Raw genomic sequence first — 57,671 nt, forward strand, 5'->3', positions numbered from 1 at the left:
ATCGATGTTTCTTTCTCTTCCTCTGGGTACTTAGATGTTTCAGTTCCCCAGGTTACCTTCTTTACGCTATGAATTCACGTAAAGATACTATCCGATTAAGGATAGTGGGTTTCCCCATTCGGAAATCTCCGGATCAAAGCTTACTTACAGCTCCCCGAAGCATATCGCTGTTCGTTGCGTCCTTCATCGGCTCCTAGTGCCAAGGCATCCACCGTGCGCTCTTTATAGCTTAACCTAAATAATTCTAAGATCGGTTTTTGTACGATGAATCTCGACTATATCATATAATCAAAATATCAATGATTCGTTATTTGGTTTTCAAAGAACAACAACCCGCCTTAAGCGGATTTTTATTATATCACTCACTTTCTTAAAAAGAAAGCGGTAATTTTTGAGAGATATCCTCTCAAAACTAAACAAACGTCTAAGCAGTCAATCTAAAGATTGAAAATGTTTTTGTAAAAGAGCGATGCTCTTTGTATATTCCTTAGAAAGGAGGTGATCCAGCCGCACCTTCCGATACGGCTACCTTGTTACGACTTCACCCCAATCATCTACCCCACCTTCGGCGGCTGGTTCCAAAAGGTTACCTCACCGACTTCGGGTGTTGCAAACTCTCGTGGTGTGACGGGCGGTGTGTACAAGGCCCGGGAACGTATTCACCGCAGCATGCTGATCTGCGATTACTAGCGATTCCGACTTCATGCAGGCGAGTTGCAGCCTGCAATCCGAACTGAGAGTGACTTTATGGGATTAGCTCCGCCTTGCGACTTCGCGACCCTTTGTATCACCCATTGTAGCACGTGTGTAGCCCAAGTCATAAGGGGCATGATGATTTGACGTCATCCCCACCTTCCTCCGGTTTGTCACCGGCAGTCACCTTAGAGTGCCCAACTAAATGCTGGCAACTAAGATCAAGGGTTGCGCTCGTTGCGGGACTTAACCCAACATCTCACGACACGAGCTGACGACAACCATGCACCACCTGTCACCTTGTCCCCCGAAGGGGAAAACTCTATCTCTAGAGCGTGCAAGGGATGTCAAGACTTGGTAAGGTTCTTCGCGTTGCTTCGAATTAAACCACATGCTCCACCGCTTGTGCGGGCCCCCGTCAATTCCTTTGAGTTTCAGTCTTGCGACCGTACTCCCCAGGCGGAGTGCTTAGTGCGTTAGCGACAGCACCGAGGGTTGGACCCCCCGACACCTAGCACTCATCGTTTACAGCGTGGACTACCAGGGTATCTAATCCTGTTCGCTCCCCACGCTTTCGCGCCTCAGCGTCAGTTGCAGACCAGAGAGTCGCCTTCGCCACTGGTGTTCCTCCATATCTCTACGCATTTCACCGCTACACATGGAATTCCACTCTCCTCTTCTGCACTCAAGCTTTCCAGTTTCCAATGACCCTCCACGGTTGAGCCGTGGGCTTTCACATCAGACTTAAGAAGCCGCCTGCGCGCGCTTTACGCCCAATAATTCCGGATAACGCTTGCCACCTACGTATTACCGCGGCTGCTGGCACGTAGTTAGCCGTGGCTTTCTGGTTAGGTACCGTCAAGGTACCGCCCTATTTGAACGATACTTGTTCTTCCCTAACAACAGAGTTTTACGATCCGAAGACCTTCATCACTCACGCGGCGTTGCTCCGTCAGACTTTCGTCCATTGCGGAAGATTCCCTACTGCTGCCTCCCGTAGGAGTTTGGGCCGTGTCTCAGTCCCAATGTGGCCGATCACCCTCTCAGGTCGGCTACGCATCGTTGCCTTGGTAGGCTGTTACCCTACCAACTAGCTAATGCGCCGCGGGCCCATCCTTAAGTGATAGCCGAAGCCATCTTTTATCATTAGACCATGCGGTCTAATCAGTTATCCGGTATTAGCACCGATTTCTCGATGTTATCCCAGTCTTAAGGGCAGGTTGCCCACGTGTTACTCACCCGTCCGCCGCTAACCTCAAAGGAGCAAGCTCCTCGTCGGTTCGCTCGACTTGCATGTATTAGGCACGCCGCCAGCGTTCATCCTGAGCCAGGATCAAACTCTCAAATAAAAGTTTTACGTTGACTCTTTAGAATTGACTAGAGATGCATTTTATACAAATTGTATATCGTACATTCTATTGCTTGACGTTTCGTTTAGTTTTCAAAGGACATTCATGGTGGGCCTAAGTGGACTCGAACCACCGACCTCACGCTTATCAGGCGTGCGCTCTAACCAGCTGAGCTATAGGCCCATGGAGCGGGTGATGGGAATCGAACCCACGACATCAGCTTGGAAGGCTGAGGTTTTACCATTAAACTACACCCGCGTTATACTATGATATTCTGACTGGTCGGGAAGACAGGATTCGAACCTGCGACCCCATGGTCCCAAACCATGTGCTCTACCAAGCTGAGCTACTTCCCGTTTATATGGCGCGCCCTGGAAGATTCGAACTCCCGACCTTTTGATCCGTAGTCAAACGCTCTATCCAGCTGAGCTAAGGGCGCATTTAAGCGACTTATACATAGTAACATGATTCATTATTTTAAGTCAAGAGATTTTAAAAAGTTTTTTAAAAAGTTTTTTTGGTGCGGCCGAGAGGACTTGAACCTCCACGGGGTCGCCCCCACTAGGCCCTCAACCTAGCGCGTCTGCCATTCCGCCACGACCGCACATACACAAAGATGGTGAGCCATGGAGGATTCGAACCTCCGACCCTCTGATTAAAAGTCAGATGCTCTACCGACTGAGCTAATGGCTCAAAATGGTTGGGCTAGCTGGATTCGAACCAACGCATGACGGAGTCAAAGTCCGTTGCCTTACCGCTTGGCTATAGCCCAATAGTAAAATGGCGGTCCCGACGGGAATCGAACCCGCGATCTCCTGCGTGACAGGCAGGCATGTTAACCGCTACACCACGGGACCTTTTTTCGAAATAAAAAGACGCTACATGCGTCATATGAATGGTGGAGGATGACGGGTTCGAACCGCCGACCCTCTGCTTGTAAGGCAGATGCTCTCCCAGCTGAGCTAATCCTCCACAAATTGTTCAATTAGAACGATGAATGTAAAAAGTATAATCACCTATTGGTAGTTTTGGTTAAAATGTTGGTAATTTGAATTATAATGGTGACCCGTATGGGATTCCGACGTACATTTATGTACTAGTCCAGCGCCGATAGGCTACTGGGGAACCCTGGTGAGAATCCACCGATTTACTTAAGTTTGAAATGGTGACCCGTACGGGATTCGAACCCGTGTTACCGCCGTGAAAGGGCGGTGTCTTAACCGCTTGACCAACGGGCCAATATAATGGCGGAGAAAGAGGGATTTGAACCCTCGCGCCGGTTACCCGACCTACTCCCTTAGCAGGGGAGCCCCTTCAGCCTCTTGGGTATTTCTCCATGGCTCCACAGGTAGGATTCGAACCTACGACCGATCGGTTAACAGCCGATAGCTCTACCACTGAGCTACTGTGGAATATCTGTAAGACAATATATATTGTAAACAAGTAAAACCCATTTTGTCAACTACTTTTTTTATATCTCGTAGCGACTTCTATAATTTATCACATTCTTAAAATGCGTGTCAATCTTTTTTTAATAAAAATATCTTCCCTCGACATTTCCCGCAAACATACTTATCTGTATTTATCTTTCGTTTCCTATGATAAACTTGGCTGCAATTCATACATTGGTATATATGGATTGTTGTGTTTTTTTTATTTTTTTGTGGTAACGACTTGCAGTACCTTGGTGCATTTACTTGTTTTGATAATTGTTTAAAATCTCGGTCACAGTGTCTGTAACCTTTTCCTTCTATATGCAAATGATAATGACATAACTCATGTTTAATAATAGTAATAATTTCTGTCTCCCCGAAAAATTGATAAAACTTCGGATTCACTTCAATATGATGCGTTCTTAATAAGTATCGCCCACCAGTCGTCCTTAAACGAAAATTAAAATATGCTTGATGAATAAACGGACGAGAAAAAAACTGTAAAGAAATTGTTTCTGTTAATCGTTGTAATTCATCATTTGTCATTTCTTAATCTCCTTTTTATCACTTAAAAAAAGAAGTACAATGCAAACGCATCATACTTCCCCCATTTTAACACGAACAGGAACCATCGACAAAGAAACACGTTGTCTCGACACATCAATACTTTCTACCCATACCCGCACAATATCCCCAACATGCACAATTTCAGATGGATGTCGTACATATCGTTCACTCATTTTAGATAGATGTACAAGTCCATCATTTTTTAAGCCAATATCTACAAATGCACCGAAGTCAACAACGTTACGAACTGTTCCTTCTAATTCCATTCCTGCTGTTAAGTCTTCTAATTGTAAGATATCGGTTCGCAATAGCGGTTTCGCTACTTCGTCACGAGGATCTCGTTCTGGTTGTACTAATGCATCTAAAATGTCCTTTAAGGTTAAAGAACCAATAACTTCTGATTCCACTAATTCATCAAAAGATGTTTTATTTACCGCTTCTTTTAATTCATCCATCCCTAACTTGTCTGTATCTAAATGAATTTTTCCCAATATTTGTTGTGCGATATGATACGATTCAGGGTGAATCGCCGTACGGTCTAACGGTTCAACCCCATCCGTAATGCGCAAAAATCCGATACATTGTTCGTACGTTTTAGCGCCTAAACGCGGAATTTTCTTCAATTGCTTACGATTCATAAATTTACCGTTTTCTTCTCGATATTTTACGATGTTTTGCGCCACCGTTTTTGTTAATCCCGAAACATATTGTAACAAAGCAACCGAAGCGGTATTAACATTTACTCCTACTTGATTCACTACTGTTTCCACAACAAAAGATAACGACTCACCTAATCGTTTTTGTGAAACATCATGTTGGTATTGTCCGATTCCTACTGATTTAGGGTCAATTTTCACTAACTCAGCTAATGGATCTTGCAAACGTCTCGCGATAGAAATAGCACTCCGTTCTTCTACTTGCAAGTCAGGAAACTCTTCCCTTGCCACGTCAGAGGCAGAATAAACACTAGCACCCGCCTCATTCACAATGCAATAATAAATCTCTTTTTTTTGTTCTTTTAACACGTCACTCACAAATTGTTCCGTTTCCCTTGAAGCTGTTCCATTCCCGATAGCAATCATTTCAATTGGAAACTCTTTTAATAACGATAAAAAGCTCTGTGCTGCTTCTTGCTTTTTATTTACTGGAGGATGCGGATAAATAACTGTTTTCTTCAAAAATTTACCCGTTTCATCTACAACGGCTAATTTACAACCTGTACGAAAGGCAGGGTCTACTCCTAATACCATCTTCCCTTTTAAAGGAGGTTGTAGAAGCAAATGTTTTAAATTCATCGCAAAAATGACGATTGCTTGTTCTTCTGCTTCTTCCGTTAATTGCTTTCGCAATTCTCGCTCAATCGATGGAGCGATTAAACGCTTATAGCCATCTTCAATAGCTTCTTTCACTAAAGGAACAGAAGAACCGGTATGATATTGTATCACCTTTCGTTCTATTTTAGCGATTACTTCTTTTTCTGGTAAGACAAGTGAAACTTTGAGTATTTTTTCTTTTTCGCCTCGATTAATCGCTAATGTGCGATGCGAAACCATTTTTTGAATTGGCTCTTCAAAGTCATAATATAATTCGTATACTTTTTTCTCATCTAACGTCTCATCTTTTACCGTTGATTTCAATTTTCCTTTTTTTTGTGTTTCAAATCGAATAAGATTACGAATAGCGGGATCATCTGAAACGAATTCTGCGATAATATCTTTCGCGCCTTGCAACGCATCTTCTATCGTATGCACTTCTTTTTCTTTATTTACATAAGATGCAGCAAGCGTATCAATAGGTTCTTTTGAAAATGTTAATAATGATTGCGCTAACGGTTCTAACCCTTTTTCTTTCGCTTCTGTTGCTTTTGTTCGTCGTTTCTGACGATATGGACGATATATATCTTCTAATTCTTGAAGTTTACTTGCTTTTTCTATTTTTCGTTTCAAGTCTTCGGTTAATTTCCCTTGTTCTGCAATTAACCGAATAACTTCTTGTTTACGCTCCTCAAGACTGTTGATATATTCCCACTTTTCTACAATATCTCGAATCGCTACCTCATCTAAATTACCTGTCCATTCTTTACGATACCTAGCAATAAACGGAACGGTGTTTCCTTCTTCGATTAAACCGATTACCGCCTTCATTTGTTTTAGTGTGTACGGTAATTCTTTTTTCATTTGTTTCAGATAACGTTCCTCCAAAAAAACCACCTCATCTTCTTTTCATACGTCACAAAAAAACCTCCGAATGAGCAAACGGAGGCTATTAATAAAATTTCCCAATCAACAATGTAACATCATCTTTTCGATTTACTTTTTGTTCCGTTAAACGATAAAAATAATCCAGCATATTGACAGAATATGATTTAATCATACCGACCGCTTCTTTCGTAAACCAAGAAGGCTGAACCCCGTCTGAATATAGAAGGAAGACGACATTACTTATCAGTTGAAATGTTTGCAATTTAAATTTTTGCATTCGCCCTGATAAATAACCTGGTACGGGAATAGGTCGAATGAGAGAGCCATCCGGTAAAACAAATACTAAACGAATATTACCAATACTAGAGTATTCGACTTTTTTCGTTTTGTAAAAGTACTTAAACACCGTTACGACCGCGCCGCGTTGATCACGCACCGCTTCGTTACACCTTTCCATCATCTTTAAAAGGGGTGCTGTATGATATGTACGAATTGTCTGAATGACGGTGTTTGCAGCTTCTTTTGCACTTTTTCCACTACCGAGCCCATCTACCATCACACATAAACAATAGTCTTCTTCTTCTAATAAAAGATATTCGTCACCAGACTCTGTATTCCCTGCCTTTGGTTTTTGAAATCCTTTAGCTGTCATATATGAAGATACGAACTCTTTAATCATTACAAACACTCCGTTGGTTCCGCCTGAATCGCCTCTCGTAATTTCTTAAGGGCTCTACGTTGCAAGCGAGAAACGTGCATTTGTGAAATTCCTAATTTTTCGCCTGTTTCCTTTTGGCTTAAATTTTGAAAGTACGTACAATTTAATATTTCACGTTCACGTTCTGACAATACTCGGAATGCTTTTCCTAATAACATTTGACGATTTACCGTTTCGAATCCATCTTCTTCTCGGCCTACTAAGTCTAGAAGGGTAACAGTACTTCCTTCTTGATCGGCTTCTAACGTACTGTCTACCGATAACGCTTGATAGCTTTTTCCCATTTCCATCGTTTCTAAAATTTCTTCTTCTGTCACTTCTAAGTACACGGCTAGTTCTGTTACTGTAGGTGACCGTTGAAGTTTTGTCGTTAATTCTTCTACCGCTCGTTTAATTCGTGGCCCGAGTTCTTTAATTCGTCGCGGAACATGTACACTCCACGTTTTATCTCGAATGTAACGTTTAATTTCACCGACGATTGTTGGAACCGCAAATGATTCAAAACTTCTTCCAAAAGAAGGATCATATCGACTAAAAGAAGCAAGTAGTCCTATCATTCCAACTTGAACTAAATCATCATGGATTCCTTTACCTTTAGAGAATCGTCTAGCAAGTGATTGGACTAAATCTTGGTATTCATACACCAATTGTTCTTTTATTTCATCGTTCGCTTTATCTTGCTGATATAGTTCAATTAATTGATATACTTCCTCTTTACTTAGACGATGATGTTGAGATTCGATCGACATATGGTTCCACCTCGTCTTTTTGAAGGAACTTTGTCATAATAACATTTACTCCAGAGTCCCCACTGATTTTCACTTCATCCATCAGCGTTTCAATTAAAAACAGCCCTAACCCTCCTTCGTTCATGTTTTCAAGTGGAGTATCCCGAACAGGGCCTCTTTTTTCTTTAATTTTATTTAAATCAAAATTTTTCCCATTATCCGATACCATAATTTCTAAACGGTCTGGATAAATTCCATATGTAATTTTTACTTCGCCGTCTTCCGCTTCCTCATATGCATGATGAACGGCGTTCGTACAGGCCTCAGAAACAGCAATTTTTATATCTTCAATCACATCATATGTATACCCCATTCGATGAGCAATCCCTGACGCCGTCAAACGAACAACACCTACATATTCTACTTTTGAAGGTATTTTCATTTCAATACACTCTAACGGAGCGTTCATTTTTCACAGCTCCCTTCTTCCATTTTCATCACTTCATCCAATCCGGTAATCGTAAATAAACGTTTTACTCGATCAGTTGCAGCAGTTAAAACCATTGTTGATTGATTTTTTTTACACGATTTTAATGCACCAATGAACACACCTAGTCCAGTAGAATCCATATAGTTAACATCTTTTAAATCAATAATAATATGTTGATTTTCTTTTTCCGTCAATGGAATTAATTCTTCCCGAAGTTGACTTGCTGTATATGCATCAATTTCACCGCTGAGATGAACAATAGCTTCTTCTTTTTTCTCTTCTGTTTCAATTTGCAGATTCATTGCACTTCCTCCTTAAGAACACATTTTCATTTTTATTTACCCTTACTTTATTATATTTAAACAACCCTACGTAGAATAATTAATGTAAAATCATCTTTCAATTCAAAGTTTTGCATCTTTTCCAATTCATAGAAAACCTTATCCGCTATTTCTTGTGCAGGTAAACCAATATATTTTTCAATTAATTGGATGACCATATCCCTCTCAATAAATTGATCGCCCCTTCTACATTCTGTCACTCCATCGGATAACAAAATAATCATGTCCCCTATTTCTACAGCTGTTTCATATTCACGATATTTTGTTTCGCGCGATACCCCTAACACTAACCCTTTTGCAAAAAAGTCAGCAAATCGCTTCTCTTTCGCATGATAATAAAACCCAGGTTCGTGTCCCGCCCCCGCATAGTAAAAGCGATGTACGCGAGGATCATAAAGCCCGTAAATCATCGTAATAAACATGCTAGGGTCGACGTTTTGTTCTACCACACGATTTAAGCTTGCCAAAATTTCACTCGGCTGCATCCGTTGTTCTGGAATACTATCCATAGCGTATTTAATCATCGACATACATAAGGCAGCAGGAATTCCTTTTCCTATAATATCAGCAACCGCTACACTCACACAGCCATTTTCATCTGTTACAAAGTGATAGTAATCCCCACTCATCTGTTTTGCTGGTACACTTTTAACCCCTATATCTAATACATCCATTTGTGGGATGTCTGTTTTTAGTAACATTTTTTGCATCTTGGAAGCTACTTCAATTTCTGATTCTAATTGTAGTTGTCGATGACGTAAACTTTGATGTTCTCTATAGGCAAATCCGTATCCAATCATCACTTCTAATAAAAAATCAAACGAATCTTGAATTTCTTTTGGTAATTCAGGGTATAGTTCTTTAAGAACTTGAACATGTAAATTTACTACTTCTTCTGGGGAAACCATTTGCTCAATGATTTTCCAGCTAAATTGTTGGGCGTTATATAGTGCCTGCTCATCTTTTTGCCTTATATATTCCAGTAATAACTGTTTGTATTTATTTACTACTAAATCGCACTTTTTCACGCCATACCTCCTTTCACTTAACGAAGCCATTTCACTGCAGTAATCAATGTACCAAATTGTTCATTGGAATCAATCTCAAATTCATCCATCAAACGTTTCACACCAGGAAGCCCTGCCCCTAAACCACCAGAGGATGAAAAACCATTTTGCATGACACTTCGGATATCTTGAATACCAGGGCCTTTGTCTTTTGACGTAATTTTTACCCCCATTTTTGATTCCTTAGATACAACTTCAATATGGATTTCTCCTTCATAAGCATATAAATAAATATTGCGTGCTAATTCGCTAATGGCGGTTGTAATACGCGCTTGATCGACAGAACCAAATCCTAACTTTTTTGCGGTATCTCTCCCTAATTGTCTTGCCGCTACAATATCCCATTCATTTTTAACGACCACATAGGATTGTTGGCTCATCACTTACCCCTCCATCTGTTGGCGCAGTTTTTCTATACCTTGTTCTAAATCCAATGCTGTTTCAATACCGTCCATTGTAATTCCTAAATCAATTAGCGTAATTGCAACTGCAGGTTGAATTCCTGTCAACACTACTTTAGCCCCCATTAAACTTGCCATTTTTACAATATCCCCTAAAATCTTCGCGATAAATGAGTCAATAATGTCAACTGAAGTTAAATCAATCACAACACCTTCGACACCTGTTTCATATATTTTTTGTAATAAATCTTCTTGAAATTGTAAAGTCGTTTGATCGTCTAATTCTACTTGAATGGAAACAAGTAAATACCCATATAACTTTAAAATCGGAATTCTCATCATAGCTCCCCCTATTCTACTTCTATGATTTTTTTCTTTTGTAATGTGAGTGCTAGTTGAATTCCTTTTTCTAACGTTCCTTTTGTTTGCACTTCACTTAAATCAATACCTAAATTCGTAATGGTTTGTGCGATTTCTGGTCGAATCCCAACTAAGATACACTTTGCACCTACCAATCGTATTGCTTGTGACACATGAATAATATGATGCGCAACCATAGTATCAATAACCGGTACACCTGTGACATCAATCAATACTACTTCCGAACGATACGCCATCACACCTTCAAGCAAATTTTCCATCATTAATCGGGCTCGTTCTTCATCAATCGTACCAATTAACGGCATCACACTAATTTTATCAAAAACAGGAATTACAGGAGCAGACAATTCCTTCAACGCTAACTGTTGTCTCGAAACTTGAGACTCCCATGAACCTGTATATTCAGTTACTAAATTAACGATAATTGGGTTAATCCATTTTTCAATCTCTAGCAACAATGTTTTAACATTGATCTCTTTTTCTTCCTGTTTTTTTTCTTCTTGTAATAATTCAAATAAAACGTGTCGAAATAATTGTAATCCGCGAATAAAATAACTAAGTGGCCATCCTAAATGAATGTATTGATTGGCCATTCTTTGAATATGTTTATTGAGTTCTTCTTCATTACGATATGTATAATCTAAAATAATTCGAATAAATTCTATATTTGTCTTTTCATACAAATCAACCGTTTCAATCGGTATATCTATGTCCTTTTCGTTTTTCATACACGTTAACCAATATTCGACAATTTCGTCATATTTCCTGTTTACAAATGCTAAATTTTCTCTCTCCACATTGAAACCCCCATTATTCTGTCAATCATCCACTTTATTCACATAAAATAGCCGTATGTATATAATAAATATACGAGCATCTCCATTATAGCACGAAAAAGAAAGTTTTTTGTAAAGGTTTTACAACTCTACCCTCAAAAATAACCGCGAAAAAATACCTAAAATATCAAAAGCGGAGGGCGCTCGTTCAGGGGCGACAAGCATAAGACAGCTTGCGGAATGAGGTGGTCTATCCTCATGGAGTAATACAGCTTATGACTCGAGCCACTAGCGCCTGGAGCTAGATTAATCAAAAAGCGGAGATGGGCTCGTTTAACGACGGAGCTATAAGACGAAGGGCGAAAGAGGCGGTCTTTGCCTCTGTAGCACTTTGACTTATAGCGGAAGCCGTTAGCCCATCGCAGCTAGATTATCAAAAAGCGGAAAGTGGAAGAAGTTTTTTACTTTGAAATAAACGACTTATACTCCTAATAAACAATGCATCTAAAAGAACCTTTCATCTTCACTTATGAACGTATTAGTCTTTTTCTTCTTACTTTTTATGATGTAAACAAAGAAAAAAAGTTGCTGTTTCAGCAACTTTTTTAATATCTGTTTATTCATTTTTAACGTTAAAAATCAACTAAACCTAAGCTTATTTTTATAGCTTCGTTTACTTTTTCCATCATTTTTAAATCAATACGAGTGATTTTGTCGGTTAAACGCGACTTATCAATAGTTCGTATTTGTTCTAATAAAATAACAGAATCTCGTTCAAAGCCGTACCTTTTTGCGTCAATTTCAACATGCGTTGGCAACTTTGCCTTTTGGATTTGAGCGGTTATTGCTGCGACGATAACCGTTGGACTAAATCTATTCCCAATATCGTTTTGAATCACAAGAACAGGTCTTGTTCCACCTTGTTCCGATCCAACAACAGGGGATAGATCTGCAAAATAGACGTCGCCACGCTTTACAATCAAACGTCTACACCCCGTTAACGAGACGCTTTAATGTATGGTCAGCTTCTTGCTCAGCGACGAATGCTTCCGTGCACAAATGTAAGTTAATCTTAGCCATTTCTAAATAGCCTTGTTGCATTACTTGATAAATCATACTACGTTTTTTATGTTCATTCACATATAATTCAAGTGACTGATGAACAATTTGCTCTGTGTTTATTTTTTCCCTTTTTTTAATAATGTTAATTTGAGAAATCAATTCTTGTGGTAAGCACACAACAATTTCCTGGCTGCTTGTATCGGCCACGGACAAACACCTCCAACGTTCCTGCTCTCTCATGTTTTACTAAATCCAAGTACATCTTATCATCACTGTATAAAGTTTGCAAAGTGATTATCGAAAATAAAATTCGTCAATTTTCACCAATTTATTCGTTATCGTTTATAAAACCTGAGAATAAAGCATTTTCAACTCGGTGTACTTGTCGGTTTTTGACGAAAACCCGAGGAACCCTTGCACTAATCATGCAAGTTATTTCATAATTAATCGTATCTAAACGTTCTGCTATTTCATCCGCCGTTATTTTTTCTTTTCCTTGCTGACCAATTAAAATTACTTCCGTGTCCAACGGTACTTCATTCTTCAATCGGATCATCATTTGATCCATACAAATCCTTCCAACAATTGGTGCCCGTTCTCCATTTACTAACACTTCGCTATTGGATAGTTTACGAATAAAACCGTCCGCATATCCAATTGGCAACGTCGCAATCCATTCATCATCTTCTTTCGCCTCATACGTTCCCCCGTAACTAATTCTCTCCCCTTTTTTCATACGTTTGATATGTGTAATCTTCGTATGTAAAGACAGAGCAGGTTTTAGTTCGAATGGTAATTCCTGTTTTATTTCTTCCGACGGGGACAATCCGTACATCGAAATACCATAGCGAATCCCATTGAATTGAAAAGTAGGAAAGCGCAAACTAGTTGCAGAGTTGCTAACATGAACAAGTGGTATAGACAAACCCCATTCGTCAAACCAACTCATCATCTCTTTAAATGTATGGACTTGCTGATGAAAATATGTCAAATCTTTTGAATCAGCTGTTGCAAAATGAGTAAACACCCCTTCTATGATGAAAGAAGAACATTGCTGTAATTCTTCCACTAGCGCAAAGGCTTCTTGTTTACTTCGAATACCTATTCTACCCATACCAGTGTCTAGTTTAATATGTATCTTTACCTGTTGATTCGTTAAATAACCTTTTGCGCGAGCAATCCATTCTTTTTGAAAAACGGTTAACGTAATATTGTACACAGCAGCAATCGATACGTCTTCAGGACGAATAGGACCTAAAACAAGAATAGGAGCTTTTATGCCACTATGTCGTAATTGTAATGCCTCATCGAGTAACGCTACTGCTAAATAATCAGCACCTTGTTCTAAGGCTATTGCTGCTACTTCCTCCGCTCCGTGTCCATAAGCATTTGCTTTCACAACCGCAAATAGAAGCGTATCTTTTTTCATTCTTTTTTTCATTTCTACGAGATTATGTGCTATCGCATCTAAATCAATTTCCACCCAAGTATTACGGTAAAATGGCTGTCTATCCAAGATGGTACCCCCCAAAAAAACAAAACTATCTGTTTTTTTATTGTACCACCTTTCAAGACAAAACAGGCATCATTCATGTAATTATTCGAATGAGCCTGTACTTTTTTATTTCATTGCTTTTCCATAAACGGATTGGGCAAGCAAGACCATTTCTTCTTGGGTAAGTCGGTCCGATGCTATGAAAAAGTCTACCCCGTTGTATGTCCATGAAACAGAATTTTCTGTTAAAGAGCCCACCGCTATCCCTAAATCTACAGGTTCCGCATCCATTATATCGACGGATTTCATCATAGGTTGAACTTCGCTCCGTTTTTGAATTAACGTAAAGCCCTTAGAACCCCCATAAGTTAAAATGACTTGTACCCCGTCTTCTGTGATTATTTCTTTTTCTTCTTCTAACGTTGCTCCTTCTAATTCATACACTGGATACAAAACAGGAAACATCTTTGTTGCTTCACTTTTTCCGTCTGCTACAGCCGGAATTCCTATGTGGCCACCAGTCATATTTCGTTCTACATCAAAAGCGTTATTATCAAATGATGGATCAAACTGAAACTTTTCAAATGTGATATCCATCATCGGTTTATCATCAATATCTAATACTTCTACTTTTTTCGGAGATAAATTAGGAGCCAATGTAATAACTTGTTTTTGGAACTGAGCATTTTGATAATTTGTTTTCGCTTTAAATACATAATTTTTTTGTTCTTCTTTAAATGTCCTTTTTTCATCTAACAAAAGATCACGAATAACTGATTCATATAAATACACTTGACTATTGCTTTCAGGCCAATCGCTTTGAAAACGAAAACTTTTATTTAAAGCTGGTGTTAAAACAAATACACCTTCTTTATTACGAATAATCATTTGACTTTGGTCATTTGCGTCATTTGTTAATTTCACACGATAAAACTCTGGCTTTTTGTGCCATACTTCCACATGATATTTTTGCGGCTTTTCCCCGCTATAAATTGTCATCACACCGTGGGTTTTATACCCTTTCATTTCTGTTACTTTATCGTTAAGTGACGTTAAAATATCATCTTGCGTTTTTTTCGAACATCCAACAACAACGAACATAAAAAAGACAATTATACATCCAAACACGTACGTCTTTTTCAACGTGTCAGCCCCTTTGTCTTTAAACTAGTACAAAAGGAGAAGGTGCAAACCTTTCCATCGCTGTTACGATTGAGAGATTTTTGCTAGCATTTGTGGAACATGATGAATAATATCGCTCGCCACTACACTAAGAGGGGAGTAACCAAGTTGAACTAAGTCATCCGCTACCGATCCATGAAGATAGCAAGCGTTGCTTAGTGCATGTTGCACATGCTCGTGTTGATGTAAAAACGCGGCAATAATCCCGCTAAGTACATCTCCTGATCCCCCTTTTGCAAGCGCAGCATTTCCTGTTGGGTTCACAAATAGTTGCCCAGTTGGCGTGGCGACAATCGTATAAGGACCTTTTAATAAAACATATGTTTGATACGTCGTCGCAAATTCTTTCGCTACTTCGAAACGATGTTCATTAATATAGGAAACGTCATAACCAGTTAAACGAGCCATCTCCCCAGTGTGTGGCGTCAAAACCGTAGGGCTTTGCCTCATTTTCAATACTTCTTTTTGTGTGGCAACAAAAAATAAAGCATCTGCATCTAAAACAAGCGGACGGTCAATGGCTAACAGTTGCTTGACTACCTTTTCACATCCGCTCTCTCGCCCCATCCCTGGACCTGCTACAATCGTATCAAACAATTCAAAAGAAACATCTAATTCTTGTGCAAAATAGCCCTTTTCCTCTTTTGCCTCGATAAACATCGCTTCTGTAATATGACTTGCTAGTACTGGACGTATGGAGGCTGGGACTGCTACTGTCGTTAAACCAGCCCCTGCTTTTAACACACTTTTTGTCGTCATCATCACCGCGCCTGACATTCGATTCGATCCGCCTACGACTAACACTTTTCCGTACGTTCCTTTATGAGAATAAGCCTGTCGAGTAGGCAACGTTGCCTGCACACGTTCATTGTCCCATAAAAAACATGCACTCGCTTTATCGTACTCTGCTTTTTCCGGAATCCCGATTGGACATACAATAACTTGTCCGTAAAAATCGCGAGCAGGATATAAAAAAGCGGAACGTTTATAACATTGAATCGTAAACGTCATTGTAGCCTTCACTGCCATCTCTACATTCCCGCTATTCGCAGAAATACCACTTGGTGTATCAATGGCATACACTTTTGCTTTTGCTTGATTGAGGAGCGGAATGATTTCTTTATAAGGAGAGCGTATCTCCCCGCTAACACCAATTCCTAACATCGCATCAATCACAAAAGAATGATTTGCAAGTGCTTGTTCAAACGCGATCATTCCCTCTTTTTCTAACGCATAAAGCGTGTACCCCGAGCGAGTGTAAATATGATAATGAAATAAGGCATCCCCTTTTAACTTTTCAAGAGGTGCCATTACCCACGTATCGACAGAATAGCCAAGCGTTTGCAGTTGACGACTCACGACAAATCCATCGCCACCATTATTCCCCATTCCAATTACGACCATAATAGATGCTTCTTTTTTTAAATACGATAACAAATGAAAAACGAGTGATTGCCCGGCATTTTCCATCAACATCGGACCATGAATCCCAATCTCCTCCATCGTATAACCATCGATGGCATACATTTCTTCCGCTGTTACGATTTGCACCTTACAACCTTCCTTTCGCACTAAAAATATATGAATGACTTTATTTAATTATTCCTTTTTTCCAAGACCACTTGCGCAACTACATAATGTTCACTATGCGAAATAGATACGTGAACAATTATGTCATCTCGGAATGGAATGATTGGTTTTCCGCGTTCATCTTGTAGTACTTCCATATCATGAAAGCCTATTGCTTTTCCTATTCCCGTTCCATATGCTTTAGAAAACGCTTCTTTTGCCGAAAAGCGCCCCGCTAAAAATTCTACTTGCCGCTTTTCAGACGTCAATTCGTGAAATAATGCCAGTTCTCGAGGGGATAATACCTTTTCTGGAAAACGGGGTGTTCGTTTTAAAATGGCGGCTATTCGTTCTATTTCCATAATGTCGATACCAATTCCAATAATCATTTTGTACCACCTTAGTTATGATTTTATGAAAATTCTATTATAATAAATAAAAACACGTGATAAGGAGCTTGTTATGTTTATACGAAATGAAGATTTGAAAACATATGTACGTCTGTATCCAATTGTTTCTACCATTATCATCATTCATCTTATCTTATTTCTCGTTATCCGAATTTTCCCGAATGGCGGGCTATTGTTACATTTTTTATCGGGGGATAACTACGCCATCACAAATGGAGACTATTATCGCTTGATTACACCGATATTTGTCCATTATCGTTTTGAGCATTTTTTATTTAACACGTTTTCGTTATATTTATTCGGACCTGCTTTAGAACAAATGATAGGAAAAGTGAAATTTAGCATTCTTTATTTTTCTGCCGGTATAGTCGCCAATGTTTTTTCTTTTCTCTTGCATCCTTTATATTATAGCCATATCGGAGCTTCCGGTGCGATTTACGGTTTATTTGGAGCTTATCTTGCTATCATTCTCTTTAAGCTTTCGTACATGTCTACAAATGACAAAAAGTTAATTTTAATCCTTTTATTTACTGGAATTGTATTTAGCTTTTTCACACCAAATGTAAACATTCTTGCTCATTTATTTGGCTTGATTAGTGGCTTTTTCATTTTGCCACTGCTCTTTATGAAAAAACAAAAAACGATTTACTATACACCATATGAAAATCAAACAAGCTATCCACGCACAAAAAAAAGAGATAAAAAAACATTATCGATTGCTTTTTGGATAGTGTTAATGATTCTTGTCTTGTTAGGAATATTATCTAGATGAAAAGGGTTCGCATTATACTTTGCGAACCCTTTTTCGATAAGAATGGATAAACCAATCTTCTATTTTTAGCGCTTCTATTTCTTCCATATCTACTACATCAAAAGAATGTTCTGGTGTATAGATAGAAAAAGTTGCCAATTGCTTCCGTTTTTGAAAATACGTCTGTTGCATTTCTACACGATGAATTTTTCTTAATTCCACAATAGATAATTCCCGATGAGCAAAGGAACGCCGTTGCACAACGCAATACTTTCCATCAATCACATATCCACGGTCGCGGTACGCAAGATAACCTTGAATGGCTAATGGAAGTAATAACAACAATCCATACCCACCGTACGGAACGAAATAAGCAATCAAACCTAAAACAATGGCTTGATAAAAAAGATGGCGAAATAAACTTCGTGGTAATGCACGTTTTGGAACACGTTCTAATTCATATTCCGCATAGTATTCAGGTAAAAAATCACGTAAAAACGCTTGAACATTACGCTTTTTTACAATCGGCAATAAAGCCCGTTCACTCGAACCTTCATCATCCGCTGCGGCACTAACCAAATGCAACTGCACTGTTGCAAGACCAAAAGGTTGTCGTAATAAGCTTTCTGAAACAGATACACCTTGGATACGACTAATAGGGACATGCACTTCCACCTTTTCTAACAATCCTCGCGAAATATGTAAATCTTCTTTTGTTCTGACAAGAGTAAAGCCTCCAAAACGAATCATCGTACCAATAATCGAAATGATCCACGTCAAAAATAATACGAACAACACAAGACCAATAATGAGCACCACACTAAGTTGTACAACTTGTTCATACACCCCGTCGTAAAACTTTTCAACATAACGTTCTGGTATTTTATCTTGTACTTGCAAAACAAATCCACCAATAACAGCGGCAATAAAAGCTACCCGACCAGATGTCATAGCTGCAACTACTAAATCTTTTGTTGATAACTTATATACTTGCTTTGGCGTTTTTTCTAGTTCTACTTGTTTTTCTTGTCCCTCTGCTATTTCTTCAACTTTTTTATTTTTTTGCTTTTCTTGTTTTACTAATAAACGTAACGTTTCCGCATCTTCTTTCGGAATAGCCGTTAATTCCCCTTCTGACGAATCGCTAGAACTACCAAGCGTTTCAATTTCTACTTTGACTACACCTACTAAACGTTGAAAAACCCCTGCGGTTAAGTTAATCGTTTGAATTCGTTCAATCGGAATGTACCTTTTTTTCTTCACGAACAATCCGTATTCAATTCTTACTTCATTTTCCTCTACCCTGTATGTGAAACGATACCATCCAACAATATTTTGGACGACAATAATGATAAAAAAAGCTAGTATGGTTAAAACAAAAAAAGGCAAACCTATTTTTTCCATAATAAAAATAAATCCAAAAATTAATGGGATAATCCCGTCTTTGATTGATTTTACAATGGAAACAACAATGGTAATGGGATGCATGCGTTTTTTTTCAGTCATCTTCATCCACAACCCTTGCTAAAACAGAAATCTGGTCGCGCAAGTCATTGGCATCTTCCTCTGTTAATGCAGGAATCTCCCCACCACCTGCTGCAGTAGCAATCCTTACCGTTGCTAGCCCTTCTTTTCGTAAAAATGGACCTTGTTCGGTATCAACGTGTTGTACACGAACCATCGGAATAACAGTTCTCGTAATAAAAATAATGCCGGACTGAATATAGATTTCATTTTCATTCACTTCATATCGATACCGTCGATAACGAATCGGAATCATTACAAAAAAATCAAGACAAAAATAGACAAGAATAATCGCTAGTGCTACGATAGGAATCCATATTTTCCAATCTAAAAAATATACCCCTAATGCAAGACCAAGCGGGAGAATCAAAGAAATAAGCATACTAATAAAAGTTGTTTTTTTCCATACTTTGATTGCACGTGGATTAATCTTTTCGCTCGGTTCATTTCTCATTGTTCCACTTCCTTTACTTACCATTTATAGACAGAAAGTTCTACTACATCAATAGAAAAAAGGCCATCTGATGCAGAGTTACGAGAAACTTTCTGTATTTCTAACAGATGCACTTTATTATAAGACGAAAAAAGTACGGAGTTTGTTTCAAAAATCTTAAAGTTAGCAAGAAAAAAACCTCGTATGACTTATTTCCTTTATTGTTGACCTGCTAATCCGATAAAAGAAACACCAATCATGATAAAGATGCAGCCGAGGATTTTATAAAAAGTAAGGGGTTCATTAAAAACAAAGTACGCGCCAAATACAGCTAAAATATATGCAATACTTTGAATTGGATAAGCAATACTTAACGGAACTCTCGTTAAAATAAATAACCATAATACAGTTGCAAGTGCATATAAAAATAATCCGCTAAAAATATAAGGAGAAAACAGTAATCGGATGATGGACCACACAGACTGAAACGAAATATCTTTTCCATTTAAACCGAATTTAAATAAAAATTGCCCCGATACTAATACGATTGTATTTAATAGTATTAAAAAGAAATTACCAATACTCATTGTTTCCCTCTTTCACGTCGTCTATCATCTTCTATCTTTTTTTTCAAAAAAGCGACTTCTTGGATGAGTGACTTTAATTTTTCTTGTTGTTTCGATAAAACCGTATTTTGATACATTAAAATGTTTAATACTACGATAAATGCAAGTAAAAAAACAAGTGCCGGCATATAAGATATTCCCAATAAAGATGCTAGTCGATTAAGCCATGGGATAAATAAAGCAATAACGACACTAATCAGACTAAGCATCATCCAAAAGAATCCTTGCTGATCTTGTAATTTATGCTTACTCGTTAAATAAATCACTTGAAAGAAAAACAACAGTGCGATAGCAACGGAAATCACTTGAATAGAATTCATGAATACACTCACCTCTTCGAAAAAAATCTACGAATCATACAAAAAAACGTGACCTTTACCATATAATAAATCGACTTTTTCCCTGTAATGGATGATACTCCACCTTGTCGTTCTTGCATTTCTACCTTTACTTCTTTAATGGTAAATCCCTTTTTCGCTAAATCCGCTAACACTTCTACTTCTGGATAATCAACCGGGTAGTGTTTCGCAAACTCTTGAATCACTTTTCTATTCACAATTCGATATCCTGATGTTGGGTCTTTTATTTGGATATTAGATAATACGCGTAACATGATAGAAAAATAATAGATACCTAGCCGTCTACCGGCACTCCCTTTGTAGCCACTTTTTTCTACAAATCGTGATCCAACGACCATATCTGCATCCCCTGTTTGAATCGCATCTGTTAAAACGTGAAGATCTCTTGGATCATGTTGGCCATCTGCATCTAATTGAATCGCATATTCATATCCTTCTTTTAATGCGTATTTATAGCCCGTTTGCATTGCACCGCCAATGCCTAAATTAACTGGTAAACTTATGTAGGAAAAATTATTGCTTTGTACTATTTCTTCCGTTTGGTCTGTCGAACCATCGTTAATCACAATGTAATCACAATCAGTATGCTCTATAACTGCTTGCACAGTATTAGCAATTGCTTCTTCTTCATTATAAGCGGGGATAATAATTAACACGTTACTCATTTTTGTTACACTATCACCTGCCACTGCGCTACCTCCTTTCTAAGCTAAACTCCACACATGCTCAAATAAAACATATATTTAGCACTTTTTTCTATATTCCTGTTTTTAAACTACTATATCCAAAGATGGAAAGCAATATAAGAAACGATATCTGAAAATTCTTATTTATTGTTTCAAATAAACCTGTTATAATGAGCGATATATAGTTTTTTAGAGGAGGAAGATGAGATGAGCATAGCAGTAGAAAAAGGGTATTACGGAGAATTTGGAGGAAGTTTTGTCCCAGAAGCATTAAAAGAAGTATTAGAAAATATTGATGCACAGTTTCAAAAGTACAAAGAAGACGAAGAATTTAAAAATGAATTATCTTACTACTTGAACGAATACGTTGGTCGTCCGTCACCGCTTACGTATGCAGAACAGTTAACGAAAAAATGTGGTGGCGCAAAAATTTATTTAAAACGAGAAGATTTAAACCATACAGGTTCTCATAAAATTAATAACGTATTAGGACAAATTTTACTTGCCAAACGAATGGGGGCAAAACGGATTATTGCTGAAACAGGTGCCGGGCAACATGGTGTCGCAACTGCAACCGTTTGTGCGATGTTTGGAATGGAATGTGTCATTTACATGGGTGAAGAAGATACAAAACGCCAAGCTTTAAATGTGTTCCGGATGGAGTTACTTGGCGCCAAAGTAATTGCGGTAAAAAAAGGACAAGGTCGTTTAAAAGATGCAGTAGATGAAGCGTTAAAGGATTTAGTGAAAAATGCAGACAATACCTTTTACTTACTAGGTTCTGCTGTTGGACCACATCCTTATCCGTCCATGGTAAAACACTTTCAATCTATTATTAGTAAAGAATCAAAACAACAAGTAATGGAAAAAGAGCAAAAACTTCCGACAGCTGTTATCGCATGTGTTGGTGGCGGAAGTAATGCAATCGGTTCTTTTAGCGAATATATTAACGAACCGGGCGTTCGCTTAATTGGGGTAGAACCAAAAGAAGCAGCATCTATTACGTACGGAAAACCTGCTGTTCTTCAAGGATTTAAATGTCTTGCTTTAATGGATGAAAATGGAGAAGCAATGCCTACTTATTCTATTGCTGCTGGCTTAGACTACCCTGGCGTTGGTCCTGAGCATAGTTACTTACACACAACTGGACGGGCAGAATATGTAGCCGTTTCTAAAGAAGAAGTATTAGAAGCCTTTCAAGTTCTTTCTAAAACAGAAGGAATTATTCCAGCACTTGAAAGCTCACATGCTGTAGCGTATGCTTTACAATTAGCACCTACATTATCAAAAGAAGCTGTGTTAATCGTTAATATTTCAGGCCGTGGAGATAAAGACGTAGAACAAGTATTTCATATGTTAAATAACTAACAAAATGGTTGTCTAGAACAGCACCTTACGTTCTAGACAACCATTTTTGTTTTAGCTTTATCATCCAAGCGGCACTACCAATGCCGATAAATAGAAAGATAATGGGCATTAATGCTAGCGCATAACGATTATATGAAAAATAGAGGCAATTAAAAAATGTTTGTAGTACTACCCATCCCCCCAGCAACACGTATTCTTTCCAACGATGAAAGACAAACAACAAACTAGAAAGAAAACTAAAGTAAAATAGGATTTTAATATACGAATATATTTTATTAACGAGTTGCTCAGAAATTCCTAAAATAGGAATCCAATAAAATTCATCTTGCCAAAAATGCTTGGGTTTTAATTCAACATAACTCCGAATCATCGATTTTGGATCAGTTGCCCACCATTCTTTCAGACGATCAATAGCCGCTTGTCGTTCGAACTCCATTAATTCATGTACTTGTAAATTAGGATTTTTTTCTCGAGCCATCTGATCAATTTCATCAATGGTCGGTGATTCTGGATATCCAATTCCTTGATACGTTCCTAACAGCAATGGATTACCCGCACCTTTCGTTAAAAATACAAATTCATCAAACGCAAGATAATTTCGAATCCACCACGGTCCTAAGAAGATAAATAGGAGGGCAATGCTTACCATGAGTTGCTTCCACATCCGTTTATACGGATACTTTTTCAGAACGAGATAAATAAATAAAATAAAAGGATAAATAGCTATTTGAACTCTAAAATATAAAGCGAAGAAAAACACCACAACCAAAAGAATAAAATCTTTCATCGAATGAGTATTTGCCAATTTTAAACTGTAATATATTAATAGCATAGATAAAAAAATGAAGGGGTTTTCCGTTAACAGCAAGTTATTTGTTAAAACTTGAGGGATATGAACAGCAACTAAAAAACTTGCGATAATCCCAGCAAGAGGATGATACACATATTTTCCGATTAAATACGTTACATAAATAGTTCCTAACCCAAAGAAAATCATAACCATTTTAGCGACGTACATTCCTGTCCCATCCGGACTATACCCAAATACCTTAAAAATCATTGCCAATAAAAAAGTGATACCTGGCATAATATGAAGAGTCGGCTCATCAGGAGAATGATACGAAATAATATGATGATCTAGAAAAGCCAAGGCGCTTGAAACATATCCCATATCATCACTATTAATGGTTAACTGAACACCATGAAAAAAAATCACACTTACCCTAATAATAAAACCTAACATTAAAATAATCGCCAACATGATACGATACTTATTATGTAATACTCGTTTCACTTTTCCACCCACTTATCTGATTGATTACCTTTCCGTTACACACCACCAAATTTTAAAATTAATATAGGTGTAATAAATGCTTCAATCACAGCAGCTAAAATAATCATCGGAACAACGACAAACAAAAAGGATGTACCTACTTGTTTTAGCACTTGTGTATATCGTACGTCTTTCCCTTTCCCTGTGAAAAGCTTCCGAAACGTTTGCATACATAAGTAAATTCCAATACTACCTGCTAAAAAAATAGCTGGTAATTCCAACACGCCGTGCGGAACAATTCCTGTTAAAAATAACATACCCGCGTTACCACCATTAATTTTCGTTACGGCAAGTATGACACCGACAGAAGCCGTTGTAGCGATCGAACTAATGCTAGATAAAAATAAAAATGGGATAAATCCTAATAGCACCGTAATAAACACCGCACGTAAATTATTTTTCAACAAAAAGGTAAACAAACTCCCTGACGTGATGTCTTCAAATGCACCTGCTTCTTCGAATTGTTTGCTTAATTGTTTAAAGATTTCATTTGCTACTTGTGGTTGGTTGACTAAACCAACATAAAGAATAATCGCTAGCACAATCGAAATGGTCATTAAAATAAAAAAAGGAACTTTGTAATCATGTTTAAAATGTTGCCATTCTTTTTTGTAAAATTGTTTCATTTTTTCACCTCTATGATTTTGGAATTAACCAACGATCTTGTTTAAACATTTTTAACATAACAAAAAACAAAATAAAGACAAAAACACCTAAACTTAAGCAAGTAAGAACAAGATGACTGAATGAAAAAATACCGTACGATAATTCTTTAAATAAAGCAAAAACATTTACAAATGGGATCAGAAAGTAAATATTTGTTAACTCTGTTGGTGCTTTTGTTAATAATGCGTAATAAGGGATTAAAACAAGCATAAATAACGGCGAACTATAAGACTGCATTTCTTTAAAAGATTGCGATAACATACTAGCAATCGTTAAAATGGCTGCTGTTAATAACGAAAATAAGACACTCGCAACTAACGTAGAGAAAAATAAGTGTAACAAAGGTGCACCATCTAGCGCTTTTGCAAACTCTTTTGTAAATAATTGAATAGCTATAAAAAACGTACCTAACGATATTGTAACCGTTATGACCGAAATCGTTGTAATGGCTAACCATTTTGCTACCACAATAGTTGTTCGTTTTACTGGTGTAATTAACAGCGATTCAATCGTTTTCTTTTCTTTTTCTCCAGCAAAATATTCGGTAGCAGCTGGTAAACCACCGGACATAACAGCAGTCACCATAATTAACGGGAAAAATAAAGAAAGCAAATAATAAACTGCTTGCATTTCATTGTTTTCGTTTGTTAATGGTTTTTCCACAATTGCAAATGGTTGGATAGTTTCTACCGACACACCTTTTCCATCTAAACGGGTTTGCACCAACTGATTAGAATACTGATGTAATGCGTCATTCACAAGCATTAACGCCTCTCCACCAGTTTTACTAATCGCTTCACTATAAAGCGTAATAGTCGTTGTTTTTTCGTTTTTTATATTTTCGCTAAAATCATCACTTGTAATTAATGCAACTTGTGCATTACCCGCTTTTGCTACCGCTATTGGGTTACTACTTTTTTCGATGGTTAATTGATCTTGTTTACTTAAATAATCAATCAAAACAGCATCCGTATTTTTAGAAATAGTAACGGTGTACACCGCTTCTTTATCAGAAGAAAACAAAAAATATTCAAAGAAAATCACGGCACCCATATTCAAAAGAAGCGGAATAAGAATCGTTAAAAAAACAATTTTACGATCGCGAAAAGCATCTAGTAATTCTTTTTTATAGACGGTTCCTAGCATAATTCCGTTCCTCCTTGTGCTAATTTTGACATGAAAATAGCATTTAAATCATCCGTACCTTCTTGTTGATACAACGTTTGTAGATTCCCACGATAAATTAATTGCCCTTTGTGAATGATTATAACGGATTCACACAACATCTTTACTTCTTCCATAATGTGACTAGAAAAAACGATTGTTTTCCCTTCTTGTTGTAATTCTTTTAGCAATTGTCGAAATACATTAGCTGACGTAATATCTAATCCCGTTGTTGGTTCGTCAAATAATACCACGTCTGGATTATGAATAAGCGCGCGGGCAATGGCTACTTTTTGTCTCATTCCTTTTGAAAATTTTCCAACACGACGGTCTAAAAATGGATCCATACCAAAGCGGGTACTAAGCTGTTCAATTCTTGTATGTATCTCTTTTTTATCCATCCCGTATAACGATGCAAAATATGCTAAATTTTCTCTTGCCGTTAATCGTTCATATAACCCCGTTTCTCCACCAAATAACACTCCGAGCTTTTGCCGAATAACTGTCGGTTGTTGCACGGTATCGTACCCATTCATCATAATTTGACCAGATGTTGGCGAAAGCAGAGTAGCCATCATGCGTAATAATGTCGTTTTCCCTGCCCCATTTTCACCTAATAAAGCCACCATTTCTCCTTTTTTCACCGTACAAGAAACATCACGAACTGCGATTGTTTCTTTCTTTTTTTCTTTAAATACTTTAGTCACATTCTTTATTTCAATCAATGTTTCCACCTGCCTTCTCCATTGCAAGATGATTAGATTCTGAAGAATAGTAAAATCATTCATATAATCCCTTTTTGTTCTTCCTGTGATTTCTTTTTACAAATAATGATATAGTAAAACGAGTGAAATGAAAATCCCCTCCTACATCACACGCAATGCAATATAGAAGGGGATTTGTATTTAAAAGAAGATGGAGTCATATATGGAATGTTCCATTTCTTTATTTTTAAAACAATATAATTTTTCGTGATTAGAAAAAAAGTCCGGTAATTTTTGCTCAACTACTTCTTCTAAAACGGAGCGTTCATTTTTTAAAGGCACTAATTTTTTAATGAAATTTTTCTTTTCAATTTTGTATGTAGGAACGACTACTTGCAAGACTTGCGAAAGCTGTTCTAACGTAAACATTTCCGGTAAAAAGTAACGAGCAACCGTTGTCGTTAACATTTCTTTTTGGAACGCTGCTAATGCTTCTTGGATTAAAATTTCATGATCAAACGCCAGTTTTAAATCAAACACTTCGTTAATTGGGAAAAATCGTGCATCTATCGCATCATCTCCTGCTTTTAAAGATGCTGCTTCTTCTTCCTTTAATAACGCATAAAATAGTACACTTGGAATCCAGCCACGCGGGTCTCGTCCTGGATAATGAACAGCGCGTACTTGTTTAAAATAAGCTGGACGATACACATTTGTTTCTTCTTTTAATTCCCGTAGCACCGCTTCTTCAATCGTTTCTTCTCTTTCTGTAAAGCCACCTGGTAGCGCCCAATGTCCAGGAAATGCTTCAGCATCATCCGAACGTTTAATGAGCAACAATTCTAAACTTCTTTCCGGCAACGTTTCTCGTCTTGATTTTCTAGCTTTTGTCGTTACCGTAAAAATACATAAATCACAGGCAACACCATCTGGTCGATCGTATTTTTGTTCAATCATCGCTTATCACCTTCTATCAAATTTATCCTATGTTGTATTTCTGTATCGTAATTCTTATTTTTTATTATTATAATTATGTTATAAAAATGTGTAAAATACCTTACGAAAATTGTATCATATAACAATTTTTAATGAGCGAAAAGAGGTTCTCCCTATGTTAGTATTTTTTTCGTGTTTCTTTTTTATTCTCGTTCTATATACTAGTATCCTTTTATCACTCATGCATAAACAAGCATCTCAACTACCAAAACAAAATGCCGATTATCTCCTTGTTCTCGGTGCACGAGTAATCGGAACACGTATGTCACGTTCTTTACGCATGCGTGCGGAAGTTGCTTTGCACTATTTACGACAATCACCAAATACGAAAGTTATCGTATCTGGTGGGCAAGGACCAGATGAAGGAATTTCTGAAGCAAAAGCTTTAGCAAAATTTTTCACGCAAAACGGAATAAAACAAACACGAATTTTATTAGAAGACCGCTCCACTTCTACCTATGAAAACTTATTATTTTCCAAAGGGCTATTTTTAAACGATGATGCTTCGGTCGTGATTGTTACAAGTGACTTCCACGTCTTTCGTGCCTATTATTATGCGACGTTGTTACAGTATCCTCACATCGAAACATTAGCTTCCCCAACACCGAATAACGTAAAAGGCAAAATGGTCATTCGAGAACTTTTTGCGATTACATGGATGTTAATCAAAAGATTATACTGATGAATGAATTGTTTTTACGACCTTTCGTTTTTTTCTTTTTTGCTTAGACGCTAATACCAAAACCATGCTAATGACAAGTACCATGCCAATCGTTTGGTACATCCCAAAAGGTTCATCCAACCAGACGACTGTAATCAACGTTGCAATTAATGGTTCGATACTTGCTAATATACTACTTTCTGTCGGTGTTAAATAATACATACTCTCCACAAATAGCCAGAATGGAATCACTGTGCCAAATACAACTAAAAAAATTAACACAGCAAGTAACGTTCCGTCGATAGTAGGTACTTGTTCAAAAGGTGGATACATAAAGGAAATGGCTACTCCTCCAATTAACATGGACCATCCTGTGGAAATCAACGCACCATATTCATGCAAAAGTTTAGCTGAATACAATGTATAAAAAGCAAGTGCAACGGCAGATAAAATACCCCAATAAGCTGAAGATATAGGGATTGTAAAACTAGAAAAAGAACCGTTTGTTAATAATAAATATGTGCCAATAATCGCAAGTGTTGCACCAAGCACTTCTTTTTTCGATGGCCATTTTACTAAACGAATACAGACATACAAAATAATAAACACGGGGCTTAAATATTGTAATAACGTTGCCATCGCAACATTTCCTTCTTCAATCGATGCAAAATACGTGTATTGCACACCCATCATCGCAAAAATACCAAAAATAAGAAACGATGGCCATGCTTTTTTAGGTAAAATTAGTTTTTTTCGTTGGTTTTTCTGAACGAAAACGAGAGAAAGAATGAATCCACCACTAAGCAATAATCGTACGCTCACCAGCCATCCTACTTCTACATGGCGTTGTTGAAATAAATATTGTCCTGCTGTTCCTGATAACGCCCAACATACAGTGGCTAAAAATACAAAAATCATTCCTTTTAGACGCTTATTCTGTTGCATCTCCTATACTCCTCTCCCTCTTTACTTACAACCCCACTCCACAAAAAAAGACGAACACCACCTTCACGTGATTCTCGTCCTATTTTTTTTTAAAAAAAAGAGAGTGCGTGGTTGATTATAGCACAAAACCATTACGTTGGAACGAAAAAGAAATACTCGTGATGTTTTCATACACGAGTACGGTTATTCCTAGGAACAGTTTCTTTTTTAATGGGAAAGTAGCCACTAAACTACTGAGTCAGACAAGCACTAAAAAAGTCGCTTTGCTTCACAAACGAAAAGATGATTTTATTAGCAATCTATTAATTTATAAATGGCTTGTGTCCCGCTATTCTCTTCTCCTTGCTCCACAAGTTGTTCATACATCTCCCTCACTAACGTTAAGCCCGGCATCTCTAGCTTCATCGTTTCCGCTACTTCTAGGGCAATCCGAATATCTTTTAAAAAGTGTTTAATATAAAATCCTGGCTCAAAGTCACCTTTGATCATCCGCGGTGCTAAGTTTGACAATGTCCAACTTGCTGCCGCTCCTTTTGTAATGCTCTCTAATACTTTTTCTTGGTCTAATCCTGCCTTTTTCGCGTAAGCCATGGATTCTGCTACACTAATCATACCTGCTGCAAAAGAAATTTGATTACACATTTTCGTATGTTGGCCGCTTCCTGCTTTACCTTGATACACGATGTTTTCACCCATCACTTCAAAAAGTGGTACCATTTGCTCAAAGTCCGCTTCATCTCCACCAACCATAATTGATAATGTTCCATTTTTTGCGCCAATATCGCCGCCAGAAACTGGAGCATCTAATGCGTGAATCCCCTTTTCTTTTGCTTTTTCATAAATTGTTTGTGCCAACAATGGAGAAGAAGTGGTCATATCAATCACGTATGCACCTTGTTTCGCGTATTCTATTAATCCTTCTTTCCCTAAGTACACTTCTTCCACATCTTTCGGGTACCCGATAATAGTAATGACAACGTCTGCTTTTTTTGCAACGTCTGCTACGGTATCACACCAAACCGCTCCTTCTGACAATAAAGATTGTGCTTTTTCTTTCGTCCGATTATACACAAACACATTGTACCCTGCTTGTAGTAAATGATGTGCCATACTTTTCCCCATTACGCCCGTGCCGATAAATCCAACTTGCATCTCTTGTTTTTGAGTCATGTAATCTCCTCTTTCTTCCCCTAAAATTTTCACTGAAAAAAATAGACTTTTTTTTATTACAAACTTGTTAAGTACCCATTATTGTCCATGTGTACTTGTTATAATAAAAGCAACTACTAAATATGGAGGTTTTCCCTTGTCTTTCATTACCTTTTATATTTTAGCAGCGCTCATTGTTATGATGTTGTTCTGTGCCCTTAATTCCAAACGCTCTCCACGTGTCTGCTTAATTATTGCACTACTCATTCCTATTACGACATTATATTTTATCGGTTTACTTGAGTTTACCATTTCAATCGGTATTATTGTTACTTGTTTTTCTTTTTTTAACTTAATGTATGTAACCAAACAATTTCTTACTAAAAATTAATATCCCCCCTATGCTTTCGTATCATTGGACAAGCCCATCTTCTCATAAAAACCATCATTCTATTGATATTTATGCTAAAACCGTTCTCTCTCCTTTCCTAACATCATGATTAGAACCTTTTCTTACCCCAATTATACAGAAAATTCTAAAACATAGATACACATCCAACGAAATCGTATTATTTGAAAATGATTATCAGCAAGAATAAAATGAATGTATAGGTTTCCCTTTTTAAAAAAACTGATTACGGGAACACTTATGATATCATTACTACTATTTTCAGCTTTCAAGGAGGCGTTTTACGATGGAGTATCGTATTGAAAAAGACACGCTAGGTGAAATGAAAGTACCAATGGATAAATTATGGGGAGCCCAAACGCAAAGAAGTTTTGAAAACTTCCCAATTGGCACAGAAAAAATGCCAAAAGAAGTCATTTATGCATTTGCTATTTTGAAAAAAAGCGCTGCTATTGCGAACGCATCTTTAAATAATTTAGAAAAAGAAAAGGCAGAAGCGATTAGTTTTGCAGCAGATGAAATTTTAGCTGGAAAACTAGATGAACATTTTCCCCTTGTCGTTTGGCAAACTGGAAGTGGTACACAGTCTAATATGAACGTCAATGAAGTCATCGCTCATCGTGCCAATGAATATGCGAAGAAAAAAGGGTACGCTATTTCGATTCATCCAAATGATGACGTGAACCGTTCCCAAAGTTCTAACGACACCTTCCCTACCGCTTTACATGTTGCAGGTGTATTAGCACTTGAAAAAAGTGTATTACCAGCTATTCAAGGATTAAAAGAAACATTCAAGCGAAAAGAGAAAGAATTTCAATCTATTGTAAAAATAGGTCGTACCCATTTACAAGATGCTACACCATTAACGCTCGGACAAGAAGTGAGTGGTTGGCGTCGAATGTTAGAAAAAGATGAAAATATGATCAAAGAAAGCATGGAGCATATGAAAGAGTTAGCCATTGGCGGAACTGCGGTGGGGACAGGTATTAATGCCCATCCTGATTTTGGTCGACGGGTTGCAGAAGAAATTAGCAAGCTTACTGGCATTACTTTTACATCTGCCGAAAACAAATTTCATGCACTTACGAGTCATGATGAAGTCGTGTACACACATGGCGCATTAAAAGCGCTAGCTGCAGATATGATGAAAATCGCAAATGACGTTCGCTTTTTAGCTAGCGGCCCTCGTTGTGGCATTGGAGAATTAACCATTCCAGCTAATGAACCAGGAAGTTCGATTATGCCAGGGAAAGTAAATCCTACGCAAAGTGAAGCCGTTACGATGGTTGCAACGCAAGTGATGGGAAATGATGCAACAATCGGCTTTGCAGCAAGCCAAGGAAACTTTGAATTAAACGTATTTAAGCCTGTCATCATTTATAATTTCCTACAATCTGCTCGTCTGTTAGCAGATTCTGTGCGCTCTTTTAACGATCGCTGTGCAATTGGTATTGAAGCAAATGACGCGAAAATTAACGAATATGTCAACGAATCATTAATGCTCGTTACCGCCCTCAATCCTCATATTGGATATGAAAATGCAGCGAAAATTGCCAAACTCGCGCATGCTGAAAACATGACATTAAAAGAAGCTGCGGTTCAATCTGGCCTCATTACTGCAGAACAGTTTGATAAATATGTGCGACCAGAAAAAATGGTGCATCCAACAATTAAATAATAGATAAAAAAACACTGTTCAATTGATTAGAACAGTGTTTTTTTCTTCGCTAAAAGGACTCTTTTTTTAACGAAGAAATGACGCGAATAAAATATTCTGATTCACGTTTAATATGATGTAACACGACTAAAAGGGTATGATTATGTTTAAATACAGTACTATGTTGCCCAATGTCATGTAATAGCGAAATAAAAGCCTTGCTTTGTTCCACCGCAAAAATCACGAGCTTTTTAATTGCTTGTAATAATGGTGTTGGAATTTCGTCTTTTGCTTTGATCACGTAATCACGATATAAAGAAAATTGATTTTTCGTTTCCGCTAGTGACTTCTCCCACTCTTTCAATAAGTATACATACTTTTCTTCTAAGCCTTTTCCCATTTCTCGCAGCACAACCGTATGTTCTTCTTCTTGATGTTTCCAAAATAGTCCCTCATCCACTAATCGTAAAGGTAGCTTTTCTTCATAAGGACGGAACAAATAATCACCCTCTTTTTTCTTCATTGTATGTAACGAAGAAAAAAAGGGTGATTTGTCCCGCTATTATTTTTCTACTTTTACCGCTGTTCCTGTCGCAATGCACATAAGCATGCCTTGCCCAACTGTTTCGAAATCATAATCAATGCCGATAATAGCATTAGCACCAAGCCTCTCTGCTTGTTCTTTCATTTCCCGCGTAGCAAGTTCACGTGCTTCTGCTAATTTTCCTTCATATGAACTACTGCGTCCTCCGACAATATCCCGAACACTAGCAAACACATCTCTTACAATATTCGCTCCCATAATGGCTTCTGAACTAACAATGCCAAGAAATGCTTCTACCTTGTAATCTTGTAACACTGACGTTGTAGATAAAATCACAATCATCTACCATCCTTTCTTTTTTGTTCTGCAGAAATTTCTTCTCTATCATTTTTCCCTATATTGTTCAAAAAAGCACATATTCCTAAATCTTTTTTACTTTTTTTCTGTATATGCATATAATGGCATCATAGAAACAAACAAATAACAAGTTCTTGAAAAAAATACCTTTTTCTTTATTTCAAAGAAAAAATTGTTGTTATCCAAAAAATAGAAAGCATTTTTTCACGTTATCCTTTATACTCAAAGAGTAAAATGATTTTAATGCAGATAAGGAGAACGCAATGGAAGTTCAAATTTTCACGTTTTTAATTAGTTTTACATTCATCCTAAACGTTGTCTTAGCCGTTACCATTGTCTTTTTAGAAAGGCGAGATGCACAAGCAACTTGGGCTTGGATTCTCGTTCTTTTCTTTATTCCACTTTTAGGATTTATTTTATATTTAACGTTAGGACAAAACTTAACAAGAAAGCGGCTATTTAAATGGGATGGCCTTAAAAAAATTGGTATCGATGATTTAATTAACAAACAATTGCGTGAGTTAAAGTCCTCGTCTTTTTGCTTTCGCGATCAAACAATCGAAGAACATCGAGATTTGATTTGTTTACAACTAACGAATAATGACGCACTTTTAACAGAAGATAATCAAATAGACATTTTCATTGATGGGCGAGATAAATTTAACGCGTTAATTGCAGACATTCAGCAAGCAAAAGATCATATTCATTTACAATACTATATTTTCCGCAATGATGATTTAGGCTCTACAATTATTAAGGAGCTAGTAAAAAAAGCAAAAGAAGGGGTCAAAGTTCGAGTTCTTTATGACGACATGGGTTCCCGTGGGCTTCGAAAAAAAGCTTTCCATGAATTAATCCACGCTGGGGGAGAAGTCGAAGTTTTCTTTCCGTCCAAAATTCCACTCATCAACTTACGGTTAAATTACCGAAACCATCGGAAATTAGTCATTATCGATGGAATTACTGGATATGTTGGTGGATTTAATGTTGGGGACGAATATTTAGGTTTAAATTCAAAATTTGGCTATTGGCGGGACACTCATTTACGCATTCAAGGAAAAGCGGTTCATGCGATTCAAACGCGGTTTATTTTAGATTGGAACCAAGCAAGTACACGTCATGATATTACGTATTCTGAACAATACTTTCCAAATCACAAACCATTTGGAGAAGTTTCCATGCAAATCGTAACAAGTGGACCTGATTCTGAATGGGAACAAATTAAAAATGGCTATATAAAAATGATTTCTTCTGCGAAAGAATCTATCTTTATTCAGACACCGTACTTTATCCCAGATGCTAGTCTACTTGATGCATTGCGAATTGCAGCATTATCCGGAAAAGATGTTCGTCTTATGATTCCGAATAAACCTGATCATATGTTTGTTTATTGGGCGACGTATTCGTATGTAGGAGAATTATTAAAAGCAGGTGCAAAAATATTTATTTATGATAATGGATTTATTCATGCAAAAATGATTGTAGTCGATAACATGATTGCATCTGTTGGTACAGCAAACATTGATGTGCGAAGTTTTCGCTTGAATTTTGAAGTAAATGCCTTTATTTATCATCGGAAAACAGCAGAAAAACTTACGACTATTTTTTATAACGATATGAAACTTTCACATGAACTAACGTTTCAACAATATAAAGAACGATCGGTACTTATTCGATTTAAAGAATCCGTTTCCCGGCTTCTATCCCCTATTTTATAAGATGTTTGTCATTTTATTTGGCAAACATCTTTTTTCTTTTAACAAACGAAAACTTATCATTTTCTCTCCCATCTTAGTCGAATTTTTTTCCTGTCCCGTGCTATGATTACATATAAAGAAATCTTCCATCAGTGGTTGATGTTGCTCTTCCCCACTGTTGGATCAAAAAAGGAAGCGGTTTTATGACACATATATTAGTTGCAGATGACGATCAGCACACCCTTCAACTAATTGCTTTACACCTTGCCAAAGAACCATATGAAGTTTCATTAGCAAAAGACGGGCATGAAGCGATGCACATCTTGCAAACGACACCGATCGATTTGGCTATTTTAGATGTCATGATGCCATTTAAAAATGGGTATGAACTAACTACCTACATTCGAGAACATTCCCACATTCCAGTCTTGTTACTGACAGCTAAAGGAGAATTAAAAGATAAGGAAAAAGGGTTCCTTGCTGGTACGGATGATTACATGGTAAAACCTTTTGAAGCAAAAGAACTTCTTTTTCGAATCAAAGCATTGCTCCGTCGCTATCCGTCTCAAAATGAGGACGTGATACAATTAGGGGAAATGACGATTGACAAAAAAAGTTTTGAAGTTTGCTTACCCAAGCAAACGTTGCTATTACCGTTAAAAGAATTCGAACTATTAGTGTATTTAGCGACCTATAAAAAACAAGTACTTAGCCGAGAACAAATCATTGAATCAATTTGGGGATTAGATTTTAAAGGGGACGTACGTACGGTAGATGTTCATATTAAACGATTACGCGAACGTCTAAAAGGTCGTGTAAAAAACGTAACCATTAAAACAGTTCGTGGCGTTGGATACATGTTAGAGGGGTGATGGTCATACATTCACTATATAGTAAATTTACGATTACTACGATTGCTATCATGCTTATTAGTGCATTCACAGCTTTTGCATGCTCTAATTTTTATTATCAACAAACGTTAAAACCAGAAAATGATGCAAAAAATACAAAAGTAGCGCAACATATTGCAACGTATATCGAACGCCATCCTATGGTAGATGTCGATGAATACTTAACGAATATCGCTAATACTGGATACCAACTATATTTTATTGCTCCAAACGAACAAAAAGGAACCTTTTATGGTGCTACTTTCCGTAAACAACATTTAGAACAATCAACGATACAAGAAGTCCAAAGTGGAAACATATATCATGGAATTTTACAATTCCCCCAAGAAACATTTGTAACCGGATTTTTCGCAAATGAATTAATGAATACTATTGGCGTCCCCGTACAAATAGGCGGAGAAAATTATGCATTATTTTTACGTCCTAACATAAAAATGTTATTTAACGAAATGCATATTTTACTCGGTTGGTTAACTGCTTTAACCGTTATTTTCAGCATTTTTTTTGTTTTGTTTAACACTGTTTTCCTCGTTCGCCCGATTCAGCAATTAACCCAAGCGGTAAATGACGTGGCTACTGGTAATTTTTCGATTACCTTTACCCATGATAGTAAAGATGAAATTGGACAACTATCGAAACGTTTTAGCCATATGGTGACACAACTAGGGCAATTAGATGAAATGCGAAAAGAATTTATTTCAAATATTTCTCATGACATCCAGTCCCCTCTTTCTAACATTCAGGGATATGTCTCTTTACTAGAAGACGAACAATTATCAACAGAAGAACGGAAGCAGTATGTTGCCATTATTAAAAATGAAAGTGAACGTTTATCTCACTTATCTAAACAATTACTCATGCTTGCTTCATTAGATAAAGAAGATTACTTTATTCAAAAAGAACAGTTTTCGTTAACGAATCAGCTAAAACAATTGATACGGCAATACCAATGGAAAGTAAGTAAACAAAACATGATGGTTTCCCTTTCTTGTCCTCCCCTTTTTATCAACGGAGATCCAACCCTTTTATATTCTGTATGGGAAAACCTTTTTACAAATGCAATCAAATACAATGAACCAAACGGAACGATTGACATAATGGTAAAAGAAACAGAAACGACTATTATCGTAACCTTTACCGATACGGGAATCGGTCTATCTAAAGCAGAACAACAACGAATTTTCGATCGTTTTTACCGTGTCGACGAAACGCGAACGAGCCAAATAGAAGGAACTGGTCTTGGGTTGTCTATCGTGCAAAAAATTATCAATATCCATCAAGGAACCATTGATGTCTGTAACGCACCTAATCACGGGACATCGTTTATCATCTCATTACCAAAATAAAAAAAGCGGAGGGCGATTGCTTAGGGGCGACTAGCGCCCGGAGCTGGATTATAAAAAAGCGGAGAAGGGCTCATCTAGCGACAGAGTAATAAGGCGCACGATGGATTGGCAGTTTGATTCCCCACTTAACTGTTGTCGGTCTACCTTAACATTTTAAGTGAGGCTTACTCCCCATTAATGAAAGATAATTTTTTACTTTTGTTCATATTGTATTCACATTCACTTCTTATACTGAAAAAGAACAACAAAAAAAGGAGAGAAAAAAATGGAACGATATAGTCACACATTACTTCGATTTTCTGCTATTTTCGCTTTAATTGGTGCGGTTTTAGGTTCACATATGGCAGGTTCAGGTTCATACTCCTTCCGTCCGATTCATGCTCATATTTTAGTTGTCGGTTGGTTAAGTATTTTTGCTTTTGCTGTTTTTTATAAAGTATTTCGGGTAAATGTTAGTACAAAAATAGCTGCTGCACATACATGGACAGCAATTATTGGGGTAATCGGACTTACAGTTGGTATGTGGATGCAAACAATCGAACTTTCACGCGGATTACAACTTGGTGTTTATATTGGTGGAGGCACTATTTTATTAATTAGTTTCGTCTTATTTTTATTTTTAACATTTAAAGTACAATCGACAGAAAGATAAAACAAAGGTAGGTCTTATTTTCTATGGAAACGAGACCTGCTTTTTTTATTTTTTTAAAAAATAATTGATAATGAATATCATTATATGTATAATTGATAATAATATTCATTATATGAGTAAAATATTTAAGGAGCGATACATACATGAAAAAAACAATTCTACTATCATCTGTTTTACTACTTTCTAGTAGCTTACTATTCGGATGCGCACAAAATACAGAGAAACAAGAAACGAAAAAGGAAACGACTACTACATTATCAAATGGGATGAAACAAGTGACAAGTGATTACCGGGAATATGCATTAGCTGAAATGGACGACTTTGTCGTTAAAACAGAAGCTTTTGCAACGGCTGTAAAAGCTGGTGAGGTTGATAAAGCGAAAGAATTATACGCCCCTGCTCGTATGCATTATGAACGTGCAGAACCGATTGCAGAAGCTTTTGGTGATCTAGACCCAAAAATTGATGCACGTGATGGCGATGTTCCTGCTGAAGAATGGGGAGGTTATCACCGTATCGAACAAGGTTTATGGGAACAAAACACAACGGCAGGTTATGAAGCGTATGCCGATCAACTAATAAAAGATACAAAACTATTACGCGCAAAAGTAGAAACAGTAGAAGTAACACCTGACTTACTTACTACAGGAGCGGTTGATTTATTAAATGAAGTATCTACATCCAAAGTAACAGGAGAAGAAGACCGTTATTCACACACTGACTTATACGATTTTGCAGCAAACGTACAAGGTGCTGAAAAAATTTATGAATTATTAAAACCTGCTATCGAGAAAAAAGATAAAGAACTAGCGAAAGAAATCGGCCAACGTTTTGATGAAGTATACGCTTTATTAAATCAACATAAACAAGGCGACGGATATGTGTTATATACAGATTTAAACAAGGCACAAGTGAAAGAATTGAGCCAAGCAATCGATACATTAGCAGAACCACTATCTCAAATGGGAATTGTGTTGGAGGGATAATTTAGTCATGTCGGACGTAGAGAAAGAACAACTAAAACAAGAAGAAAAAACAATATTTGATAAACAAATTACCCGTCGAAAAATGTTAAAAGCAACAGGAATCGGAGGCCTTGGTGTATTAATCGGAGCTTCTGGTGTTGGTGGTTTACTCTCTTTAACCGATCTTGGTTCATCGGTTACAAAGAGTAAACCGAACAAAAATGAAATGGTTCCGTTTTACGGAAAACATCAAGCAGGTATTACAACCGATGTCCAAAACCACATTTACTTTGCTTCCTTTGACGTAACAACGACGAAAAAATCCGATTTAAAAAAATTATTTCAAGATTGGACAGTTGCTGCAGCATTATTATCTGAAGGAAAACCAGTCGGGGAACTTTCAAGCAATGAATATATCCCCCCTATTGATACGGGAGAAGCTGCAGGACTCTCCCCTTCTAACCTAACAATTACATTTGGCGTGGGACCAAGTCTATTTGAAAAAGACGGTGTTGATCGCTTTGGGTTAAAGCATAAACAACCGAAAGAACTAGTCGACTTACCTAAGTTTCCAATGGATGCATTAGAAGAAAAATGGACAGGTGGGGACATCTGTATTCAGGCTTGTGCAGATGATGCGCAAGTTGCATTTCATGCAGTACGAAACCTTGCCCGTATCGCTCGTGGTAAAGCGACTATCCACTGGGCACAAGCTGGGTTCCAACGTTCAAAACAATCTGATTCTAAAAATGAAACACCGCGAAACTTATTCGGTTTTAAAGACGGCACGGTGAATCCGAACGTACAAGATAACAATGAGATGAACAAAGAAGTTTGGGTACAAAATGGTGATGGACCAAATTGGTTAACAAACGGGACGTATTTAGTCGTTCGCCGCATTCAAATGTATTTAGAAGTATGGGACCGTTCAACGTTACGCGATCAAGAAGATACATTCGGTCGTCATCGTGATAGCGGTGCACCACTTGGTCAAGAAAAAGAATTTGACCCAGTTGATTTAAACAAAAAAGATGAAAATGGAAACTTAGCGATTCCTGAAACTGCTCACGTCCGTTTAGCTCATGGCAATGGAAAACAACAAATATTACGACGCTCTTTCTCGTATGCAGATGGAATGGACATCAAAACAGGTTCATTCGATGCTGGTCTTTTATTTATCAGTTTCCAACGAAAACCAAGTAAACAATTTATCCCGATGCAACAACGTCTTGCAACGATGGATAAATTAAATGAATATATCGTACATCGTGGCAGTGCGCTTTTTGCTTGTTTACCTGGAACAAATACCAGGGGCTACATTGGAGAAACTCTCTTTTCATAAGAGTTTTTCTTTTTGCATTCGAAAGAAAGGAACATCATGCATATGACAAATATAACAAAATATCTTTCTATTTTTATCGCTTGTCTCGTTCTATTCACAACGTTTTCCTTCCCTGCTTTTGCGGAAGAAAATCATGATGAATTATTTATTTCAATCGGTGATGCGATTATGCAAGCAAAAGAAAATAATTGGGGAAATGTACAAGAACAGGTCAACCAATTTGAACAAGATTGGAATACTATAAAAAAGGCAGACAGTACACAAGCGAAACAAGTAGATCAACAACTACAAAAAGTGAAACAAGAAATCGATACAAAAGATCAATCAAAAGTACAAGCAGCGCTTTCTTCTTTATCAAATACGGTTGTTGCTTACGATAACGAGCAAAATCCTGTTGATAAAGAAAAGGAAAAAGAAAAAATAAAAGCACTGCTTCCATCCGTAGAAACATTAAAAAAATTAATTGAACAAAATGAATTTGAACAAGCAAACAAACAATACCAACTTTTTTTAAGCGAATGGAATAAAGCAGAAATGATTGTTCGGGAAGAAAGCGTTGTTTCTTATGGGGAAATTGAAACGGCGATGGCTTTCATTCGAATTGCTATTACGGAAGAACCACCTAACCAAGAAAAAGCATTAACTAATGTAGACAAATTAACAACTGCAATCCATAACTTTTTAACTGGAAATGTACAAGAAGGCAATAGCGGTAATTACTCCCTTCAAGATGTTACAACAAAATTAGCAACGAGCGAAAAAGCAATCGATGATCAAGATTACGAAAAAGCATCAGAAGAGTTAACTGACCTTTTAAACATTTGGCCAATTGTTGAGGGCGAAGTAAGAACGAGAGATAGCAAATTATACAATGATGTAGAAACAAAAATCCCAACTGCCATCAGTTTATTAAACTCGAAAAATGGTGATAAGGAAAAAGCAAAAACAATAGCGATTGATTTACATGATCGACTGACACCATTATTAGCTCGGACTAGCTATACCGCTTGGGATGCTGCCTTAGTCTTATTACGAGAAGGACTAGAAGCGTTACTCATTATCTCAGCCTTACTTGCGTTTTTAAAGAAAACAAATCATGCAAACAAACAAAAATGGATTTGGGGCGGAGTTATATTCGGACTCATTGCAAGTGCCATTTTAGCTATCCTAATCAATCTCTTATTTTCAACTGCTACTGCAGCGTCTAGCAGGGAATACATTGAAGGAATTACCGGGATTGTGGCGGTTATGATGATGCTAACAGTCGGCGCTTGGCTTCATAACAAATCAAATATTCATAATTGGAATCGGTATATTAATGATCAAATGAACCAAGCAATTGCGACGGGAAGTTTACTTTCCATGGCGTTTATTAGTTTCCTTTCTATTTTTAGAGAAGGAGCTGAAACGATTATCTTTTATGTAGGAATGGCACCTTCTATGTCGTTAAATGATTTAGTATTAGGAATCGGTATTGCTACCCTTATTTTACTTGTTGTTGGATTTATTCTTTTCCAATATAGTGTAAAAATTCCGATTCGACCATTTTTCACCGTCGCAACGATTTTTATTTATTTCCTAGCCTTTAAAATTCTCGGGGTAAGCATTCACGCTCTACAAATTGCCAATGTCATTCCGACAAGTACGATTTCTTCGTTACCATTTGTAGATTTACTAGGCTTTTATCCAACAATCGAAACAATTATTCCTCAAATTATCTTGTTAGTACTAATTATATTCACTACATGGTGGATACAGCAAACGAACAAAAAACATGCATAACCGATGAACCGTATTCTCTTTTTAGGATACGGTTCATTTGCTTTTTTATCTTATTTTCATTAATATATTGCTATTATTATGGTTGAAAGGATGATGATATGTACGCCTCATTTTTAGAAACTTGTAACCAACTAGTACCGAAAGAACAGCGCGGTAGTTTCCAACACATTCGCGCCATTCAACGTCTCTTTTCTGCTCATTTTCCTTTTGAAAATTTAGATGTATTAAGAAACGAAATTGGTCCGATTACGAAAGACTTTTTAATCGATAAATTTTTAGTTCGTCGGCGCGGTGGTCTTTGTTATGAAATCAATGCTTTTATGTATCTCATTTTGAAAGACTTACACGTTCCAGTAACCCTCGCAATTGGTACAACACAATCTGATGGTACTTGGAATGTCCCGCATGCCCACGCGATTATTATATGGAAAAAGGACGAAAAACTGTACGTCATCGACAATGGAACAGGTAATAATTTAGCGTTAGCACCGTTACAATTAGACGGACCAAGTGTCACTTCCCCGTTTGGATTGTATCGTCTAAAATCAGAACAAACCGAACAAGGAACGATTGTCATGCAAAAACAAGAAGAGAAACAATGGACCATTTTGTATGCCTTTCATCCTGTTACCGTTCCTTGGGGTGAACTGGATAGAATAAAAACACGTATTCATACACACGAATGCTCTTCGTTTCGTACAAAACTCATGATTACCCAAACGCTCTCAAACGGAACGATTTCTATTAATAATGAGCGAGTAAAACGAAAATGGATAGACGGCCAACAAACTATCGTTCCTTTTCAAACGAATCAACAGCTAGTAGATGCAATCTATATGCATTTCCCACCTTCTATCGCTGACGTCGCCTCTAACTATTTTCTATAAAAGTAGAACACGTGTAGCTAACCTACTGCTACACGTGTTGTTTATAATGAATGTCCAATGATAAAGCCAATAAAAGCAAGCAGGATTCCTAAGATGTAACTTAAAAAACCGTAGAAAAAGAGCCACTTTTTTTCTTTTCGTAATTGAAATAATTCTACATAAAATGTAGAAAACGTTGTGAATGCGCCAAGAAATCCTGTTGCAAGCAATAAAGACAGCGTATTCGAAACAGCTAAACCTGTCACTATTCCGAGTAAAAAAGAACCCACAGTATTGACAAATAGCGTCCCGATTGGAAGATTACGTTTTCCTGCATTCCATTTTTGACTAATAAAAAACCGAAGCATTGCACCAAAAAAACCACCAATGGCAACCATTATTACTTCTATCATAATGTCACCTTCTCTTTTCCACCTAACGTCCAACCGAAGAAAACAAAGAAAAAGCCTGTTATCACACTAATGAAACAATAGAAACAAGCAAGAAGAACTTCATGATTCATCCATAGTTCCACCGTTTCCATACTAAATGTTGAAAACGTCGTAAATGAACCGATAACCCCTGTACCTACTGCTTTTGTTAAAAGCGGAGAAAAACGATTTGTTTTCATTGTTCGGCTCGTTAACCATCCTAAAAAAAAACAACCGACACTATTTGCAATCATCGTTCCAGTAAAAAAAGAAGATGGAAACATCGTTGTCATCCACAGACTTAATCCGTATCGCAAAAGACTACCAATCATTCCTCCAATACCGATTAAAAAATAGATCATGCTTATTCCTTCTTTCTGAACAAAAAACTTCTACCCTTTTATTTAGAATAAAATTTTTGCTAAAAAAAGTAAAGGGGAAAAGCCGTTATAACGTTTGTAACGCTTCATCCAAATCACGAATTAAATCATCCACACTTTCAATTCCGACCGAATAACGCAAGAGGCCATCCCCTATACCACGAGAATGACGTACTTTTTTTGGCATTGCTGCATGAGACATTTTTGCTGGGTACGATAAAATACTCTCCACTGCACCAAGTGATACCGCGACAATCGGAATCTTTACTTGGTTCATTACTTGTAACGCTTTTTCTTCATTTCCTACATCAAACGACACAATTGCTCCATATCCACTAGATTGCTGTTCGTGAATGGTACGTTGTGGATGATTAGTTAACCCTGGGTAATAGACGTGTTGTACTTTTGGATGACCTGACAACCAGTTTGCTAATTTTCGAGCATTCTGTTCATGAATACTCATCCGAGCAGACAATGTCTTCATCCCACGCATTAATAACCAAGAATCTTGTACACCGAGCATATTTCCTAATCCATTTTGCATTTGTTTGATTTTGTTCGCGAGCCCTTTGTCATTTACAACCGCTAATCCAGCGATTAAATCAGAATGACCGCCTAAAAATTTAGAAGCGCTATGTAAAACAACATCGACACCAAGTTCTAAAGGACGTTGATAATACGGGGTCATAAATGTATTGTCTACCATCGTTAAAACATTCCGTTCTTTCGCAACTTCCACTACGCCCTTCATATCCGTTATTTTTAAGGTAGGGTTAGATGGAGTTTCCATGTAAATCACTTTTGTATTCGGTTGAATTGCTGCTTTTATCACTTCTATATCAGTCATGTCCACAAAGGTTGTTTCAATATTCATTCTCGGTAAAATGGTCGTTAATAAACGATACGTCCCTCCGTACACGTCTTCTGTACAAACGATATGATCGCCACTAGATAAAATCATCAATGCACTAGAAATGGCCGCCATTCCAGAAGCAAATGCATACCCATAGTTTCCACTTTCCAATTGCGCAATATACGCTTCTAATGCTTTTCTTGTCGGATTTCCGGATCGAGTATAATCAAATTCTTGTCCATTTAATACATCTGTTTGGTGAAATGTCGATGCTTGAATAATCGGCGTACTAGATGCGCCTGTTCGTTCGTCAATCGCACCTTCATAATGAATATTTTTCGTTTCGAATCGTTGTTTATTTTTCATTTATCGTTACCTTCACTTTCCATTCAAATTCTGCCTCTTTTAACGCTTGGTCCAAATCTTGAATTAAATCATCTATATGTTCAATTCCGACAGAAATACGTAATAACGTATCACTAACACCAACTTCCTGTCTAATTTCCTCTGGAATATCGGCATGCGTTTGAATCGCAGGATACGTTAATAACGTCTCTACTCCACCTAGGCTTTCTGCAAAAGAAATCAATTGAACATGTCGTAAAATTGGTTCAACTAATGCTACATCCACTACTTCAAATGAAAAGATCCCTGTATTTCCAGAAGATTGTTTATGATGAGTATGATACCTTGGGTGTGTTTCGATTGCAGGATAATAAACGTTTTTCACTAAAGGATGTACCTTTAAATATTTCGCTAGTTTTGTAGCATTTTCTTCATGTCGTTCCATCCGTAATGCTAAAGTTTTCATCCCTCTCATCAATAACCAAGCATCTTGCGCACCTAACACGCAGCCAATTGTATTTTGTAAAAATTCCATTTTTTCTGAAAGTTCTTTTCCTTTTGTTACAATTAAGCCTGCTAATACGTCATTATGACCACCTAAATATTTTGTGGCACTATGGACCACAATATCAATACCATGTTCTATCGGTCGCTGGAAAAATGATGTTAGCAACGTATTATCTACAATTGTAAGAAGTTGACGCTGTTTCGCCCAACTGCTCACCTTTTCCAAATCCGTAATCATCATAAGTGGATTGGTTGGCGTTTCGATAAAAATAGCTTTTGTCTGTCCTGTTTGTGCTCGTTCTAATGCTTCTATATCATTCGTATCTACATATGTCGCAGTAATTCCAAAACGGGACATTACCTGTTCCATAATCCGGTATGTGCCGCCATATAAATCAACTGATAGAATTAAATGATCTCCTTGACTAAAAAGAGAGAATACAAGTTGAATAGCTGCCATACCGGTACTACAGGCAAAACCTGCATCTCCTTTTTCTAATTGTTTAATCGCCTCTTCTAATACAGAGCGCGTTGGATTTTTTGTACGAGCATAATCAAATCCAGTACTTTCGCCTAAAGCGGGATGTCTATATGCAGTGGAATTATAAATAGGATAACTAATTGCCCCTGTACGTTTATCAATCGTTGAACCAATTTGCGCTAACACACTTTCTATTCTCATTGTTACAACTCCCTTCGTAATAAACAAAAAAATCTCTTTCATCATGTATGAAAGAGATAAAGGACGAGTGTCTCTCTTATCTCCCAGAATGTAATTTCTGTTGGATTTAGCACCGTATCTTGCAATAACGATTGGTTGCCGGGTTTCATTGGGCCAATTCCCTCCACCTACTCTTGATAAGATAATACTGATTATTCTGTTTTTTTAATTCAATCTATTCTTATCATATTTGTTAATATTAAAAACGTCAAGTAAAATTTACGATAAAGAAATCTTCTATCAGTAGAGGCTTTCATCCTTCTCCTAACAATGTTTAATGCACTTATCTATCTTTTATTATCTCGAAAGCAATAGGAGTTTGTTCAACGAAAAAGCAATAAGGCTCCTAGTAAAAAAGCGTGCTCTTTGCGTCTGCAACTAGGCGTCTTATTACGGCAACTTAATTCCCCGCTTCGTTATGTTTCAATACTATTGGGGTCTTACTACCTGTTAAAGAGGGTTCAACGTCCACTAATTTTTTGATAAAAAAAGATGTGCTATCTTTTTCGAAACTAAACCATACTTTGGAGAAAATAGCCATGCAAGTAAAAAGATAAAGCCTGCCATAGATGCCATGGCTCCAGAAATCGAAACATCGAAATAACTAGCAACATAGTATCCTAATAAAGCATCAATCGTTCCAATACAAGCACTAAAAACTAACATAACGGACAATTTATCTGTTAATAAATAAGCAGTAGCTCCTGGAGCGATTAACATAGCAACTACTAGTATAGAACCAACGCTATCAAAAGCAGCAACGGTCGTAATGGATACCATACCCATTAATAAGTAATGAATAAACATGAGTGGAATTCCAATTGCTACTGCCATATTTGGATCAAAGGATGTAATCTTAAATTCTTTATAAAAACAAAAAATTATTAGTAAATCTATAAAAAGAACACTACTGAGCAAAACAACAGCTTGGGGAACATCTCCTAAAAAGGGAACTTGGATGGTATCCCAAGGAACAAATGTAATTTCCCCCATTAATGCATGCTCTACATCTAAATGAACATTTTCAACAAACAGCGATAATAAGATAACACCAATTGCAAACAAAGTTGTAAATACGACACCTATTGCCGCATCTTGCATCGTTCCAAGTTGATGAAGTAGCTGAACTAAAAAGGCGGTCAGTAATCCAACAATAACTGCACCAATCAACATATACATGCCATTCACACTTTGACTAATGAGAAAAGCTAACACAATTCCTAATAAAACAGTATGACTAATCGCATCCGATAACATAGCAATTTGACGTAAAATTAAAAAGCTACCGACTATTCCACAAGTCACGCCAACTAAAATACCTGTTGCAATAATCCAACCTTCATAACTCAAGGACACTCCTCCTTTCTTTTATTTATTCTGCCTTCATAAAAGGGTAAGACGCTTTCACCTTTTTTACCATTTGTTGTAACGACTGAAAATTTTTTTCGATTAATTGTTCTCTACTTTCTACTTTCATGAACTCGTTCGGATACATTTCTTGAAGTTGCTCTAACGTTTGGATAATTTTTAATTTTTCTGCTGTTTGTTTCCCTTCTTCTGTTAGCATTATCATATCCAACGTAGTAACAATCCATTGTTCTTCTTCTAATAACGCTACTAATTTATTAAATGCCTTCCCTTTCATATAAAATGAAGACGAAGCATCTTGATAAGAAAGAGCTGATACTTGTTCCCTTGACAAACTATACAAAAAAACAAGCAATGATTCTTTTAATAAACGTTTATCATTTTCTTGTCTCCGCACTCTTTTGGCAATTAAACCCCGTTTCGGAGCAAATAACATCGAAATAACAAATAGAGTAGTTGCAGTTAAAACAATAAAAGGTCCAGTTGGAAGCCCCGTGCGTAATGTACTAATCAATGTCCCCATGACACCAGATACAGCACCTATTGCTCCCGAAATGGATACCATTATTTCTAATGAATCAGTCCAATATCTTGCAGCGAGTGCTGGCGTAATAAGTAAAGCTGCCATTAAAATCACACCAACTGCTTGAATACCGACAACAACTGTTAAAACGAGAAGCGATAGAAATAAAAAGTTTAAAAAACCAACTGGTAATCCAATTCCTTTTGCAAACGCAGGATCAAATGTTGCTACTTTCAATTCCTTAAATAAAAGTAATGTAACCACTACAATACTAAAAGCAGTTGATGTCATCACAATAACATCAGTACCGACTAAAGATGCTGCCTTTCCAAAAATAAAACTATCTAATCCACTTTTATTTCCAGAAGGAGTTTGGGCTATTTTTGTTAAAAGTAAAATACCCATTCCAAAAAACACAGATAATATTAGAGCAATAGCTGTATCTTCTTTTAACCGAGAATACAGTGTAATTTTTTGAATCAAATAAGTAGCAAGCAATCCTGTTACGGTAGCCCCAATTATTAAAAATAAAAGATTTTTTTCACCAATCAATAAAAAGGCTAATGCAATACCGGGTAAGGAAGCATGAGCAACCGCATCACCAATTAAACTTTGCTTTCTTAAGTAAGCAAAGCTCCCTAAAACTCCACTCGCAATACCAAGAAGAAGCGTACTTATTAAAACCCATTGTGTATTAGCATCTAATAACACTATTTCCTCTCCCCCCTCATGACTGTACAATCGCCTGTTTATTTTGTAAAAAAGTAAGCTGTCCACCGTATGTTTGTTGTAAATGTTCCAATGTAAACACATCTTTTGTTGGACCAAATCCAATGACCATTCGATTTAAAAGTAATGTCCAATCAAAGTATTCTGGAACTGTTTGTAAATCATGATGCACAACTAATACTGTTTTCCCTTCTTCTTTTAATTCATTTAAGAGGGCAATAATTGCTTTTTCAGTAGCTGCATCAACTCCCACAAATGGTTCATCCATAAAATACACATCTGCTTCTTGAGCCAGAGCACGAGCAAGAAAAATTCGTTGTTGTTGTCCCCCTGACAATTGACTAATTTGTCGATTTGCATATACACTCATCCCCACTTTTTCCAAACATCTCATTGCTTTTTCTTTATCTAATTTAGACGGACGATGAAACCAACCAACATGGCCGTAACGCCCCATCAAGACAACATCCAAAGCGCTCGTTGGGAAATCCCAATCAACTGAACCACGTTGTGGAACATAACCTACTTTTTTATTTTTTGGTGAATAGGACTGATCCAAAATTTTAATTGTTCCGGACACTTTTGGCATAAACTCAAGAATCGATTTAATAAGTGTAGATTTTCCAGCACCATTCGGCCCTACAATCCCCATTAACTTTCCTGCTGGTACATAAAACGAAACATTTTGTAAGACTGCTTTTTTATGATATGCGACGGTTAAATGATCAACCTCTACCGCTTTCATCCGTTTTCATCTCCTTATTTTAAAGATTGAACAATTGTATCAACATTATGTTTGTACATACCTACATATGTTCCTTCTTCCGTCCTCTCTTCTCCCATTGCATCTGAAAATAATTCTCCTCCAATCACAACGTTGTGATTTTTCTTTTTTGCTCCTTCTATTACGGCTTGAATCGATTTTTCAGATATACTGGATTCAATAAACACTGCTTTTACTTGACGATTTACCAATACATCTACTAATTTTTGCACATCTTTTATTCCATACTCTGCATCCGTACTCAATCCTTGTAAACCCATTACCTCCATGTCATAAGCATCACCAAAATAACCAAAGGCATCATGTGCAGTTACAAGTACCCGCTGTTCTTTTGGAATAGTTTCAAGTCGTTCTTTTGCATATTCTTTTAACGCTGCTAATTCTTCATAATACTGCTTTGCATTTTTTTGATACTGTTCTTTATGATCAGGGTCTAATCCTATTAATCCTTCTTCTACTTGCTTCACGGCTTCTGTCCAAAGATCAATATCAAACCATACATGTGGATCAACTATACGAACATCTTCCTTATCTTCTTTTAATAAAGACTTGTCAATTTGTTCTGCAATCGCATACGTTGGTTTTTCTTTATCCATCTTTGCAAGGACATCTGTCATTTTCCCTTCTAAATGTAAACCATTATAAAAAATAATATCTGCTTCTTGCAGTTTTTTTATATCACTTTGTGTTGCTTTATATAAATGAGGATCAACACCTGGTCCCATCAAACTAACAACTGTTACATATTCACCACCAATATTTTTCACAGCATCTGCCACCTGACTAGTAGTTGCCGTCACGATTAACGTTTCTTTTTTATTTTTTGCACTTTCTTCATTTGTGCATCCAATTAAACCAATAAAACTAATCACAAACGCCATCATTGCCATTAATATTTTTTTATTCATCATAACCTCCCATTTGCTCTTATTAAAAATTGTTTACCAAGGTAAACTTTTAGGGCAAAAAAAATCTTTTCTTTTAAAAGAAAAGCTACGACGTTATTTTTTTCCTAAGGCAAAAATTGTTTACCAAAGTAAACTTTAACAAATAACCATTCTTTTTGCAAGACTTTTTCATAAATGACCTATATGTTTTCTAATAATAATTATGGTATGATGTTTGTGGCTTTGTTGTTATTAAAATGTTTTACATCAGAGGTGTATAGCGGTGAAAGTACAACAGAAAAAGTGGATATCTACAATCGCCAAAATATGTTTCTCTTTAAGCGTGTTGAGTTTTGTATGTTATCAAGGAAAAAAAGAACTCGACAACCTTTCGATAGAGGAGTCTATCAAAATCTTCAAATCATTGTCTTCCATTCAATTTTTTTCTGCGGTATTTTTAGGAATAAGCGCTGTATTTATCATGTTTTTTTATGATGTATTACTCGTACGTTCGTTGAAAATATCGATTTCTTTATCAAAAATATTCCGAGTTTCATGGGTTGCCAATACGTTAAATGGCATTTTAGGATTTGGCGGCTTAATCGGAGCTGGAGTACGTTTTCTTTTATACAAAGGACACACTACAAATCCAATGAAATTAATTCAAGGGGTTGCCTGGATGACGATGGCCATGATGAGTGGCTTATCTTTTTTATCTTTTTTAGTCGCCATTAATTTTTTTCATGGACAACCGTTATTACATTCAAATGCATGGCTTTATTTCGTTTTAGCTGGTGTGGTGTTATTTTTACCATTTTATATTATTTCTTCTCACATAAAAGGAAAAAATATTGCAACACCTCGTTTAACACTCCAATATACAGTTGTTTCGTCTCTAGAATGGTTAGCAGCAGCTACCGTTGCTTACTTCTGCTTATCTATGGTTGGTGGTGAAGTTCAACTGCTAACATTTTACGGTATATTTTTTCTTTCTTCTGTAGCCGGTTTACTTAGTTTAATTCCAGGTGGATTTGGTGCGTTTGATATTATGCTTTTAGTAGGACTTCAAACGCTAGGATTAGATGAAGAAATTGTCTTAACAAGTATATTCTTATATCGACTCGTATATTACTTGATTCCCTTTATAATCGGGTTATTATTAGGAACAGTAGAAGTGATTCGTGCCACATTTCGTCCTGCCCAATAATCGTTATCTTTGCGGAAAACACATAATTCTTTTCTTCTTATCCTTCTTTTTATTATAATAGAAATAATTTCTAAATAAAAAGAAGGTGATCGAATGAGCTTAGAAAACGTAGATGTACTCGTTTTTGATTTAGACGGTACACTTTATGATGATGATCAGCAGTTTTTTCATTTAAAAGAAGAATTAAAAAAGCAAATAACAAACGATAATCATGAAAAATTTGATCATGATTATGATTCGATTATTAACCGCACACATTCTTTACAAGTAGGGACGGTCTATGATGTGATGCGTCAATGGATTATCCATCACTCCAATCATACAGTAACGAACGTTTTTGATTGGAATGGAGCCCCAATCCCTCAAAAAAAATGGCCAAAAGAATATGAACAATCATTCCCTATCAAAACAGATACACTGTTCCCTATTGGTGATATATGGGAATTGTTAGGAGTTGCTGCTTTTTATTACAAAATTGATACAAAACAATTTTTACAATCTTTTTTTGCAACACGTCGTTATATGATGAGTGATCATTTTAAAATGACACCTATTCAGCAAATAGATGCAACTTTTGCTAAACTATATCATACAAAAAAAGTCGTATTAATGACAAACAGTTCAGAAGAAGATGGACGAGCTATTCTAAAAAAAATCGGCATTCACGATTATTTTCATCATTACATCTTTAGTGCAAAAAAACCAATTCATACACAAGAACATTTAATAAACATTCAAAAAATGTACGATGTCCCGTATAACCGTATTTTATCAATCGGAGATAATTTCGTGAATGAAATTATTCCTGCTAAACAATTAAACTGTAAAACGATTTGTATTGATCCGTTCCAAATTGGAAATCCTTCCTTTATTGATCTCCATTTGGAAAATCCGCAAGAATTAATTCCTGCGCTTCATCAAATGTTATAATTTTTTAAAAAAAGAGTTGACGACTGTCAACTCTTTACATTTTCTACTGGTGCTTCTTCCATTTGTTCCTTCCTTATTTGTATCATCTTTCGTACATGATGAAAAATAGTTTTTGCTGCTGCATAAAACGGAATCCCAAACATAACTCCGACAAGGCCGGCAATATTTCCTGCTACTAATAACACGATAAAAATGGTTAACGGGTGCATTTGTAATGTTTTTCCTTGAACGTATGGAGAAATAATATTCGAATCAATTTGTTGTGCAACCACCATGACAATAATCGCATAAAGTGCCATTACTGGTTCTTGTAAAAAGGCTAACACAACAGCAGGAACAGCACCTAAAAACGGACCAAAGTAAGGAATAAAGTTCGTTAAAAATGCGATAAACGCAAGCAATAAAGCATAATCTAAACCGATAATTGCATATCCAATAAACGCCATCACTCCGACACAAAAACTAACAATCACTTGTCCTTTTAAATAACTTAGCAACACGGTATGTACATCTTTTAACATTAAAATAAGCTGTGGTTGATAGGTTGTAGGAAAAAGCTTCGAAAACGTTTTTGGAAACCTTGGTCCGTCATATAACATGAAAAATAAAATAAAAAACGACGCAAAAATCGTAAATACAACTGAAATGGAACCCGATAAAAGACTAAATGTTCCATCTAATACGGATTGTGCAACGACTGCTACTTTATCTTTCCATTGATTTTTTTCTAACCAATCTGTAATATACTGTTCAATCTCTGGATGACTATTGATGTACAATTGCCAATCTTTCACATGACCACGAACCCCACTAAACATACTAGGGAGTGCTTTCATCAATTGTTGAATTTGCACGACTAAGGCGGGAATTAATTGTGAAATAGTAAGAACAAACAATCCAATAAAACTGAAGAATACAAGTATCACAGCTCGACTTCGTTTTTTTACATATTTCGTCAACCATTCTACTAAGGGAATTAACAAATAACAAAAGGTTCCTGCTAATAATACGGGAACAAAAAAAGTATTGACAAAAATAACAATTGGATTAAAAATAAAATTCACTTGCATACCTACTAAAATAATTAATAGAATAAGTAAAATAGCACTTAATAAGCGTAATGTATGCGTACTTGCTAACTTTTTTAGCATGTATATTCCTCCATTTTTTTTATCGTTCAACGTTTCTTATTTTGCCCGCTCTATCACTGTCTTAAACATCTTTTTAAATGATACTAGATAGCGAGGAAAAAATAATTACGATTCTTTTTATGGTACGATAAAAGAAACACATTCGTTTCATCTTTTTTCTATTCATGAAAAATAGCGTTAATTTTCTATGAATATACATATATATTAAAAAACAAAAAGATAGGAGATTCATATGGAAGATATCATTATCGCCCTTATTTTAGGGATTGTCGAAGGATTAACCGAATTTGCTCCAGTTTCTTCTACTGGGCATTTAATATTAGTAGGACACTTGCTTCATTTTGAAGGGCTCCGAGCTGCTACATTTGAAATTGTCATTCAATTAGGCTCGATTTTAGCCGTTGTCGTTGTCTTTTGGCAGCGATTATTAAGTTTAATTGGTGTTGGACCAATTGCACAAGAAAACAAACAACACACTTCTCATTTACGCCTTGTTCATATTATAATCGGTATTTTACCGTTTTTCATCGGCGGATTTTTATTCCATGATTTTATTAAAACAACATTATTTTCTCCAAAAACGGTTGTCATTGGTTTAGTTGCCGGTGGGATATTAATGATTTTCGCGGAAGTTTTTCATAAAAATCGTACCGAGGTGAGGGGACTTGATTCGATTTCATACAAACAAGCATTGTTAATGGGATTGTTTCAATGTTTAGCATTATGGCCAGGTTTTTCTCGGTCTGGTTCGACCATTTCTGGTGGATTAATAGTAGGCTTAAATCGAAAAACGGCTTCAGAGTTTACATTTATTTTAGCTTTACCTATTATGTTTGCAGCAACAGTAAAAGACCTCTATGATAGCTGGTCGTATTTGCAAGTAAGTGATATCCCTTTATTTGTCACTGGTTTCCTTACGGCGTTTGTCGTTGCACTATTTGCTATCCGATTCTTTTTATCACTTATTGCAAAAGTAAACTTAATTCCATTTGCCATTTATCGTTTTTTCTTAGCACTTGCATTTTGGATTTTTATTTTGTAAACAATAAAAAAGTTACTAGTATGCATACTAGTAACTTTTTTACTTTATGTAAGAACAGAATTAAAGAATGCCGCCAAGAAGACCTAAAACTAATTGTAATAATACGTCTAAGATTTGCATGTAGATTCCCTCCTTAGTTGTTAATTAACCTCTAAGGTGAGTATATAATGTGACTACATTCCAAACAATCACACTTTCATCATATTTGCAACGGCCCTTTTTGTACTTTTTTGGTTATAATGGTTTTTTCTTTAAGTAATATGGGGATATTTTTGTATGGTATCTATTTTTGAATCGACTTTTTTCCTCATTTTTCTTTATTTTCTTTGTTTTCCATAGGTAAATCTCCATTCTTTTTGTTCGAAGATTTGCCACAATTCCGTCATTTTTTGCTAACTTTCTTATTGAACAGTTTGTCGACGAGTTAATTTAGATAACTCATTTCTTTGATAAATATTATTACTTACTAATGCAATAATCACGAGAAGAGTTCCGACAAAATCAAAAATAGTCATTTGATATCCTTGCATCATGGAGATAACAAACGTTGTAATAGGTACAAAGTTAATAAATAAAATACCGTTAATTGGCGTTAAAATACTTACTCCAATATTCCAACCCAACAATGCGATAAACCCTGGGAATATAATCATAAATAACATTTCTGGTGTAATTTTCACTAGATTACTCATTGTTGGTACAGGTGTATATCCAACCCATGTTGTAATTGCGACGACTATACCAGCAGTTGCTGTCCCAAATAAACAACTTAACGTGGAATAGCGAAGAGCAGACCAATCGCTAAAATGATTGCCACCTAACGTATACACTACCCAACCTAACACACCAATAAAAATAAGTAAGACAGGAACAATTTGAGCACCGCCAACAAAAAAGCTCGTCACATCCCCTTTCGTAATGACAAGGAATACCCCAATAAATGCTGCAATAATGCATAACATCGTAAAACGTTGTGGACGATGTTTTTTATACACCCAAAGTAAAATAACAGAAATCATCGGCATTAACGCTTCCATGATAGATGCTAAAATAACGCCCGATTGTCCTAACATATGTTGTCCCCAAAATACTAGCAAATTATAAACAGCAAATGCCATTGTCCCAAAAAACCAAAGCGATAAACCTTTTCCTTCTAGCTTAAATGCTTGCTTTCCTTCTTTAATCCATAACACTACAAGTAATAAAATTGTAACTGCCGAATAGCGGATAATCGTAAAGTAGAATGGATCAATGTAGCGAAAAGAACGATCTGCTACAGGAAACATCGCCCCCCAAGATACACTTGCAATTAAACAAAGAAGCGCACCTTTTAATAACTGATCTTTCACCCATATTCCCCCCTATTGCTTCATTTTCTCTTTACTTTTATTTAACTGCATAATAAGATATCATGTAAAACGATTAAAAATGATAATAACCATCATTTAAAATGATAATAGAAATATATTTAAACATTTCTAAACTATTTTACTATGAAAGTAAGGGTGAAAAATGGATATAAAAGACTTACGAATTTTTGAAAGTGTCGCAAAAAACGAAAGTATAAGCAAAGCTGCCAAAGAGCTAAATTACGTTCAATCAAATGTCACGGCAAGAATTCAGAAGTTAGAAGAAGAGTTGCAAACTTCTTTATTTCATCGGCATCGAAAAGGGATGTTTTTAAATCCAGAAGGGAAAAAATTACTCGTCTATTCCAAAAAGATTACTTCTCTTATGAATGAAATGAAAAAAGCGATGCAGCACGCTGACCAGCCAGCAGGAAAGTTAGACATTGGGTCTGTAGAAACAGTGATTAAACTGCCCATTATTCTATCTTCGTATAATCAAAAATACCCGGATGTAGACCTTTCTCTCGTCACAGACGTAACAGAGCGCTTAATCGATCAAGTATTAGAACATCAATTGGACGGCGCGTTTGTTTCTGGATTTCCTACACATCATGATTTAATCCAACATCCTGTGTTCGAAGAAGAACTTGTCTTAATTTCCCATTCCAAGTTACAATCCGTTGAAGATTTAAAAACGAAACCCCTTTTAGTGTTTAGCACTGGTTGTGGATACCGTGCAAAATTAGAAGAATGGTTACGAGATGAAGGAATTGTGCCAAAAAAAATGATGGAATTTGGTACACTAGAAACCATTTTAGGAAGTGTTGTTTCTGGATTAGGCGTGACATTAGTTCCTAAATCAACCATTAAACGATTAGAAAAAAAACAACTCATCGTTTGCCACTCTATCCCGGAAAAATACAGCATCATTTCTACTGTCTTTATCCAACGAGCCGACTCTTATGCTTCGGTTACGATGAATAAATTTATTGAAACCATTAACCAATGTCGAAATGAACCACGTGATTCATTTATCTATTAAAAAAATGATCCTACATGTACTGTTCACGCACTTTTAGGATCGCTTCCTCAAACTACACTAGATACACACCGTTACCATCATGCATAAAAAAGTCATACTCTTTATTTCGGAGTATGACCTTTTCTTTTAATTCACCTTCACCCATTTTACGTCAACTGGAATATTTGCCGAAACAAATAAATTGTACACTGGGCAACGTCTTTCTACTTCTTTTTTCAATTTTTCTATTTTTTCATCTGACTCATTCGTTGTAAGATGAACGGTAAATCTAATTTTTTGAAAATGCGGAGAAACATCTGCCTCTCCCATCAATCCTTTTGTATCAATAATGCCCGTCGTTTCGAATTCTATATTCGTAAATTGGAAGTTTTGTTCTTGTGCAACTAAAGGAATCATGACACCTTTACATCCATTCAATGCTGCTACTACATATTCCATCGGATTGGGACCAAGATCTGTTCCACCTAATGCAGTAGGTTCATCCATAATTACGGGATCAAAATGACGAATTTTATTACTCGTTTTTACGCCACCTTGCCATGACCCTTTTGCTACTACTTTTACTAACGTTGATTTTTGTGTCATGTTACCACTCCTTATGATCATTCACCTTTTTTATTTTGTTTTTAGTATAACACGAATAATTAACAAAACAAATGGTTTTAG

Annotated in this window: 58 protein-coding genes, 12 tRNA genes, 2 rRNA genes and 1 riboswitch (1 of these 73 only partly in view); of the genes, 17 read left to right on the plus strand and 55 right to left on the minus strand. The window is 36.6% G+C overall.

The features are described from left to right. The 30 genes from BN1372_RS02175 to acpS form a co-directional block, all read right to left on the minus strand. Window positions 1-235: ribosomal RNA gene (locus tag BN1372_RS02175) — 23S ribosomal RNA — on the minus strand; it reaches 2,695 nt to the left of the window's first position. Window positions 236-491: 256 nt separating this feature from the next. Continuing rightward, window positions 492-2,042, minus strand: a 16S ribosomal RNA gene (locus tag BN1372_RS02180). The 16S and 23S rRNA genes sit together here with 12 tRNA genes alongside, the layout of an rRNA operon. Before the next feature lie 106 nt (window positions 2,043-2,148). Beyond that, window positions 2,149-2,225: transfer RNA gene (locus BN1372_RS02185), tRNA-Ile, on the minus strand. Between the two features lies 1 nt (window position 2,226). After that, window positions 2,227-2,300 (minus strand) — tRNA-Gly (locus BN1372_RS02190). Window positions 2,301-2,321: 21 nt separating this feature from the next. Continuing rightward, window positions 2,322-2,398, minus strand: a tRNA-Pro gene (locus tag BN1372_RS02195). Between the two features lie 6 nt (window positions 2,399-2,404). Next, window positions 2,405-2,481 (minus strand) — tRNA-Arg (locus tag BN1372_RS02200). Between the two features lie 79 nt (window positions 2,482-2,560). Beyond that, a tRNA-Leu gene (locus BN1372_RS02205) sits at window positions 2,561-2,646 on the minus strand. A gap of 13 nt (window positions 2,647-2,659) precedes the next feature. Next, window positions 2,660-2,735, minus strand: a tRNA-Lys gene (locus BN1372_RS02210). A 4-nt stretch (window positions 2,736-2,739) separates the two neighbouring features. Next, window positions 2,740-2,814, minus strand: a tRNA-Gln gene (locus tag BN1372_RS02215). A gap of 9 nt (window positions 2,815-2,823) precedes the next feature. Next, window positions 2,824-2,899 (minus strand) — tRNA-Asp (locus BN1372_RS02220). A 39-nt stretch (window positions 2,900-2,938) separates the two neighbouring features. After that, window positions 2,939-3,014: transfer RNA gene (locus BN1372_RS02225), tRNA-Val, on the minus strand. Window positions 3,015-3,205: 191 nt separating this feature from the next. After that, a tRNA-Glu gene (locus tag BN1372_RS02230) sits at window positions 3,206-3,280 on the minus strand. A 7-nt stretch (window positions 3,281-3,287) separates the two neighbouring features. Further along, a tRNA-Ser gene (locus tag BN1372_RS02235) sits at window positions 3,288-3,378 on the minus strand. 1 nt (window position 3,379) lies between these two features. Next, window positions 3,380-3,454: transfer RNA gene (locus tag BN1372_RS02240), tRNA-Asn, on the minus strand. A gap of 108 nt (window positions 3,455-3,562) precedes the next feature. Beyond that, complete coding sequence (locus tag BN1372_RS02245) at window positions 3,563-4,021, minus strand: SprT family protein (protein ID WP_062197244.1); 459 nt, start codon at window positions 4,019-4,021, stop codon at window positions 3,563-3,565. A gap of 50 nt (window positions 4,022-4,071) precedes the next feature. Next, complete coding sequence (locus BN1372_RS02250; protein ID WP_062197445.1) at window positions 4,072-6,219, minus strand: Tex family protein; 2,148 nt, start codon at window positions 6,217-6,219, stop codon at window positions 4,072-4,074. Between the two features lie 88 nt (window positions 6,220-6,307). Continuing rightward, window positions 6,308-6,922 (minus strand): SpoIIE family protein phosphatase, encoded by a 615-nt coding sequence (locus BN1372_RS02255; protein ID WP_062197245.1) that lies wholly within the window; start codon window positions 6,920-6,922, stop codon window positions 6,308-6,310. Continuing rightward, on the minus strand, window positions 6,922-7,710 hold the full coding sequence (gene sigB, locus BN1372_RS02260; protein WP_062197246.1) for an RNA polymerase sigma factor SigB: 789 nt from the start codon (window positions 7,708-7,710) through the stop codon (window positions 6,922-6,924). Before sigB ends, BN1372_RS02255 begins: the two co-directional genes overlap by 1 nt. Then, on the minus strand, window positions 7,676-8,158 hold the full coding sequence (gene rsbW / locus BN1372_RS02265) for an anti-sigma B factor RsbW (protein ID WP_062197247.1): 483 nt from the start codon (window positions 8,156-8,158) through the stop codon (window positions 7,676-7,678). Before rsbW ends, sigB begins: the two co-directional genes overlap by 35 nt. Beyond that, window positions 8,155-8,481 carry an STAS domain-containing protein gene (locus BN1372_RS02270; protein ID WP_062197248.1) on the minus strand — a complete coding sequence of 109 codons (327 nt, stop codon included), beginning with the start codon at window positions 8,479-8,481 and terminating at the stop codon, window positions 8,155-8,157. The genes rsbW and BN1372_RS02270 overlap by 4 nt, the downstream gene beginning before the upstream one ends. A 56-nt stretch (window positions 8,482-8,537) precedes the next feature. Further along, entirely contained in the window at window positions 8,538-9,548 is a 1,011-nt protein-coding gene (locus BN1372_RS02275) for a PP2C family protein-serine/threonine phosphatase (RefSeq protein ID WP_154662969.1), read from the minus strand. A 17-nt stretch (window positions 9,549-9,565) separates the two neighbouring features. Beyond that, on the minus strand, window positions 9,566-9,967 hold the full coding sequence (locus tag BN1372_RS02280) for an anti-sigma regulatory factor (protein ID WP_062197250.1): 402 nt from the start codon (window positions 9,965-9,967) through the stop codon (window positions 9,566-9,568). A gap of 3 nt (window positions 9,968-9,970) precedes the next feature. Further along, entirely contained in the window at window positions 9,971-10,327 is a 357-nt protein-coding gene (locus BN1372_RS02285) for an STAS domain-containing protein (RefSeq protein WP_062197251.1), read from the minus strand. Window positions 10,328-10,338: 11 nt separating this feature from the next. Continuing rightward, a complete protein-coding gene (locus BN1372_RS02290) occupies window positions 10,339-11,166 on the minus strand; it encodes an STAS domain-containing protein (RefSeq protein WP_062197252.1) in 828 nt (275 codons plus the stop codon). A 611-nt stretch (window positions 11,167-11,777) separates the two neighbouring features. Beyond that, on the minus strand, window positions 11,778-12,128 hold the full coding sequence (locus tag BN1372_RS02295; RefSeq protein WP_062197253.1) for a type II toxin-antitoxin system PemK/MazF family toxin: 351 nt from the start codon (window positions 12,126-12,128) through the stop codon (window positions 11,778-11,780). A gap of 4 nt (window positions 12,129-12,132) precedes the next feature. Next, window positions 12,133-12,414, minus strand: coding sequence for an antitoxin (locus BN1372_RS02300; protein ID WP_230198781.1), 282 nt, complete (start codon window positions 12,412-12,414; stop codon window positions 12,133-12,135). A gap of 121 nt (window positions 12,415-12,535) precedes the next feature. Beyond that, complete coding sequence (gene alr, locus BN1372_RS02305) at window positions 12,536-13,723, minus strand: alanine racemase (RefSeq protein ID WP_062197255.1); 1,188 nt, start codon at window positions 13,721-13,723, stop codon at window positions 12,536-12,538. A 105-nt stretch (window positions 13,724-13,828) separates the two neighbouring features. Continuing rightward, complete coding sequence (locus BN1372_RS02310) at window positions 13,829-14,845, minus strand: LolA family protein (protein ID WP_074018103.1); 1,017 nt, start codon at window positions 14,843-14,845, stop codon at window positions 13,829-13,831. Window positions 14,846-14,908: 63 nt separating this feature from the next. After that, the gene (locus BN1372_RS02315; RefSeq protein WP_062197256.1) at window positions 14,909-16,435 is read right to left on the minus strand and encodes a bifunctional ADP-dependent NAD(P)H-hydrate dehydratase/NAD(P)H-hydrate epimerase; all 1,527 of its coding nucleotides are present in this window, start codon (window positions 16,433-16,435) and stop codon (window positions 14,909-14,911) included. Window positions 16,436-16,479: 44 nt separating this feature from the next. After that, window positions 16,480-16,842: a holo-ACP synthase gene (gene acpS, locus BN1372_RS02320; RefSeq protein ID WP_062197257.1), complete on the minus strand. Its 363-nt coding sequence runs from the start codon at window positions 16,840-16,842 to the stop codon at window positions 16,480-16,482. Window positions 16,843-16,915: 73 nt separating this feature from the next. Between acpS and BN1372_RS02325 the strand changes: the two genes are divergently transcribed. Beyond that, window positions 16,916-17,635, plus strand: coding sequence for a rhomboid family intramembrane serine protease (locus BN1372_RS02325; RefSeq protein WP_062197258.1), 720 nt, complete (start codon window positions 16,916-16,918; stop codon window positions 17,633-17,635). Between the two features lie 12 nt (window positions 17,636-17,647). Here the strand turns inward: BN1372_RS02325 and BN1372_RS02330 are convergent, their stop codons facing one another. From BN1372_RS02330 to BN1372_RS02350, 5 genes are all read right to left on the minus strand, one after another. Continuing rightward, entirely contained in the window at window positions 17,648-19,120 is a 1,473-nt protein-coding gene (locus BN1372_RS02330) for a PH domain-containing protein (protein WP_062197259.1), read from the minus strand. After that, window positions 19,113-19,592, minus strand: coding sequence for a PH domain-containing protein (locus BN1372_RS02335; protein WP_062197260.1), 480 nt, complete (start codon window positions 19,590-19,592; stop codon window positions 19,113-19,115). The genes BN1372_RS02330 and BN1372_RS02335 overlap by 8 nt, the downstream gene beginning before the upstream one ends. A gap of 197 nt (window positions 19,593-19,789) precedes the next feature. Next, window positions 19,790-20,158, minus strand: a complete 369-nt coding sequence (locus BN1372_RS02340; RefSeq protein WP_062197261.1) for an EamA family transporter — start codon at window positions 20,156-20,158, stop codon at window positions 19,790-19,792. Next, window positions 20,155-20,517, minus strand: a complete 363-nt coding sequence (locus tag BN1372_RS02345) for a DUF2304 domain-containing protein (protein ID WP_062197262.1) — start codon at window positions 20,515-20,517, stop codon at window positions 20,155-20,157. The genes BN1372_RS02340 and BN1372_RS02345 overlap by 4 nt, the downstream gene beginning before the upstream one ends. Window positions 20,518-20,525: 8 nt before the next feature. Then, the gene (locus BN1372_RS02350; protein ID WP_062197447.1) at window positions 20,526-21,221 is read right to left on the minus strand and encodes a glycosyltransferase family 2 protein; all 696 of its coding nucleotides are present in this window, start codon (window positions 21,219-21,221) and stop codon (window positions 20,526-20,528) included. A gap of 228 nt (window positions 21,222-21,449) precedes the next feature. Here BN1372_RS02350 and trpB point away from each other — a divergent pair, with 228 nt between their 5' ends. Further along, window positions 21,450-22,610, plus strand: a complete 1,161-nt coding sequence (gene trpB, locus BN1372_RS02355) for a tryptophan synthase subunit beta (RefSeq protein ID WP_062197263.1) — start codon at window positions 21,450-21,452, stop codon at window positions 22,608-22,610. 25 nt (window positions 22,611-22,635) lie between these two features. Here the strand turns inward: trpB and BN1372_RS02360 are convergent, their stop codons facing one another. The 5 genes from BN1372_RS02360 to BN1372_RS02380 form a co-directional block, all read right to left on the minus strand. Next, the gene (locus BN1372_RS02360; RefSeq protein WP_230198782.1) at window positions 22,636-23,904 is read right to left on the minus strand and encodes an ArnT family glycosyltransferase; all 1,269 of its coding nucleotides are present in this window, start codon (window positions 23,902-23,904) and stop codon (window positions 22,636-22,638) included. Between the two features lie 35 nt (window positions 23,905-23,939). Then, the gene (locus tag BN1372_RS02365) at window positions 23,940-24,569 is read right to left on the minus strand and encodes a stage II sporulation protein M (protein ID WP_062197264.1); all 630 of its coding nucleotides are present in this window, start codon (window positions 24,567-24,569) and stop codon (window positions 23,940-23,942) included. A 10-nt stretch (window positions 24,570-24,579) separates the two neighbouring features. Further along, window positions 24,580-25,755, minus strand: a complete 1,176-nt coding sequence (locus BN1372_RS02370; protein ID WP_062197265.1) for an ABC transporter permease — start codon at window positions 25,753-25,755, stop codon at window positions 24,580-24,582. Further along, window positions 25,749-26,498: an ABC transporter ATP-binding protein gene (locus tag BN1372_RS02375; RefSeq protein ID WP_062197449.1), complete on the minus strand. Its 750-nt coding sequence runs from the start codon at window positions 26,496-26,498 to the stop codon at window positions 25,749-25,751. Before BN1372_RS02375 ends, BN1372_RS02370 begins: the two co-directional genes overlap by 7 nt. 180 nt (window positions 26,499-26,678) lie before the next feature. Further along, window positions 26,679-27,434: an NUDIX domain-containing protein gene (locus BN1372_RS02380; protein WP_062197266.1), complete on the minus strand. Its 756-nt coding sequence runs from the start codon at window positions 27,432-27,434 to the stop codon at window positions 26,679-26,681. 154 nt (window positions 27,435-27,588) lie between these two features. On the opposite strand from BN1372_RS02380, the gene BN1372_RS02385 reads away from it, so the two are divergent. Then, on the plus strand, window positions 27,589-28,155 hold the full coding sequence (locus tag BN1372_RS02385; protein WP_062197267.1) for a YdcF family protein: 567 nt from the start codon (window positions 27,589-27,591) through the stop codon (window positions 28,153-28,155). Here the strand turns inward: BN1372_RS02385 and BN1372_RS02390 are convergent. Together BN1372_RS02390 and BN1372_RS02395 are read right to left on the minus strand one after the other, a co-directional pair. Beyond that, window positions 28,147-29,079: a DMT family transporter gene (locus BN1372_RS02390; RefSeq protein WP_062197268.1), complete on the minus strand. Its 933-nt coding sequence runs from the start codon at window positions 29,077-29,079 to the stop codon at window positions 28,147-28,149. The genes BN1372_RS02385 and BN1372_RS02390 overlap by 9 nt on opposite strands. Before the next feature lie 291 nt (window positions 29,080-29,370). Continuing rightward, window positions 29,371-30,249 carry an NAD(P)-dependent oxidoreductase gene (locus tag BN1372_RS02395; RefSeq protein ID WP_222704665.1) on the minus strand — a complete coding sequence of 293 codons (879 nt, stop codon included), beginning with the start codon at window positions 30,247-30,249 and terminating at the stop codon, window positions 29,371-29,373. Window positions 30,250-30,385: 136 nt separating this feature from the next. On the opposite strand from BN1372_RS02395, the gene BN1372_RS15130 reads away from it, so the two are divergent. Beyond that, on the plus strand, window positions 30,386-30,619 hold the full coding sequence (locus BN1372_RS15130) for a hypothetical protein (protein ID WP_147515323.1): 234 nt from the start codon (window positions 30,386-30,388) through the stop codon (window positions 30,617-30,619). A gap of 304 nt (window positions 30,620-30,923) precedes the next feature. Beyond that, window positions 30,924-32,315 carry a class II fumarate hydratase gene (fumC, locus tag BN1372_RS02405; protein WP_062197270.1) on the plus strand — a complete coding sequence of 464 codons (1,392 nt, stop codon included), beginning with the start codon at window positions 30,924-30,926 and terminating at the stop codon, window positions 32,313-32,315. A gap of 49 nt (window positions 32,316-32,364) precedes the next feature. On the opposite strand, the gene BN1372_RS02410 is transcribed toward fumC, so the two are convergent. Further along, window positions 32,365-32,817, minus strand: coding sequence for a DUF2935 domain-containing protein (locus tag BN1372_RS02410; protein WP_074018104.1), 453 nt, complete (start codon window positions 32,815-32,817; stop codon window positions 32,365-32,367). A 39-nt stretch (window positions 32,818-32,856) separates the two neighbouring features. Next, entirely contained in the window at window positions 32,857-33,174 is a 318-nt protein-coding gene (locus tag BN1372_RS02415) for a YbjQ family protein (protein ID WP_062197451.1), read from the minus strand. Between the two features lie 284 nt (window positions 33,175-33,458). On the opposite strand from BN1372_RS02415, the gene cls reads away from it, so the two are divergent. The 8 genes from cls (at window position 33,459) to BN1372_RS02455 (ending at window position 42,777) form a co-directional block, all read left to right on the plus strand. After that, window positions 33,459-34,913 (plus strand): cardiolipin synthase, encoded by a 1,455-nt coding sequence (gene cls / locus BN1372_RS02420; RefSeq protein WP_062197272.1) that lies wholly within the window; start codon window positions 33,459-33,461, stop codon window positions 34,911-34,913. A gap of 182 nt (window positions 34,914-35,095) precedes the next feature. Further along, window positions 35,096-35,764: a response regulator transcription factor gene (locus BN1372_RS02425; protein WP_062197273.1), complete on the plus strand. Its 669-nt coding sequence runs from the start codon at window positions 35,096-35,098 to the stop codon at window positions 35,762-35,764. Further along, window positions 35,764-37,149 carry a sensor histidine kinase gene (locus tag BN1372_RS02430; protein ID WP_325062675.1) on the plus strand — a complete coding sequence of 462 codons (1,386 nt, stop codon included), beginning with the start codon at window positions 35,764-35,766 and terminating at the stop codon, window positions 37,147-37,149. Before BN1372_RS02425 ends, BN1372_RS02430 begins: the two co-directional genes overlap by 1 nt. Window positions 37,150-37,414: 265 nt before the next feature. Beyond that, entirely contained in the window at window positions 37,415-37,801 is a 387-nt protein-coding gene (locus tag BN1372_RS02435) for a hypothetical protein (RefSeq protein ID WP_062197274.1), read from the plus strand. A 143-nt stretch (window positions 37,802-37,944) separates the two neighbouring features. Then, window positions 37,945-38,787 carry an iron uptake system protein EfeO gene (efeO, locus tag BN1372_RS02440; RefSeq protein ID WP_062197275.1) on the plus strand — a complete coding sequence of 281 codons (843 nt, stop codon included), beginning with the start codon at window positions 37,945-37,947 and terminating at the stop codon, window positions 38,785-38,787. A gap of 7 nt (window positions 38,788-38,794) precedes the next feature. Then, entirely contained in the window at window positions 38,795-40,108 is a 1,314-nt protein-coding gene (efeB, locus tag BN1372_RS02445; RefSeq protein WP_062197276.1) for an iron uptake transporter deferrochelatase/peroxidase subunit, read from the plus strand. A gap of 42 nt (window positions 40,109-40,150) precedes the next feature. After that, complete coding sequence (locus tag BN1372_RS02450) at window positions 40,151-41,890, plus strand: FTR1 family iron permease (protein ID WP_230198783.1); 1,740 nt, start codon at window positions 40,151-40,153, stop codon at window positions 41,888-41,890. Between the two features lie 98 nt (window positions 41,891-41,988). Continuing rightward, entirely contained in the window at window positions 41,989-42,777 is a 789-nt protein-coding gene (locus BN1372_RS02455) for an arylamine N-acetyltransferase family protein (protein ID WP_062197277.1), read from the plus strand. A gap of 41 nt (window positions 42,778-42,818) precedes the next feature. On the opposite strand, the gene crcB (BN1372_RS02460) is transcribed toward BN1372_RS02455, so the two are convergent. The 8 genes from crcB (BN1372_RS02460) to BN1372_RS02495 all read right to left on the minus strand — a co-directional run bounded on the left by crcB (BN1372_RS02460) (window position 42,819) and on the right by BN1372_RS02495 (window position 50,305). After that, on the minus strand, window positions 42,819-43,169 hold the full coding sequence (gene crcB, locus BN1372_RS02460; protein ID WP_062197278.1) for a fluoride efflux transporter CrcB: 351 nt from the start codon (window positions 43,167-43,169) through the stop codon (window positions 42,819-42,821). Further along, window positions 43,166-43,549: a fluoride efflux transporter CrcB gene (gene crcB / locus BN1372_RS02465; RefSeq protein ID WP_062197279.1), complete on the minus strand. Its 384-nt coding sequence runs from the start codon at window positions 43,547-43,549 to the stop codon at window positions 43,166-43,168. Before crcB (BN1372_RS02465) ends, crcB (BN1372_RS02460) begins: the two co-directional genes overlap by 4 nt. 85 nt (window positions 43,550-43,634) lie before the next feature. Then, on the minus strand, window positions 43,635-44,786 hold the full coding sequence (locus tag BN1372_RS02470) for a trans-sulfuration enzyme family protein (protein ID WP_062197280.1): 1,152 nt from the start codon (window positions 44,784-44,786) through the stop codon (window positions 43,635-43,637). Then, complete coding sequence (locus tag BN1372_RS02475; RefSeq protein ID WP_062197454.1) at window positions 44,776-45,954, minus strand: aminotransferase class I/II-fold pyridoxal phosphate-dependent enzyme; 1,179 nt, start codon at window positions 45,952-45,954, stop codon at window positions 44,776-44,778. Before BN1372_RS02475 ends, BN1372_RS02470 begins: the two co-directional genes overlap by 11 nt. Window positions 45,955-46,027: 73 nt before the next feature. Next, window positions 46,028-46,137: riboswitch (SAM riboswitch) on the minus strand. A gap of 327 nt (window positions 46,138-46,464) precedes the next feature. Further along, window positions 46,465-47,343, minus strand: coding sequence for a metal ABC transporter permease (locus BN1372_RS02480; RefSeq protein ID WP_062197281.1), 879 nt, complete (start codon window positions 47,341-47,343; stop codon window positions 46,465-46,467). A gap of 22 nt (window positions 47,344-47,365) precedes the next feature. Next, complete coding sequence (locus BN1372_RS02485) at window positions 47,366-48,595, minus strand: metal ABC transporter permease (RefSeq protein ID WP_074018105.1); 1,230 nt, start codon at window positions 48,593-48,595, stop codon at window positions 47,366-47,368. 16 nt (window positions 48,596-48,611) lie between these two features. Continuing rightward, complete coding sequence (locus tag BN1372_RS02490; protein WP_062197282.1) at window positions 48,612-49,358, minus strand: metal ABC transporter ATP-binding protein; 747 nt, start codon at window positions 49,356-49,358, stop codon at window positions 48,612-48,614. 14 nt (window positions 49,359-49,372) lie between these two features. After that, the gene (locus BN1372_RS02495) at window positions 49,373-50,305 is read right to left on the minus strand and encodes a metal ABC transporter solute-binding protein, Zn/Mn family (RefSeq protein ID WP_062197283.1); all 933 of its coding nucleotides are present in this window, start codon (window positions 50,303-50,305) and stop codon (window positions 49,373-49,375) included. Window positions 50,306-50,567: 262 nt separating this feature from the next. On the opposite strand from BN1372_RS02495, the gene BN1372_RS02500 reads away from it, so the two are divergent. Beyond that, window positions 50,568-51,491 (plus strand): lysylphosphatidylglycerol synthase domain-containing protein, encoded by a 924-nt coding sequence (locus BN1372_RS02500; protein ID WP_147515324.1) that lies wholly within the window; start codon window positions 50,568-50,570, stop codon window positions 51,489-51,491. Between the two features lie 93 nt (window positions 51,492-51,584). Next, complete coding sequence (locus BN1372_RS02505; RefSeq protein WP_062197285.1) at window positions 51,585-52,421, plus strand: HAD family hydrolase; 837 nt, start codon at window positions 51,585-51,587, stop codon at window positions 52,419-52,421. 26 nt (window positions 52,422-52,447) lie between these two features. Here the strand turns inward: BN1372_RS02505 and BN1372_RS02510 are convergent, their stop codons facing one another. Beyond that, window positions 52,448-53,572, minus strand: coding sequence for an AI-2E family transporter (locus BN1372_RS02510; RefSeq protein WP_062197286.1), 1,125 nt, complete (start codon window positions 53,570-53,572; stop codon window positions 52,448-52,450). Window positions 53,573-53,804: 232 nt separating this feature from the next. Between BN1372_RS02510 and bacA the strand changes: the two genes are divergently transcribed. Further along, window positions 53,805-54,614 carry an undecaprenyl-diphosphate phosphatase gene (gene bacA, locus BN1372_RS02515; protein ID WP_062197287.1) on the plus strand — a complete coding sequence of 270 codons (810 nt, stop codon included), beginning with the start codon at window positions 53,805-53,807 and terminating at the stop codon, window positions 54,612-54,614. A 401-nt stretch (window positions 54,615-55,015) separates the two neighbouring features. Here the strand turns inward: bacA and BN1372_RS02520 are convergent, their stop codons facing one another. Continuing rightward, window positions 55,016-55,963: a DMT family transporter gene (locus tag BN1372_RS02520; RefSeq protein WP_062197288.1), complete on the minus strand. Its 948-nt coding sequence runs from the start codon at window positions 55,961-55,963 to the stop codon at window positions 55,016-55,018. 163 nt (window positions 55,964-56,126) lie between these two features. On the opposite strand from BN1372_RS02520, the gene BN1372_RS02525 reads away from it, so the two are divergent. After that, window positions 56,127-57,005: a LysR family transcriptional regulator gene (locus BN1372_RS02525; protein ID WP_062197289.1), complete on the plus strand. Its 879-nt coding sequence runs from the start codon at window positions 56,127-56,129 to the stop codon at window positions 57,003-57,005. A gap of 126 nt (window positions 57,006-57,131) precedes the next feature. On the opposite strand, the gene BN1372_RS02530 is transcribed toward BN1372_RS02525, so the two are convergent. Then, entirely contained in the window at window positions 57,132-57,590 is a 459-nt protein-coding gene (locus BN1372_RS02530) for an OsmC family protein (protein ID WP_062197290.1), read from the minus strand. Window positions 57,591-57,671 lie beyond the last annotated feature (81 nt).

The organism is Massilibacterium senegalense (assembly GCF_001375675.1).
GTDB lineage: Bacteria > Bacillota > Bacilli > Bacillales > Massilibacteriaceae > Massilibacterium > Massilibacterium senegalense.

Excerpts from the sequence above, each read along its gene's own strand:
- BN1372_RS02390 (WP_062197268.1), bottom strand. The coding sequence starts at position 29,079 with ATGCAACAGAATAAGCGTCTAAAAGGAATGATTTTTGTATTTTTAGCC.
- efeO (WP_062197275.1), top strand. The coding sequence starts at position 37,945 with ATGAAAAAAACAATTCTACTATCATCTGTTTTACTACTTTCTAGTAGC.
- acpS (WP_062197257.1), bottom strand. The coding sequence starts at position 16,842 with ATGATTATTGGAATTGGTATCGACATTATGGAAATAGAACGAATAGCC.
- cls (WP_062197272.1), top strand. The coding sequence starts at position 33,459 with ATGGAAGTTCAAATTTTCACGTTTTTAATTAGTTTTACATTCATCCTA.
- BN1372_RS02450 (WP_230198783.1), top strand. The coding sequence starts at position 40,151 with ATGACAAATATAACAAAATATCTTTCTATTTTTATCGCTTGTCTCGTT.
- BN1372_RS02245 (WP_062197244.1), bottom strand. The coding sequence starts at position 4,021 with ATGACAAATGATGAATTACAACGATTAACAGAAACAATTTCTTTACAG.
- BN1372_RS02380 (WP_062197266.1), bottom strand. The coding sequence starts at position 27,434 with ATGATTGAACAAAAATACGATCGACCAGATGGTGTTGCCTGTGATTTA.
- trpB (WP_062197263.1), top strand. The coding sequence starts at position 21,450 with ATGAGCATAGCAGTAGAAAAAGGGTATTACGGAGAATTTGGAGGAAGT.
- BN1372_RS02530 (WP_062197290.1), bottom strand. The coding sequence starts at position 57,590 with ATGACACAAAAATCAACGTTAGTAAAAGTAGTAGCAAAAGGGTCATGG.
- BN1372_RS02395 (WP_222704665.1), bottom strand. The coding sequence starts at position 30,249 with ATGACTCAAAAACAAGAGATGCAAGTTGGATTTATCGGCACGGGCGTA.
- BN1372_RS02270 (WP_062197248.1), bottom strand. The coding sequence starts at position 8,481 with ATGAATCTGCAAATTGAAACAGAAGAGAAAAAAGAAGAAGCTATTGTT.
- BN1372_RS02525 (WP_062197289.1), top strand. The coding sequence starts at position 56,127 with ATGGATATAAAAGACTTACGAATTTTTGAAAGTGTCGCAAAAAACGAA.
- BN1372_RS02510 (WP_062197286.1), bottom strand. The coding sequence starts at position 53,572 with ATGCTAAAAAAGTTAGCAAGTACGCATACATTACGCTTATTAAGTGCT.
- BN1372_RS02325 (WP_062197258.1), top strand. The coding sequence starts at position 16,916 with ATGTTTATACGAAATGAAGATTTGAAAACATATGTACGTCTGTATCCA.
- BN1372_RS02255 (WP_062197245.1), bottom strand. The coding sequence starts at position 6,922 with ATGATTAAAGAGTTCGTATCTTCATATATGACAGCTAAAGGATTTCAA.
- BN1372_RS02330 (WP_062197259.1), bottom strand. The coding sequence starts at position 19,120 with ATGACTGAAAAAAAACGCATGCATCCCATTACCATTGTTGTTTCCATT.
- BN1372_RS02435 (WP_062197274.1), top strand. The coding sequence starts at position 37,415 with ATGGAACGATATAGTCACACATTACTTCGATTTTCTGCTATTTTCGCT.
- fumC (WP_062197270.1), top strand. The coding sequence starts at position 30,924 with ATGGAGTATCGTATTGAAAAAGACACGCTAGGTGAAATGAAAGTACCA.
- BN1372_RS02335 (WP_062197260.1), bottom strand. The coding sequence starts at position 19,592 with ATGAGAAATGAACCGAGCGAAAAGATTAATCCACGTGCAATCAAAGTA.
- sigB (WP_062197246.1), bottom strand. The coding sequence starts at position 7,710 with ATGTCGATCGAATCTCAACATCATCGTCTAAGTAAAGAGGAAGTATAT.
- BN1372_RS02370 (WP_062197265.1), bottom strand. The coding sequence starts at position 25,755 with ATGCTAGGAACCGTCTATAAAAAAGAATTACTAGATGCTTTTCGCGAT.
- bacA (WP_062197287.1), top strand. The coding sequence starts at position 53,805 with ATGGAAGATATCATTATCGCCCTTATTTTAGGGATTGTCGAAGGATTA.
- rsbW (WP_062197247.1), bottom strand. The coding sequence starts at position 8,158 with ATGAACGCTCCGTTAGAGTGTATTGAAATGAAAATACCTTCAAAAGTA.
- BN1372_RS02430 (WP_325062675.1), top strand. The coding sequence starts at position 35,764 with ATGGTCATACATTCACTATATAGTAAATTTACGATTACTACGATTGCT.
- BN1372_RS02475 (WP_062197454.1), bottom strand. The coding sequence starts at position 45,954 with ATGAGAATAGAAAGTGTGTTAGCGCAAATTGGTTCAACGATTGATAAA.
- BN1372_RS02425 (WP_062197273.1), top strand. The coding sequence starts at position 35,096 with ATGACACATATATTAGTTGCAGATGACGATCAGCACACCCTTCAACTA.
- BN1372_RS02505 (WP_062197285.1), top strand. The coding sequence starts at position 51,585 with ATGAGCTTAGAAAACGTAGATGTACTCGTTTTTGATTTAGACGGTACA.
- BN1372_RS02250 (WP_062197445.1), bottom strand. The coding sequence starts at position 6,219 with ATGAAAAAAGAATTACCGTACACACTAAAACAAATGAAGGCGGTAATC.
- BN1372_RS02280 (WP_062197250.1), bottom strand. The coding sequence starts at position 9,967 with ATGAGCCAACAATCCTATGTGGTCGTTAAAAATGAATGGGATATTGTA.
- crcB (WP_062197279.1), bottom strand. The coding sequence starts at position 43,549 with ATGATCTATTTTTTAATCGGTATTGGAGGAATGATTGGTAGTCTTTTG.
- BN1372_RS02490 (WP_062197282.1), bottom strand. The coding sequence starts at position 49,358 with ATGAAAGCGGTAGAGGTTGATCATTTAACCGTCGCATATCATAAAAAA.
- BN1372_RS02345 (WP_062197262.1), bottom strand. The coding sequence starts at position 20,517 with ATGAATTCTATTCAAGTGATTTCCGTTGCTATCGCACTGTTGTTTTTC.
- BN1372_RS02285 (WP_062197251.1), bottom strand. The coding sequence starts at position 10,327 with ATGAGAATTCCGATTTTAAAGTTATATGGGTATTTACTTGTTTCCATT.
- BN1372_RS02455 (WP_062197277.1), top strand. The coding sequence starts at position 41,989 with ATGTACGCCTCATTTTTAGAAACTTGTAACCAACTAGTACCGAAAGAA.
- BN1372_RS02410 (WP_074018104.1), bottom strand. The coding sequence starts at position 32,817 with ATGAAGAAAAAAGAGGGTGATTATTTGTTCCGTCCTTATGAAGAAAAG.
- BN1372_RS02385 (WP_062197267.1), top strand. The coding sequence starts at position 27,589 with ATGTTAGTATTTTTTTCGTGTTTCTTTTTTATTCTCGTTCTATATACT.
- BN1372_RS02495 (WP_062197283.1), bottom strand. The coding sequence starts at position 50,305 with ATGAATAAAAAAATATTAATGGCAATGATGGCGTTTGTGATTAGTTTT.
- BN1372_RS02365 (WP_062197264.1), bottom strand. The coding sequence starts at position 24,569 with ATGAAACAATTTTACAAAAAAGAATGGCAACATTTTAAACATGATTAC.
- BN1372_RS02340 (WP_062197261.1), bottom strand. The coding sequence starts at position 20,158 with ATGAGTATTGGTAATTTCTTTTTAATACTATTAAATACAATCGTATTA.
- BN1372_RS02470 (WP_062197280.1), bottom strand. The coding sequence starts at position 44,786 with ATGAAAAATAAACAACGATTCGAAACGAAAAATATTCATTATGAAGGT.
- BN1372_RS02350 (WP_062197447.1), bottom strand. The coding sequence starts at position 21,221 with ATGAGTAACGTGTTAATTATTATCCCCGCTTATAATGAAGAAGAAGCA.
- efeB (WP_062197276.1), top strand. The coding sequence starts at position 38,795 with ATGTCGGACGTAGAGAAAGAACAACTAAAACAAGAAGAAAAAACAATA.
- crcB (WP_062197278.1), bottom strand. The coding sequence starts at position 43,169 with ATGATAGAAGTAATAATGGTTGCCATTGGTGGTTTTTTTGGTGCAATG.